The sequence below is a fragment of the Streptomyces sp. NPDC111802 genome (assembly GCF_055634335.1).
Map to the genome: position 1 here is coordinate 57,630 of NZ_JBVKCZ010000008.1, position 55,310 is coordinate 112,939.

Sequence of the window (55,310 nt, forward strand, 5' to 3'; positions counted from 1 at the left end):
CGGCCGTCTCAGTCCAGCGGCCGCACCGCGCTGTACGCCAGCCCCAGCGCCCCGTGGGTCAGCAGCACCCCTCCCGCCGCGATCCAACCGCCGCTCCGGCGTCGTGGACCCCAGGGCGCCGAGACGGCGGCCCTCGCCTTTGTACGGCGATCCGTGCGGCTGCACGTCAGCGGCCGTCTCAGTCCAGCGGCCGCACCGCGCTGTACGCCAGCCCCAGCGCCCCGTGGGTCAGCAGCACCCCTCCCGCCGCGATCCAACCGCCGCTTCGGCGTCGTAGACCCCAGACCGCCAGCGGCAGGCCGGCCGCGATCTGGGCCAGGGCGAGGACACGGGCCTGGGGGCCGCCGGTCCAGGGGAGCAGGGCGCCGAGGCGGCGGCCCTCGACGGCGTCCAGTTCCGCGCGGAGGGTGTCGCGCCAGCCCCACCACTCGATCAGGCGGATGTGCGGCTGGACGCCGACGGCAGCCTGGAGGGCGTCCGCGCTCTCGCCGGGCGCGAGGCCGTCGGGCAGGGACAGGCCCGCGCGCGTGAGGACGGCGATCAGGCCGCGCATGCGGGCGTGCGCGTCGGCCGCGGGGTCGGCGCGGGTCAGGTCGTCGAGGGACTGCACGTCCAGGACCGGGTCGAGGCCGAGGCGGCCGGCGAAGGTGCGCATGGCCTCGTCCTCGCCGGCCGGGGTGCCGTTGCCGAGCCAGACGTAGCCGACGGGGCGGCGGAAGCCGGAAGCGAGGGTGTATCCGGCGCGGTCGGCGTCCCACCACAGGGCGAGGACGGGCCAGGGCGCGCCGACCGCGAGGGCGGTGGCCCAGCCGGTGAGGACGCGGTCGACCGGTTCGTCGCCCTCCAGCCAGGGCCGCCCCTCCGGGACCAGCACGCTCCACTCCCCGCCGGCCGACGCGAGCAGCATGTCCTCGCGCAGCAGCCGGGCGACGGGGGCGACGGACTCGGGCCCGGCACGGCAGAGCAGCAGGGCGCCGGGGGCGGGGCGGGCCTCGCGGGTGGTCCGGGACTGTTCCGTCGACATGGCAACACGCTAGGCCGTTTTGTCCCGCTCGCGTGATTTGTGATCACGCGAACGAGTGCCTTGACTTTCGCCGTCCACGATATATCGTGTTTCTCAGAAGACGCGATATGGCGTGTCGTGTTCCGATCCGGCCCGTGCGGCCGCGTCCGGTCGCCCAGGAGGTCCCGCACATGTCCGAGTGGTCCGTAGCAGAGCCCGGGAAGCTCACCTTCGACGAGCCGGTGACCGAGCTCCAGGTGCGCATCGTCAACGGCACTGTGAACGTCGTGGGGACCGACGAAGGTTCCGCCCGCCTGGAGGTTTCCGAGATCGAGGGCCCACCCCTGGTGGTCACCCAGCAGGGCGGCACACTGACGGTGGCCTACGAGGACCTGCCGTGGAAGGGCTTCCTCAAGTGGCTCGACCGCAAGGGCTGGCGCCGCAGCGCGGTGGTCTCCCTCGCGGTGCCGGCCGACACACGGGTCGAGGTGGGCGTGGTCGGCGCCGGGGCGGTGGTCTCGGGCATCGACGGACCATCGGTCGTCAAGGGCGTCACCGGCGACACGACCCTCGTCGGCCTCTCCGGCCCGGTCCGCGCCGACACCGTCTCCGGGAACCTGGAGGCGCAGGCCGTCACCGGCGACCTCCGCTTCAACTCCGTCTCCGGCGATCTCACGGTCGTCGAGGGCTCGGGTGCCTCCGTGAAGGCCGATTCCGTGAGCGGCGCCATGATCATCGACCTTGACCCGGACGGCCCGACCGACGTGCGGCTGACCAGCGTCTCCGGCGAGATCGCCATCCGCCTGCCGGCCCCGGCCGACGCCGACGTCGAGGCCAACACGGCGAGCGGCACGATCTCCAACGCCTTCGAGGGCCTGCGGGTGCACGGCCAGTGGGGCGCCCACAAGGTCACCGGGCGGCTGGGCGCGGGCACCGGCAAGCTCCGGGCGACGACGGTCTCCGGCTCGATCGCCCTGCTGCGCCGCCCGCCCAAGGAGGACGAGCCCTGGGAGGCGGAGGCCTGGGAGGCGGAGGCCGGGGAGAGCGCCGAGGCCACGGCCGACGCGACGACCGACCCGATGAGCGGCGCACCGCGCGGCTCGGGGGACAATTCCGTCTCCGGCCAGGGCGACGACCCGACCGATGCCGCAACCGACGCCCCCACCGACGCCCCCACCGACGCCCCGGCCGACGGCACGACCGACAAGAAGGTGCTCTGACATGCCCCCCGTCTTCGCCCATGGCCGCCTCCGTCTCTATCTGCTGAAGCTCCTGGACGAGGCCCCGCGCCACGGCTACGAGGTGATCCGCCTGCTGGAGGAGCGCTTCCAGGGGCTGTACGCACCATCGGCCGGCACCGTCTACCCGCGCCTGGCCAAGCTGGAGGCCGAGCAGCTGGTCACCCACACCACCGAGGGCGGCCGCAAGGTGTACGCCATCACGGACGCGGGACGTGCGGAACTGGCCGACCGCAGCGGCGAGTTGGCCGACCTGGAGCTGGAGATCAGAGAGTCCGTCGCCGAACTCGCCGCCGAGATCCAGGCGGACGTGCGCGGCGCGGCGGGCGACCTGCGGCGCGAGATGCGCGCGGCGGCCTCCGAAGCCCGCAAGGGGAACGGCACCGGGGCGGAGACGCCCTTCGGCGACTTGTCCGACTTCACCGACAAGGAGGCGTGGCGCGCCGCGAAGGATGAGATGCGCCGGGCCAAGCAGGAGTGGAAGGAACAGGCCCGCCGCGCCAAGGACGAGAGCCGCCGCGCCCGCGAGGAGGCCCAGCGCGCCCGACGCCAGGCCAAGGAGGCACAGGACCGCGCCCGGGCCCAGGCCCAGGAGGACGTCCAGCGCATCGCCCGCCGGGTCCAGGAACAGGTGCAGGACCACTTCGCGCGCGGCGACTGGCCGACGGGAGTCCGGGAGGGCCTGACGGAACTGGCCAAGCAGTTCGGCGACTTCGGCAAGGACTACGGCAGAGACTTCGGGTTCGGCCGCCAGGACACCCCCAAGTCGACGCAGCAGCCCGAATACTCCGAGACCCCCGAGGACTTCCCCGCCGACTACGAACCCACCTGGGCCCACGAGACCCCCAGCGGCGACCCGGCCCGCGACCTGGACCGCCTGCTCGACCGCTTCCGCGACGACATCCGCGACGCAGCGAGGGACCACGGCGTGTCAGCGGACCAACTCCGCGACGCCCGCCGCCACTTGTCCAGCGCGGCGGCACACATCGGAGCGCTGCTGCGCACCCCGAAGCCCTGACACGCCCCGCCGGGGAGTACGGCCCGCGCACCCGCGCATCAGCCGTACTCCCCCTCAACCCGCCTTGGCCTCACCCTCGCCGTACAACACCCGGATGACCGCCTCGTACGTCACCCCGCGGTCGGCGAGGACCTCGGCGGGCACGCCGGGACGGCTGACGAGGGCCAGCAGAATGTGCTCGTCCCCGATGTGCCGGTCGCGACGGGAAGTGGCCACCCGCAGCGCCCGTACGAGCACGTCCTTGGCGCCCCGGCTGAAGGGCCGGTGCCCGGACCGCGCCCCCTTGCCCCGCCGGTCACCGGACAGCGCCCCGACCCCGTGCGCCTCCTCCACCCGCGCGACGATCTCCCCCACATCGATCCCCAACCCGGCCAGCGCATCGGCCTCGGCCTGCGACAGCCCACCGCGCCGCCGGGCCTCGCCCAGAGCCTCCCGTACGGACTCCAGCCACTGCCCTCCCCCGAGTGCGGCGAGCGCGAACGAGGCGCGGCTGCCCTCCCGATCGAGCAGCGCGAGCAGCATGTGCTCGGGGTCGACGACAGCGGCCTCACCCCTCTCTGCCTGCTCGACCGCCCCCGTCACCACGGCACGCGCATCCTTTGTGAACCGCTCGAACATCAACGCCTCCCGTACTTCTTGTGCACGGCCTGCCTGCTGACCCCGAGTTCCTCGGCGATCTCCTGCCAGGACCACCCCTGATTACGCGCACTGCGCACCTGCACCGCCTCCAACTGCTCCAGCAGCCGGCGCAACGCCGCGACGGCCCGCAGCCCGACCCGTGGATCGCGGTCGCCGGCCCGCTCGGCGAGATCTGTTGCCTCGGTCATGATGTCAACGTAAGTTGACACACCGATCCGCGTCAACCCCAGTTGACAAAAAAAGCGGCAGGCCCGGGGCAAAGCCCCGAACCCGCCGCAAGCGCCTTGGCGAGAACCGTCAGTTGGTGAGCACGACCTTCCCGAACAGCTCGCCCGACTCCATCCGCTCGAAGCCCTCCCGGGCCCGATCCATCGGAAGCACCTCATCGATCACCGGCCGCACACCGGTGGCGGCACAGAAGGAGAGCAGGTCCTCCAGCTCGTCCTTGGTCCCCATGGTGGACCCGACGATCTTCAACTCCAGGAAGAAGATCCGCGTCAGCTCGGCGTGCGAGGGCCGATCGCCACTGGTGGCACCCGAAATGACCAGCGTGCCGCCCGGCTTGAGCGACTTGACGGAGTGCGACCAGGTGGCCGCGCCCACGGTCTCGATCACGGCATCGACCCGCTGCGGCAGCCGAGCCCCCGGCTCCACGGCCTCGACGGCCCCCAGCTCCAGGGCCCGCTTGCGCTTGGCCTCGTCCCGGCTGGTGGCGAAGACGCGCAGCCCCGCGGCCTTCCCGAGCGCGATGGCAGCAGTGGCGACGCCACCTCCGGCACCCTGCACCAGCACGGAGTCACCGGGCCGTACGCCCGCGTTGGTGAACAACATCCGATAGGCGGTCAGCCAGGCCGTCGGAAGGCACGCGGCCTCGGCGAAGGAGAGTTCCTTGGGCTTGGGCAGGATGTTCCAGGTCGGCACGGCGACCTGCTCCGCGAAGGTGCCCTGGTACCGCTCGGTGAGGATGGACCGGGGCTCCTTGGGCCCCACCCCGTGTCCGCTCTGTCCGATCACGGAGTGCAGGACGACCTCATTGCCGTCCTCGTCGACACCGGCGGCGTCGCACCCGAGGATCATCGGCAACTTGTCCTCCGCGAGGCCCACACCCCGCAGCGACCACAGATCGTGATGATTGAGCGAGGCGGCCTTCACATGGACGGAACTCCAGCCGGGACGGGCCTCGGGGGCCGGTCGCTCCCCCAACTCCAATCCGGAGAGCGGCTGGTCGCGGTCGATTCGGGCGGCGTAGACAGCGAACATGACCTTGACGATAGGCTCCGCCGCGAGCCGACGGAACCACGGCGCCCTGTGAGACACGCCCTCTTGCCAAGGCACCTCGGCATGGGGCCCACCCGAACGGCCCCGTCCCGGGCGACAGAAATGGCCCCGCCCGACCGGGCGAGGCCATCCCCTTCACGTTCCACGTCAGCCGCGCGGCGTCAGCGCCGAGCAACGCCCTCCGCCCGAGCCGCAGCAGCGACCGCGGCCGTGACCGCCGGCGCCACCCGCTCGTCGAACGGCGAGGGGATCACGTAGTCCGCGGCCAGGTCGTCGCCCACGACCGACGCCAGCGCCTCGGCCGCCGCGATCTTCATGCCCTCGGTGATCCGGGACGCCCGCACCTGCAGCGCGCCCGCGAAGATCCCGGGGAACGCCAGCACGTTGTTGATCTGGTTCGGGAAGTCCGACCGACCCGTGGCCACGACCGCCGCGTACTTGTGCGCGACATCCGGATGCACCTCGGGATTCGGGTTGGCCATGGCGAACACGAAGGCTCCCTCGGCCATGGAGGCGACCGCCTCCTCCGGCACGGTCCCACCGGACACCCCGATGAACACGTCCGCCCCGGCCAGCGCCGACTCCAGCGACCCGCTGAGCCCCGCCTTGTTCGTGAACCCGGCCAGCTCCCGCTTCACCGACGTCAGATCGTCCCGGTCCGCCGACACGATGCCCTTGCGGTCGGCCACCGCGACGTCCCCGATACCGGCCTCGACCAGCATCTTCGCGATGGCGACACCCGCGGCGCCGGCACCGGAGATGACGGCCCGCAGATCGCCGAGCCCCTTCCCGGTCAGCCGCGCGGCGTTCCGCAGCGCGGCGAGCGTCACGACGGCCGTACCGTGCTGGTCGTCGTGGAAGACCGGGATGTCCAGCCGCTCCTGCAGCTTCCGCTCGATCTCGAAGCACCGAGGCGCCGAGATGTCCTCCAGGTTCACCCCACCGAAGGACGGCGCGAGCCGCACCACGGTGTCGACGATCTCGTCGACACCCGTGCAGTCGAGAGCGATCGGCACCGCGTCGACGCCGCCGAACTGCTTGAACAGAATCGCCTTGCCCTCCATCACCGGAAGGGAGGCCTCGGGCCCGATGTCGCCGAGCCCCAGCACGGCCGTGCCGTCGGTCACGACGGCGACGACGGACGACTTCCACGTGTAGTCGTGCACCAGCTCCGGCTGGTCGGCGATCGCGCTGCACACCTTCGCGACGCCGGGCGTGTACGCCAGGGACAGGTCGTCCTTGTCACGGACCGGCACGGTGGCCTGCACGGCCATCTTGCCGCCGCGGTGCAGCGCGAACGCGGGATCGAAGGAATCGAGGGGCTCGGCCCCGCCGTCCTGATCGGTTTTGCTTCCGCTGCGAGGATTGACAATCTCCGCTGCCACTTTGTCTGACCCCTTAAGAGTTCTTGGTTTGAGGGTGGGACCACTCCTGGTGAGAAGTGGGCGGGACCGCGCATGGCCTTGCTCGTGGATACGTACGACGTCCGACGTACGGCCGCTACGCGACGGGCGCGCCGCACACGCGCCCTGAGCCCCGGATGAGGGGTGTAAAGAACCTTCTTACCGGACGGACCGCGCTGACGACGAGTCCAATACGTGCAAGATCACATGACGGGAATGGAAACACCCACACCGACGGACACGAATCAGACACGTCCCGACGGCGACACCGGTGTGATTCGTGACCAGATAAGCGGACAATCGACACCAGACACTTCCAAGAGCGACTATCAGTCACAAACCCGCGCAAGCCGCTTCCGCATCCTGAGATGCACCGAAGATCTTCCGGCCGGAAGGGCGGATTCCCGCAGAAGGTGCGGTCAGGATGTACCGACCTGCGACGGTTCGGGGGTAACCCGTTATCCGATTTTGACATGACGGGCGCCCTGAATGCCTTAGTCCGAATGGCAGGATGCCGTAATCACACGAGGTCGCGGCACTCGAAGGTGTGTGCTCTCGTCGACCTAGGAAACCAAGGCCCCTGCCGGTCCCCATGGCAGGAGCCGGCCCCATCGGCAACTCCACCCATCCGCCGGAGGAACCCACCATGACCGCAAGCACCACCCGTCGTACCACCGCAGCACGCGCCCGGCTCGCAGCGGTCGGCTCGATCGCGGTCGCAGGCGCACTGATTCTCACCGGTTGCGGTGACCAGACGAACGACAGCGGCTCGGAGAGCTCCGGCTCCAAGAGCGCGGCACCGCTCGCCGACAAGCTGCCCCAGGCGATCCGCGACAAGGGCGTCATCAAGGTCGGCTCGGACATCGCCTACGCGCCGGTCGAGTTCAAGGACGACTCCGGCAAGACGGTCGGCATCGACCCGGGCCTCGCCGCCGCCATGGGCAAGCAGCTCGGTGTGACGTTCCAGTTCGAGAACGGCACGTTCGACAGCCTCATCACCGGTCTGCGCTCCAAGCGCTACGACATCGCCATGTCCGCGATGACCGACACCAAGGACCGCCAGGAGGGCATCGACTCGGACACCGGCAAGAAGGTCGGTGAGGGCGTCGACTTCGTCGACTACTTCACCGCCGGTGTCTCGATCTACACCCAGAAGGGCAAGAACACCGACATCAAGACCTGGTCGGACCTGTGCGGCAAGAAGATCGTCGTGCAGCGCGGCACGGTCTCCGAGGACCTGGCGAAGTCCGAGGCCAAGAAGTGCACCGGTGGGAAGACGATCTCCATCGAGGCCTTCGACAACGACCAGCAGGCCCAGACCCGCCTGCGTGCGGGCGGCGCGGACGCCGGTTCCTCCGACTTCCCCGTGGCCGCGTACGCCGTGAAGACCTCCGGCGGCGGCAACGACTTCCAGCTCGTCGGCGAGCAGGTCGAGGCCGCGCCGTACGGCATCGCGGTCGCGAAGAACAACACCCAGCTGCGGGACGCCCTCAAGGCCGCGCTGGACGCGATCATCGCGAACGGCGAGTACGACAAGGTCATCAAGGAGTGGGGCGTCGAGGACGGAGCGGTGCAGGAAGCCGCCATCAACGGCGGCAAGTGACCGCATCACCTGACAGCGGGCACTGAAAGGCAATACCTGTGACTGACATCCACAAGACGGACGGGCCGGCGGACACCCCGCCGGCCGGCCCGGAGGCGATCAAGGCCATTCCGGTCCGTCACTACGGGCGGTACGTCTCCGCCGTCGTGGCGCTCGCCCTGCTGGGCGCCGTCGTGTACGCGTTCTCCCAGGGCAAGATCAACTGGGGTGCGATCCCGGACTACTTCTTCGACGACCGTGTCCTGGACGGCGTCGGCAGGACGCTCCTGCTGACCGTCCTCTCCATGGCGATCGGCATCATCGGCGGCATCCTGCTCGCCGTGATGCGCCTGTCGAAGAACCCGGTGACCTCGTCGATCTCGTGGTTCTACATCTGGTTCTTCCGCGGCACCCCGGTCCTGGTCCAGCTCATCGTCTGGTTCAACCTGGGCCTGGTCTTCGAGTACATCAACCTCGGCCCGTTCTACAAGAACGAGTGGTCGGACTTCATGACCCCGTTCCTGACGGCGCTGCTGGGCCTCGGCCTCAACGAGGCCGCGTACATGGCGGAGATCTGCCGTGCCGGTCTGCTCGCGGTCGACGAGGGCCAGACCGAGGCCTCCCACGCGCTGGGCATGAGCCACGCGAAGACGCTGCGCCGGATCGTGATCCCGCAGGCGATGCGCGTGATCGTGCCGCCCACGGGCAACGAGGTCATCAACATGCTGAAGACGACCTCGCTGGTCTCGGTCGTCCAGTACCCCGAGCTGTTCCGCGCGGCCCAGGACATCGGCCAGACCTCAGGCGCCCCGGCCGAGATGCTGTTCCTGGCGGCGGCCTGGTACCTGCTGCTGACCTCGGTCTTCAGCATCGGCCAGTACTACCTGGAGCGCTACTACGCCCGCGGGTCGAGCCGCTCGCTGCCGGCGACCCCGTTCCAGAAGATCAGGGCGAACGTGCTGTCCCTGTCCAACCGCTCGAAGCCGACAGGAGGCACCGCATGACCGCCATGGTGAAGGCCGAAGGCGTCCACAAGTCCTTCGGGCTCGTAGAGGTCCTCAAGGGCATCGACCTGGAGGTCAAGCAGGGCGAGGTGTTCTGCCTCATCGGCCCCTCCGGGTCCGGCAAGTCCACCTTCCTGAGGTGCATCAACCACCTGGAGAAGATCAACGCCGGTCGGCTGTACGTCGACGGCGAGCTCGTCGGCTACCGCCAGAAGGGCGACAAGCTGTACGAGCTCAAGGACAGCGAGGTCGCGGTGAAGCGCCGGGACATCGGCATGGTGTTCCAGCGGTTCAACCTGTTCCCGCACATGACGGCGCTGGAGAACGTCATGGAGGCGCCGATCCAGGTCAAGGGCACCAGCAAGGCCCAGGCCAGGGAGCGCGCGGCACAGCTCCTGGAGCGTGTGGGCCTCGCGGACAAGGCCGGCGGCTACCCCTCCCAGCTCTCCGGCGGCCAGCAGCAGCGTGTGGCCATCGCCCGGGCGCTGGCGATGGACCCGAAGCTGATGCTCTTCGACGAGCCGACCTCGGCCCTCGACCCGGAGCTGGTGGGCGACGTCCTCGACGTCATGCGCGACCTCGCCGAGTCCGGCATGACGATGGTCGTCGTCACCCACGAGATGGGCTTCGCCCGCGAGGTCGGCGACAGCCTGGTCTTCATGGACGGCGGTGTGGTCGTGGAGTCCGGCGACCCGCGCGAGGTCCTGAGCAACCCGCAGCACGAGCGGACGCAGGCGTTCCTGTCCAAGGTGCTGTAGACAGCCGTAGGGAAACAGTTCGGCCCCGCCAGTCCTCTTGGCGGGGCCGAACTGTTTGTCGTCGTTGATGACTTGACTAGATGTCCTGCGCGCGGGCCGGCGAGGCCGTGAAACGCCCCTTCTTCCGCGTCACTTGAGCGCCAGCAACAGCGTGTCCGAGGGCGAGCACCACACCGGCCGTGCCTCCCCGAACCCCTGCTCGCGCAGTACGCGCGCGTGCCACTCGGGGGACGGCATGTCGCCGTCGGCGTGCTCGCCGTAGATCTCGAAGCGGCGGGCCGTCGGCGCGGCCAGCACCGGGTCCTTGGCGGCCAGCTGCCACCACTCGGACCAGTCGAGGGCGCCCTCCGTCTTGGCCTGATCCATGCGGGTGTGGCGCTGGGCTCGCTCGGCCGCGTTGATCCGGGGCGTCGACTCGTCGATCATGTGGTCCGCGTTCAGGAAGACACCGCCGTCGCGGACCAGCTCCGCGACCTGACCGTAGAGGGTCGGGAGGGGTTCACGGTGCAGCCAGTGCAGGGCCGTGGCGGTCAGGACGGCGTCGTAGGAGTCGTACGGCAGTTTCGCCGGCCAGTCGGGGTCCTTGAGGTCGGCGGTGACGAAGGAGACCCGCTCGTCGCCCGCGAAGGTGCCCTCGGCGATGGCGAGGAGCGCCGGGTCGAGGTCGACACCGGTGCTGGTGGCGTCGGGGAACCGGGCGAACAGCCGGGCGGAGATACTCCCCGTGCCGCACGCGAGATCGAGCACGCGCGGGGTGGGTCCGACGAGGGCCTCGACCATGTCGAGCATGATCCGGAAGCGTTCCTCGCGGTCGGGCATGTACCACTCCTGCTGCCGGTCCCAGCTCTTCTGCCAGGCGAGCCAGTCGGCGGTCGGGGTGGTCTCGGTGTCCGTGCCCATGTCCGTCATCGAACCCTCCATCGCGCAGGTCACGTAATACCCTGGAAGCACGATCAGCTCTTACCCGACCGCCTCACGACGATAGAACGCCTCCGTAAGGACTACAAGTGGAACTGGCCTATTACTCGGACTACGCCGTACGACTCGTCAACAGCGAGGACCCGGCCCGGGGCAAGGACTCGCTGACCTCGGTCGAGGCCGTCCGCGACCTGTTCGGCGTCAGCCAGGAGGCGGGCCGTCGCGCCACCGACGCCGACGTCACCCGCTTCCGCTCGGTCCGTGCGCGGCTGAGGGCGGTGTTCGAGGCGGCGGACGAGGGCGACGAGGCGCTGGCGGTGAACCTCCTGAACTCGCTCCTGCTGGAGTTCCCGGTGAGCCCGCAGATCTCCGGCCACGACTTCCGGGACGACGACGGCCGTCCCCTGTGGCACATGCACCTCGCGGACCACCCGTCGAACGCGACCGCGGGCTACGCGGCCATCGCGGCGATGGGCCTGGCGTTCCATCTCACCGAGTACGGCGTGGACCGCCTGGGCCTGTGCGAGGCTGCGCCGTGCCGCAACGCCTACCTCGACACCTCCACCAACCGCTCCCGGCGCTACTGCTCGGACCGCTGCGCGACCCGCGCGAACGTGGCCGCCTACCGGGCCCGCAAGCGCCTGGAGGCCGACCGGTCGGCCAGGACGAGCCGTACCGCCGACAGCGCCCAGCGCGCCACCGCGAACGGCGAGCGCTGATCCGGCTTGCGCGGCCGGTAGCGCAGCCGGACCCTGCCCAGGATCAGCTCGTCCGGCACGACCCCGTAGTCGGTGCTGTCACCCCCCGCGTACGCGTTGTCCCCGAGGACCCACCAGCCGCCCTCGCGGCGCTCCGCGGCCCGCTTGACCACGAGCAGGTCCTGCTGGAACGGATGCCGCAGCACCACCACGTCACCGGGCCTGATCCGGCCCCGGTGCTGCACCACGAGCAGATCGCCGTGATACAGCGTGGGCACCATCGACGGTCCGGTCACCTCGGCCCACCCGAAGGGCCGGTCCGCCCGCCCGCGCTCGGTCTCCTGCGACAACTCCGGCATCCCCGGCACCTCCCCAGTAGGGTCCTCCACCAGTCTCAGTCTCACCCCGGACTTTTGTCCTAAGCCCATGGGGGCACTCGCGAAAACCCGTCTTGCAGGGAGTAATGTCCCACCTGAGAAGACGATCACGAGGAAGGAATGCTCCATGCTTTCCCGCCTGTTTGCCCCCAAGGTCAAGGTCAGCGCACACTGCGACCTTCCCTGCGGTGTGTACGACCCGGCCCAGGCCCGCATCGAGGCGGAGTCGGTGAAGGCCGTACAGGAGAAGATGGCCGCCAACGACGACCCGCACTTCCAGGCGCGTGCCACCGTCATCAAGGAACAGCGCGCCGAGCTCGCCAAGCACCACGTCTCGGTGCTCTGGAGCGACTACTTCAAGCCCCCGCACTTCGAGAAGTACCCGGAGCTGCACCAGCTCGTCAACGACGCCCTGAAGGCCCTCTCGGCCGCCAAGGGCTCCACCGACCCGGCGACGGGCCAGAAGGCGCTGGACTACATCGCCCAGATCGACAAGATCTTCTGGGAGACCAAGAAGGCCTGATCTTTGATCAGACCGTTTGACCTGCAATTTCCTTGGTTGCCAGGTCTACCTGACCGCACCCGGTCCGCAGGCCGCCGAACACGGCGTCCATGACGGTCCGGGTGCGGTCTTCTTCGCCCGGCCACACGGTTCTCCACAACGTCGAAAAATGCCGACTGACTCCGGTGATGAGTTTTCGCGCCCGCACCCGTCACACCTACGACGGGACGCGACGAGGCGGAAGGACGACGTGATGAGTGCGGACACGCGGCTGGAGGAGCTGGGCGTGAGCGGGCTGGCCGAGGTCGACGAGCCGGCGTTCTCGGGGCTGGCGGAGCGGCACCGGCGGGAGCTGCACGTGCACTGCTACCGGATGCTCGGGTCGTTCGAGGACGCCGAGGACACCGTGCAGGAAACGTTCCTCCGTGCCTGGCGGCGGCGGGAGACCTTCGAGGGGCGGTCGACGTTCCGGGCCTGGCTGTACCGGATCGCCACCAACGCCTGCCTGGACCTGCTCGCCAAGTGCCGCCCGGAGCCTGCGACCGGCGGCGAGGTGCCGTGGCTTCAGCCCTACCCGGACCGGCTGCTCGACGAGTTGCCCGCGGGCGACGCGGACGAGCCGGAGACCGTCGCCGTCGCGCGGGAGACGATCGAGCTGGCGTACCTGGTCGCGGTCCAGCACCTCGCGCCGCGCCCGCGGGCCGTGCTGATCCTGCGGGACGTGCTCGGCTGGCCGGCGAAGGACGTCGCGGAACTCCTCGGGGACTCCGTCAACTCCGTGAACAGCGCGCTGCAGCGGGCCCGCGCCGGCATGCGGGAGCACCTGCCCGCCGAGCGGCAGGACTGGACCGGCGGCGAACAGGACGCCGGGACGCGCGAGCTGGTGCGCCGCTTCACCGACGCCAGCGTGGCCACGGACGTCGACGGGCTCGCCGCGATGCTGCGGGACGACGTCCGCTGCTCGATGCCGCCCACGCCGGGCCTGTACGTCGGCCGCGACGCGGTGGTGAACGACTGGGTCGAGGACGGCTTCGAGGGCATGAAGGGCCTGCGCGGCGTCCCCATCTCCGTGAACCGGCAGCCCGCCGTCGCCTTCTACCTCTGGCGGGACCGGGAGGGCGCGTACCTGCCGCTGACGATCGACGTCCTGCGCGTCACCGGCGGGGCGATCACCGAGATCGTCACCTTCCACGACGACCAGTTCCCGCGGCTCGGGCTGCCGGAGCGCCTGCCGGCGGACGGCACGGAGTAGTCCCGGTGCGGACGCTCGCGCTCCGCGGTGGCGGCCCCTGGCGACATGATCGGAGGAACCGTCAATCAACGGCGAAACGTGACGAATCGACGGCCCGGCAGGCTCAAGGTTCCGTGAGTCGGCGGTGATTGTGTTCACGCGGTGATCGGTGGCCTCGGATCGCCGCGGTCCCGTAGGTTCTGGCATGTCCACCCCGTCGGCCGATCTGCGACGCGGGTGGCGTACGGGGGAAGCTGAGCAGCACTCGGATCCCGTCTCGGCCCGTGCGGTCGCGGCGGCTTTCGCTGTGCGCTGCGCAGGCGGGCGAGTGGGATCACCTCACCCGGCGGCCGGCCCCCGCCGGACGGAATGTCGATCCCTTGGAGAACGCCCGCTTGAACTCAGCCTGGATACGCCCCAATTCCCGTTGGCTGAGAGGGGCTCCCCTCCGCCTCATCCCGTTTCTGTGGACCCTCGCTCTCGGTCTGTGGGGGCTGTCCCGGCAGCACAGCGTGTGGCGGGACGAGGCCGCGACCTGGCAGGTGGCGCGACGGTCCACCGGGGACATCTGGCACATGCTCGGGCAGGTCGACGCCGTGCACGGGCTCTACTACCTGCTGATGCACGGGGTCTTCACCTGCTTCGGCGCCGGCACCACGACCCTGCGGCTGCCCTCGGTGCTGGCCATGGGGGTGGCGGCGGTCTGTGTGGCGGAAATCGGCCGTCGGCTGGCCGGGGGCCGGGCGGGCCTGGCGGGAGGGCTGGTGTTCGGGCTGCTGCCGGCCGTGCAGTTCCAGCTCCAGGAGGGGCGCCCGTACGCCCTGATCGCGGCCGGGGCGGGCATCTCGACGCTGTTGCTGGTGATGGTCCTGGAGGGGCGCGGCCGAGCCGTGCACTGGGCCGCGTACGGCGGCACGGTCGCGGTGTGCGGGCTGCTGAACTGGCTGTCGCTGCTGATCCTGCCGGCCCACCTGGCGACCCTGCTGTGGACGCGGGCCGGCCGGCGAATATCGACGCGCTGGGCGGTGGCCGCCACCGCGGCCGTGGCCGCCGTACTGCCGTTGATCCTGTTCAGCCGGAGCCAGGCCGAACAGGTCTCCTGGATTCCCCCGCTGACCTGGCACATGCTGATCGGCCCGGCGGTCCTGCTGGCGCTCGGCGGCCTCGGCGCGCTGCTGGACCGGCCGAGCGCGGGCCGGCTGTCGGTCGCGGCCGTCGGACTGCCGCTGCTGGCGGTGCCGCAACTCGGCCTGCTGGGACTCTCCGTGGTCCGGCCGCTCTTCCTGGACCGCTACGTCCTGTTCAGCATGCTGGGGCTGGCCCTGCTGATCGGCACGGCGCTGGGTACGGCGGCACGGGCGGCCGGGCCCCGTTTCCCGAGGGCGTCGGCGTGGCTCGTCCCGGGCGTGGTCGCCCTGGTGGCCGTGGCGCTGCTGCCGCAGTCGCTGGCCAAGCGCTCCCCGGCGAGCCGGGTGGACGATGTGCTGGCCGTCGCGGCGGACGTACGGCGGCTGAAGGAGCCCGGGGACGCGGTGGTCTTCGTACCGGCGGCCCGGCGCGACACCGCACTGGTCTCCCCCGGCGACTTCACCGGGCTGCGGGACGTGGCGCTGGCGAAGAGCCCGGCGGCGTCGGGGACGTTGAAGGGCGAGGAGGCGGATCCGGCGCGGATACGGGCCGCGATGCTGGCGCAGCGGCGGATACTGCTGGTCACCGATGCGTCCGAGGTGGCGCGGGCGGTGACGGCGGAGCGGGACAAGGCGAAGGCCGCCGTGCTGGAGGAGCACTTCAGGGTGGTGGCGGACGTACAGGTCCGGGGGCGGCGGGTGACGGTGTACGAGCGGACCGGGCCGCGCCGCCAGCCGGCGGAGGAGGCCTGATCCGCAGGCCTCCTCAAAGCACGCCCCAGAAGGTGGCGCGAGGTTGGTAAGGGTCCTGCGAAGCAGGCGTGGTGACGCTTCGGGCCGCCGTACGAATGCCGCTTCGAGGCCGGTCGACCCCTACGACTGCCGCGCGCGGGACCGCGTAGACGGATCTACGATCGCCTCATGAGCATCCGCTGGACCTACGCGTTCATCGACCGTCCCGTCGCGGCCTTCGGCCGGGCCAATGCCTTCTGGACGGCGGTGACGGACACCGCGCTGTCCGAACTCCGGGGCGATGAGGGCGAGTTCGTGACCCTGCTGCCGGGCGGCGGGGCGGACGCCAGTGTGAAGGCGCAGGGGGTCGACTCGGGCCCCGGTGGCGCGCATCTCGACTTCGCCGTGGACGACGTACCGGACTTCGTGAAGTCGGCACTCGGGCTCGGGGCGGGCCTGGCCGCCGAGCACGAGGGATGGGCCGTACTGCGGTCGCCCGCCGGGCAGTTGTTCTGTGCCGTGCCCTGGCACGGGGAGTCGGTGCGCCCGCCCGTGGCGCGCGGCAGCCGGCTCGACCAGGTCTGTGTGGACGTACCGCCATCGGCCTACGACGCCGAAGTCGCCTTCTGGAACGCCCTGTTGGACGGCTGGGAGTCGGCGCCCGGCTCGCTGCCCGAGTTCCATGTGCTGCGGCCACCGGCCGGGCTGCCCGTGCGCGTCCTGCTCCAGCGGGTCGACGAGGAGCGTGCGGCCTCCGCCCACCTGGACCTCGCCTGCGCGGACATCCCGGCGACCCGCGCCCGGCACGAGGAGCTGGGCGCGACCTTCGTCGCCCAGGGTGCCCACTGGACGGTGATGCGCGATCCGACGGGCGGGACGTACTGCCTGACGGGGCGGGACCCGGAGACGGGCGGACTGCCCCGCCTCAGCGCGTCCTGATGAAGCAGAGTGCCTGACCGTCCCCGTCGGGCGTGGCACCCGCGCACGCCGACTCCCACCCCTCCGGCAGCGACGGGGTCGGACTTGCCTCCTCCCAGCGGTACGGTCCTGGCGGCTCGGCCGAGTCCCGCAACCACAGCGTCGCCCCGCCCGCCACGACCACGACGATCACCCACGCCATCACGACCCACCGCCATAACCGGCGTCGCCCCGTCACTTCCACGTCTCCACGTCCACGACCGCGTCCACCGGGATCGGCCCGTACACATGCGGGAACTCCTCGCCCCCGGGCTGCGGCGCCTCGTACTTCACGGGCACCTCCAGCCGGGCGGGGTCCACGACCAGCACCACCAGTTCGTCCGGGCCGGCGTAGGAGCCGTACAGGAAGGCGGCCACGGACGGGAGTTGGGCGCGGGTCGAGCAGTGGATGAAGCCCTCGTCCTGAAGGGTGCGGCCACGGGTCGACATCTCGTAGGCGCCGCGCTCGCGGGCCGCCTCCCACAGGGAGCGTTCGGTGAGGTGCAGTATGTACATGTGTTCGGGCATGGCGTGAGGTTACGGCGTCAGCCGTGCCGCCCGCGCGCGCAGATACCGCTGCTCCGGCAGGCTCAGCGTCTTTTCGGCCGCGGCCTCGTAGGCGGCGCGCGCCTCGTCAGGGGCGCCGGCCCGCTCCAGGAGATGCCCGCGGACCGCGTCCAGCCGGTGCCCGGCACCCAATTCATCCTCCAGTGAGGCCAGTTCCGCCAGTCCGGCACGCGGGCCGTGGACCATGGCGACGGCGACGGCGCGGTTGAGACGCTCGACCGGCCCGGGGACGAGGCGCACCAGGACGTCGTAGAGCCCGAGGATCTCCTGCCAGTCGGTCTCTCCCGCGGACGGAGCCTCGTCATGGACGGCGGCGATGGCGGCGCGGAGCTGGTAGGGGCCGGCGCGGCCCCGGCTCAGGGCCCGGGTGACCAGGACGACGCCCTCGTCGATCGCGGCCTTGTCCCAGCGGTCGCGGTCCTGCTCGTCGAGCGGGACGAGTTCCCCGTGCGGGCCGGTGCGGGCGTCGCGGCGGGCGTCGGTGAGCAGCATCAGCGCGAGCAGGCCGGCCACCTCGCCGTGGTCGGGGAGGAGACGGTGGACCTCGCGGGTCAGCCGGATCGCCTCACCGGCGAACTCCCGCCGTTGCAGGCTGGTACCCGAGGTCGCCGTATAGCCCTCGTTGAAGATCAGGTACAGGGTCTGCAGGACCGCGGGCAGGCGGTCCTCCCAGTTGTCGGGCCGCCCGAAGCGGACACCGCGGACCTTCTGCTTGGCCCGGCTGATCCGCTGGGCCATCGTCGCCTCGGGGACCAGGTACGCGCGGGCGATCTCCGCAGTGGTCAGACCGCCGACGGCACGCAGGGTGAGGGCGATCTGGGCGGGCGGGGTCAGGTCCGGGTGGCAGCTGAGGAACAGCAGGGTGAGGGTGTCGTCCTCGCGGGGAGCGCGGTCGGCGCCCGGGGGCGGGGCCGTGAAGGCGTCCCTTGGCGACAGTGCCGCGACCTTCTCCTCCCGGGCCCGGCGTGCCTCCTCCGCGCGCAGGGCGTCGGTCAGCCGGCGCGAGCCGACCCTGATCAGCCAGCCGCGGGGGTTGTCCGGGACACCGGTGCGCGGCCACTGCTCGGCCGCGGCGAGCAGGGCCTCCTGCACGGCGTCCTCGGCGGTGTCGAAGTGGCCGTAGCGCCGCACCAGCGCGCCGAGGACCTGCGGCGCGTGGCGGCGCAGCAGGTCCTCGGTCTCGGGTGTGACGCTCATGTACGGCTCAGCCGATGTCTCCGGCCCCGTCGTCGATGGGCCGGATCACCACCGGGTACACGGGGGCTCCGGCCGGCTGGGGGCAACTGAGGACGCGCTCGGCGATCTCCGTGACCCGCTCCAGGCTCGCGCAGTCCAGCACCCAGTAACCGGCCAGCAGTTCCTTGGTCTCGCTGTACGGCCCGTCGGTGATCACCGCCTTGCCGTCGTCACCCAGGGTGACATGCCGGGTCTTCGCGGGCTCGGCCAGCCCCTGTCCGTCGATCATCTCGCCACTCTCGGCGAGGTCGTCGTTGAGGGCCTGCATGAAGGCGTACATCGCCTGGACGTCCTGCTGGCTCCAGGCCACGGAGTGCTCGGACCCCTTGCCCTGCATCGCCTCGTAGTCCGCCTGCGTGCCCTGCACCATGACCAGGTACTTCATCGGTCCGCTCCTTCTGTTTCCGTCGGCTCGGGCCACCCTCGACGGGCGGCTTTCACAGGGGACGTCGGAGCCGGGCCGGGTTTCTCGACACGGTGCTCAGGACTTCTTCACGGTGTGTGTCTCGGGCTGCTTCGGCCGCTCGTGCTTCTCCTCGTGCTCGGCGCCTTCTTCGGAGTACGCCTCGCAGTCGGGGTTCTTGCACGGGCCGCCCACCCAGGTGGGGACCCAGGCGCCCAGCGTCTTGTGGCGCTTGACGACCGTGTCGACGGGCTGTCCGCAGTCGGGACAGACGTGCTCTTCGCTGCCCATGTCCTCAGAGTAGGGCGGGATACGGCTCAGCGCTTCCTGCTGTACGTACGAACCACGGCGCCGTTGCCGAACGTCCGCGCCTCTTCGTGGATGAACTCCGTGACGGCGAAGCCCGAGCCGAACATCGGCATGCCCGAGCCGTACACGAGGGGGTACGTCTTGATGACGAGCTCGTCGATCTCGTCGAGCAGCGCGCCGGCGAGCTCCGAGCCGCCGCACAGATAGATGTCCAACCCGCCCTCCTCCGCCTTCAGTTCGCGGACCTTGCCGACGAGGTCGTCCGCGACGATCTCGACCTGCGGGTCGGGCGACTCGGTCAGGCTGCGCGAGGCGACGTACTGGCGCATATGGGCGTACGGACTGGTGACGCCCTCCTTCAGGGCCAGGTCGTAGCTGGCCCGGCCCTGGATGATCGTGTCGAACCGCCGGTTGGCCAGGTCGTCGAAGCCGAGCGCGCGGCGGCCGTGGGTCGGCATGGTCTCCGGGTACTCCGCCTTGAGGAACCCCAGGAACTCCTCGTCGACAAAGGAGATCATCGCCGTGGCGTCGCCGCTCGGGTCCCCGATGAACCCGTCGATCGAGCACGCGATGAAGTAGGTGAGCTTTCGCAAGCCGGTCTCTTTTCGTAAGGTGTGCGCAACCACTCCGGTTGTAGTGCTTCAGTTGTAGTACTTCGTTTGTAGTGGTTGCAAGGGCATTTACGGGAGCACTCCCGGGACCGGTTGAAGTGAGAGAGGGGATTCCGAATGGCGGGCAATCCGGAGCGCCGGGCCGCCCTCGTCGACGCGGGCGTCGAGGTGCTCGCCCGGGAGGGAGCGCGCGGGCTGACGTTCCGCGCGGTGGACGCCGAGGCAGGGGTGCCGGTCGGCACCGCCTCCAACTACTTCACCGGGCGCGACGACCTGCTCCGCCAGATCGACGCCCGGCTGCATGTGCGGCTGGCGCCGGACCCGGAGGTGATCGCCGGGCTGCTGACCCGGCCGAAGGACCGCTCCCTGGTCATGGCCTTCATGCACGATCTGATGGGCCGCGCCACCCGCGATCGCACGGGCTATCTGGCCCTGCTGGAGATGCGCCTGGAGGCCACCCGGCGCCCCGAACTGCGCGCCTCCTTCACCAAGTCGGTGCGCGGTGACCTGGAGGAGGGCATGGACTTCCACCGCGGCGCCGGACTGCCGGGCGGCGACGAGGCCGTCACCGTGCTCTATCTCGCGATGCTCGGGCTGATCCTGGAGCATCTGACACTCCCGGACGTACTGGACGGCGTCCTGCCCGGGGTGAGCGTGCCGGACGGGCTGGTGGAGCGGATCGTGGCGACGATCGTGCCGGAGCAGTAGGAGAGGTGGCGGTTCAGCCGCGCGGTTCGCGCCACATCGGCCACATCCGCGGGCCGTCCGGGAGGTCGAGCGGGTCGCCCTCCAGCTCGAAGCCGAGGCGCTCGTACAGATGCCGGCTGCGGGCGCTGCTCGCCTCCAGATAGGCGGCCACACCCTCCTCGTCGCAGCGGTCGAGGACCGAGTTGATGAGCGCGGTGCCGAGGCCCTCGCCCTGGCGCCCGGGTGTCGCGGCGATCATCCACAGGTATTCGTGGGCCCGGCCCTCCGGGTGGATGGCCGCCGTCAGACGTCCTATCTGCTCCACGCGCTCGTTGCCCGGGTCGACGGCCTCGCGCAGCCGGACCGGCCCTTCCTCGTCCTGGCCGTGCGCCTCCGCCGGCACGGACATCCACAGCGCGCACGCCGTGCCGTCCTCGGTGACGTCGATACGGCCGTGGGCGAGCACGATGTCGGTGAACGCCGCCATCAACCGGGGGTGGGTGGTACGGCGATGCTCCTCGTCCGGGAACACCCAGCCGCTGACCGGATCGTCCTGGAAGGCCGCGTCCAGCAGCCGGACCACCAGCTCCCGGTCCTCCTCGCCCGCCGTCCGGATCGCGACGCCCATGATCTGCACCCGCCCCTTCGTGTCAACCGGCCTTGATCGTAAGGGGAATGGGGACGGCGTGACGTTCGTGGGGCCAAGTTGTCGAGATCCGGCCGGTGTGACGCGCGGGCGCACGGGTACACAGGGGCGGGCCCCGCACACCGTGGGGATGTGCGGGACCCGCCGTTCCGGAGCCGCCCGCCGGCCGTACGGGGTCAGGAGCCGTACGGCCCGGACGCTCCGGAGCCTCGACGACCGCCGCGTCCCTCAAGGGGACGGCGATCGGGTCGTGCCGTGGTGGTGCGTGGTACGGCCGCGTCGAGCAGTGCGGCTGCCGACGTGCGCTCAGTTGCTGCGTCGGGTCACGAACTCCGCCAGCGCCAGCAGTCCGCCCGCCTCCTCCGGGTCGGGCACGGCTCGGGCGAGCTCCTGCATGGCCCGGGCCATCCGGTCGGCGGCCTGGGCCTGCGCCCAGTCACGGCCACCGGCCCGCTCGACGGCGAGCGCGGTGCGCTGCAGGTCCTCCTTGTCGTACGGCATCTCGTACAGCGCGGCCAGCTCCGCCGCCGCCGGACCGCCGGAGGTCAGCGCGGCGACGACCGGCAGGGACTTCTTACGAGCGGCGAGATCCGCGCCGGCCGGCTTCCCGGTGTGGCGCGGATCGCCCCATATGCCGATGACGTCGTCGATGAGCTGGAAGGCGAGCCCGGCCTCACGGCCGAACGCGTCCAGCGCCGCCACGTCCTCCGCCGCCGCCCCCGCGTACAGCGCGCCCAGGGCACAGGCGCACCCCAGCAGCGCACCCGTCTTGGCCTCGGCCATGGCGAGCACCTCGTCCAGGCCGACCTCGCCCGGTCCCCGCTTCTCCAGCGCCGTGTCCGAGTGCTGACCGGCGCACAGTTCGACGACACAGTCCGCCAGCCGGGCGGCGGCCGGCGCGGACGCCGGGTGCGGGTCCTCGGCGAGGAGCCGCAGGGCCAGCGCCTGGAGGGCGTCGCCGCCGAGGATCGCGTCGGCCTCACCGAACACGGTCCAGGCGGTGGGCCGGTGCCGGCGGGTGGTGTCCTGGTCCATCACGTCGTCGTGCAGCAGCGTGAAGTTGTGCACCAGTTCCACCGCGACCGCCGCCGGTACGGCCGCCGCCCGCGCCCTCGGCCCGCCGAGCGCGGCGGCCGCCGTGAGGACGAGGGCGGGACGGATCGCCTTGCCCGCGTTGCCGACCGCCGGAGTGCCGTCCGGGTGCTCCCAGCCGAAGTGGTAGAGCGCGACCCGGCGCATGGAGGGCGGCAACGACTCGATCGCGGCGCGCAGTTCCGGGTCGACCGAGGCCCGGACGCGCTCCAGGAGCACCGCTGCCTCGACACCGTCGAGCGGGCCCGGCCTGCCGCCTTCCCTTTCGACCGCGCCGGACCTCGGCCCTTGGAGCGTCTCGGTGGACGGCCGCGCCCCGGCGGGGCGTTGCTGCGTCTCCGTCATGAACTCACCCATGGCATCGCCTCGGAGAGTCGGCGGACAGTGGCCCTTCCGCTACGGCTGGGCGCCTACCCGGAGGGTCTACCCACGGCGGCGGCACGGGACACGGCGCACCGACGGCGGGAGTTCGCGGCAGTGTCACCGCCAGCGGCCGATCTCGACGTTCTCCAGCACCCCGAGGGCGTCCGGCACCAGGACCGCGGCCGAGTAGTACGCCGTCACCAGGTACTTGATGATGGCCTGTTCGTTGATGCCCATGAAGCGGCAGGACAGGCTCGGCTCGATCTCGTCCGGGATGCCCGCCTGCTGGAGCCCGATGACGCCCTGCTCGGCCTCGCCCGTACGCATGGCGATGATCGAGGTCGTACGGGCCTCGGTGACCGGAATCTTGTTGCAGGGGTAGATCGGCACACCGCGCCAGGTGGGGATGCGGTTGCCGGCCATCTCGATGGTCTCGGGGACCAGGCCGCGCTTGTTCAGCTCACGTCCGAACGCGGAGATCGCGCGCGGGTGGGCGAGCAGCAGCTTGGTGCCCCGCCGGCGGCTGAGCAGCTCGTCCAGGTCGTCGGGGCTGGGCACACCGTCGTGCGGCTGCAGGCGCTGGTCGTACTCGCAGTTGTGGAGCAGCCCGAACTCGCGGTTGTTGACGAGCTCGTGTTCCTGACGCTCCTTCAGGGCCTCCACGGTCAGCCGGAGCTGCTGCTCGGTCTGGTTCATCGGCTGGTTGTAGAGGTCGGCCACGCGCGAGTGGATGCGCAGCACCGTCTGGGCGATGCTCAGTTCGTACTCACGGGGCCGGGCCTCGTAGTCGACGAAGGTGTGCGGGATGTCCGGCTCACCGCTGTGGCCGGCCGCGAGGTCGACCTCCTTCTCGCCGTACTTGTTGGTGCGCTGCTGCGGGATCGACCGCAGCTGTTCCAGATGTTCGTTCAGCGACTCGGCGCGCTCCGCGACCTGCTCGACGTCCTGGCGGGGCAGCACGAGCACCGTGCAGGCGGTGACCGCGCGGGCGGTGTACTCCCAGATGGCGTCGGAGTCGAGCAGCGCCTGCTCACCGAGGTAGGCGCCGTCGGCGAGGACGCCGAGGGACTCGTCCTCCCCGTAGGGGCCGGTGCCGAGCTTCTCCACCCTGCCGTGCGCCAGCAGGTACACCTCGTCGGTGGGGCTGCCGAACGAGGCGATCACCTGGCCCGCGGCGAACTCGCGCTGCTGGCAACGCTGGGCGAGCTCCGAGAGCACGTCCTCGTCCTCGTACGACCGCAGCGCCGGCAGCTCGCACAACTCGGCTGGGACCACCTCGACACGATCGCCGGTCTTCACGAACGTGATGCGGCCGTCCCCGACGGCGTAGGTCAGACGCCGGTTCACCCGGTACGTGCCGCCCTGCACGTTCACCCAAGGCAGCATGCGCAGCAGCCAGCGGGAGCTGATCTCCTGCATCTGCGGCGCGGACTTGGTTGTGGTGGCCAGGTTCCGCGCCGCCGCCGTGCCGAGACTCTGCTGCGGCTTGCCCTGCTCCGTGCGGACCTCTTCGCCTACCGACATAAGGAATTGCCCTCCCGGTCATGCAACGACGCCCATCTGGCGCCACGCATCGCGATCTGCGGGGTCGAGCCTTCCATTACTGAGCGTGCCGATGCTATTACCCGAACGAGCGGGAATGGATCACGAGCGACTGGGCAAATAGAGGGACCTTGTCCAGTGATACGGCTTCCGACGAACTGCTCCCGAGGTGTCCGAAAAGACTCGCACACCGTGCGATTCGAGGAGTCCCGTCTGCCCGTTTTCGGTAGAGCACCGGTACGAGGCGGTCGCGTACGGCGGCCGGCGAACGGCGTGAAGGAGGCGGCGGCCATGGCCACACCCATGTCCGCGAGCAGGTTCCTGGAGAGACTCAGAGCGGAGGGCGTCACGGTCGTCGAGGTGGGCGACTGGGAGCACCACAACCGCAACCACGTGGGGCCGTGGGGTCCGGTCCACGGCGTGATGATCCACCACACGGTGACCAAGGGCAGCGCGCAGACCGTGGAACTCTGCCGCAACGGCTACGAGGGCCTGCCGGGCCCGTTGTGCCACGGCGTCATCACCAAGGACGGCAGGGTCCACCTCGTCGGCTACGGCCGCGCCAACCACGCCGGCCTCGGCGACGACGACGTGCTGCGCGCGGTCATCGCCGAGACGGCACTGCCTGCTGACAACGAGGCCAACACCGACGGCAACCGTCACTTCTACGGCTTCGAGTGCGAGAACCTGGGCGACGGTCAGGACCCGTGGCCCGAGGCCCAGCTGTCGGCGATCGAACGGGTCTCGGCCGCCGTCTGCCGCCAGCACGGCTGGACCGAGCGGTCGGTGATCGGCCATCTGGAGTGGCAGCCCGGGAAGGTGGATCCACGAGGGTTCACGATGGCAGGGATGCGGGGACGGATTCGGGAGCGGCTGGCGTAGCGCGGGGTTGATGCCCACGGCGGCCAGCGCGAGTGCGTGGGACTGCGCCGCCTTTTCGACCGGCCCAGCATTTCAGCCCGACGGGCGTTCGAGGACAAGCGACAATGGCGTGGTGACCAGCCACGACGCCGTGCCGGATCTCGCCCGCCTCCGCCCGCGACTCCCCTCCCCCTTGCAGGAGCTCACGGACGACCGGTTCGCGCGGCGCGGGCTGCGGCTGCTGCTCAAGCGGGACGATCTGATCCACCCGGAGCTGATCGGCAACAAATGGCGCAAGCTCGCGCCGAATCTGTCGGCCGCGGGACACCGTACGGTCGTCACCTTCGGCGGCGCCTACTCCAACCACCTGCGCGCCACCGCCGCCGCCGGCCGCCTCCTCGGTCTGCGCACGGTGGGGGTGGTGCGCGGGCAGGAGTTGGCCGAGCGGCCCCTCAACGCGTCGCTGGCGCGGTGTGCGGCCGACGGTATGCGGCTGCATTTCGTCGACAGGTCGACGTATCGCCGCAAGGCCGAGCCGGAGACTCTCACCGGCATCCTGCGTGGCATCGACGCCGAGGACGCCTATGTCGTACCGGAAGGCGGGAGCAATGCGCCTGCCGTACGAGGGTGCCGGGCGCTCGGCGAGGAGCTGCGCGGGCGGGCCGATGTGGTGGCGGTCGCCTGCGGTACGGGTGGGACGCTGGCGGGGCTCGCCGCCGGGCTCGATCCCGGTCAGTGGGCCTTGGGTGTGCCCGTCCTCAAGGGTGGCTTCCTGGGTGATGACGTGCGGGGTCTGCAGAGCGAGGCGTTCGGGGGGCCTCGGGGCGACTGGTGGCTGGACGAACGGTTTCACTTCGGGGGCTACGCCCGGACCACTCCCGAACTCGACGCCTTCGCCGCGGACTTCGAGGAGCGACACGGGGTGGCCGTGGAACGTCTCTATGTCGCCAAATTGCTGTACGGGGTGACCGCGCTGGCGCGGGAGGGGGCGTTTCCGCGGGGCACGGTGGTCGCGGCCGTCGTCACCGGGGCCCCGTTCGAGGGGTGACCACGGCTCACTGGGCCTCCCGGTAGGCCGCCGCCTCCTCCAGATCCAGCCTGCGCAGCAGCGTTCGTAGCATCTCGTCGTCGATGTAGCGGCCGTCCCGGAGCCGCACGAACACCGCGCGTTCGGTGCCGATCACCTCGCGGGACAGCCGGCGGTAGGTGTCGTCGACGGACTCACCGGTGATGGGGTTGGCCTGGCCGAGGCGTTCCCAGACGGAGTTGCGGCGGCGCTCCAGGACGGCTCGCAGGCGGTCGGCGAGGGGCTCGGGCAGCGCGTTGCGTTCGTCGGAGAGGAGTTCCTCCAGACGGCGTTCGGCGGCGCGGGAGGCCTGTGCCTGGGCGTTCGCCTCGGCGAGGGTCTCGGCCTGGGGGTCGCGGCCGGGGAGCTTCAGCATGCGGATCAGCGGGGGCAGCGTCACGCCCTGGACGACCAGCGTGCCGATCACCGTCGTGAAGGTGAGGAAGAGGATGAGGTTGCGCTCGGGGAACTCCTCGCCGCCGTGCACGGTCAGCGGGATCGAGAAGGCGATCGCCAGCGAGACGACCCCTCTCATCCCGGCCCAGCCGATGATGAACGCGCCCTTCCATGTCGGGTTCGCCTCGCGCTCCCTGATCCGCGCCGACAACAGGCGCGGCAGGAACGTCGCCGGATACACCCACACGAACCGCGAGCCGACGACCATCAGGAAGACGGCGATCGCGTACCAGGCGGCCCGGCTGCCCTCGTACTCGCCGAGCCCCTTGAGGACCACCGGCAACTGCAGTCCGATCAGCGCGAACACCGCCGACTCCAGCACGAACGCCACCATCTTCCACACCGCCTCCTCCTGGAGCCGGGTGGCGAAGTCGACCTCCCAGGCGCGGTGCCCCAGGTACAGCGCGACGACCACCACCGCCAGCACTCCGGAGGCGTGCACCTGCTCGGCGACCGCGTACGCGACGAACGGGATCAGGAGCGAGAGCGTGTTCTGCAGCAGCACCTCCTTCACATGCGTGCGCAGCCAGTGGATCGGCACCATCAGCACCAGACCCACGCCGATTCCGCCGAACGCCGCGAGCAGGAACTCACCGATACCGCCGGCCCAGGTGGCGCCCTCCCCGACGGCGGCCGCGAGCGCCACGCGGTAGGCGGTGATCGCGGTGGCGTCGTTCACCAGGGACTCGCCCTGCAGGATCGTGGTGATCCGGGAAGGCAGCCCCACCCGGCGCGCGACCGCCGTCGCGGCGACCGCGTCCGGCGGCGCCACCACCGCGCCCAGCACCAGCGCCGCGGTCAGCGGCAGACCCGGTACGACGAGATAGGCGAGCGAGCCGACGGCGAAGGTCGCGAAGAGGACGTAGCCCACCGAGAGCAGCATCACGGGCCGCAGCTGGGCCCGAAGATCGAGATACGAGCTGTCCGTCGCCGCGGTGTGCAGCAGCGGCGGCAGTACCAGCGGCAGGACGACGTGCGGATCGAGGGTGTACTCGGGCACGCCGGGCAGATACGACACCGCGAGCCCGGCCGCGACCAGCATCAGCGGCGCCGGCACGGGCGTCCGCCGCGCGGCCGCGGCGACGACGGCACTCCCCGCCACCAGCAACAACAGCGGCATCACGTCCATGCGTCTCGCCCACCCTCGCCCGCGCCGTCACCGGCGGCACCTCGCCGACGCCCACCAGTCACCACGAGCCCGACCCCGACGGCAACCCCCGTCTCACGCCCACCGGCGACCCCGTTCATCGCTCTTCGCCCGCCCTCGCTCATCATCGCCGCCACCCGCCGTCGATTTTCCGCGCGGGTGTGCGCGTGGCCGTCGTAACCTGGCAATCATGAAACAGTGCACGCACGCCGACGCGCTGCCGCACCCGGAACCCGAGCCGCTCAACGAGACGTGTCCCACGTGTCTCGCGGAGGGCTGGCACCCGGTGCAGCTGCGGTTGTGCCTCACCTGCGGTCACGTCGGCTGCTGCGACTCCTCGCCGGGACGCCACGCCACGGAGCACCACAAGGAGTCCGGGCACCCCATCATGCGGACCTTCGAGCCCGGCGAGTCCTGGCGCTGGTGCTTCGTCGACCACGTACTGGTGTGACGCGGACGTAGGCTGGACGTCCGGGGATCCGGACGGTTCGACCGTCTGACGTCTGGGTACGTCAAACCGGCGCGCGCTCTTCCCAATTGGGCCCGCGGACCCCCTAGCCACGGAGCGTATCCGTGTGTTTACTATGAGTGACAGCAAGGGGTTGGGGTCCTGGGGACAGGAAAGTTAAGAGCGCGATAGCGTCACCGCTGAACCACACATCGCGTTACCCCGGGGGGCGACCCTCGGCCCCGAGAAGCTTGTACCACCTTGGAGGTGAGGGTGTCCCAGATCGCAGGCGAGCCCGCGACCCAGGACTTCGTGGAAGTCCGGCTGCCGGCCGCGGGTGCCTACCTGTCGGTGCTGCGTACGGCGACTGCCGGCCTCGCGGCCCGTTTGGACTTCACCCTCGACGAGATCGAGGACCTCCGCATCGCGGTGGACGAGGCCTGCGCGATCCTGCTCCAGCAGGCCGTGCCCGGCTCGGTGCTCAGCTGTGTCTTCCGGCTGGTCGACGACTCGCTCGAGGTCACCGTCTCGGCCCCGACCACGGACGGCCACGCCCCCTCCAGGGACACCTTCGCCTGGACCGTGCTGTCGGCCCTGGCGGGCAAGGTCTCCTCCGCCGTGGACGAGGACAAAACCGTTTCGATCAGCCTCTACAAACAGCGCGGCGCGGGACCCGGGCCGGCGTGAGGAACGGGGACGGGCCGGTGCGGGACGAAGAGCGCGGCACACGGGAGCTGCCGGACACTCCACCCTGCTCGGGTGGAGCCGAGAGTCCGGGCGCGGACCTGAGCGGTTCCCGACGCATGGTGGACGGCATCGACGGCATCCCCGAGCAGGCCCGGCCGCACCCGGAGGACGACTCCGTGGAGGCCGGTTTCCTGGGCGACGGACGGGAGGGCGAAGGTGCCGTGCAGGGTGCGCCTCTGGGCGGGCGGATCGGGGTGTCACCCGTCCATGGAGGTTCCCCCGCTCGTTCGAAGCCGAGAGTGGGGGCGGAGGCGAAAGCTCGGGAGAGGGCTACGGGCGGGACGATGAGCGAGCACGAGCGGGACGCCGACGGCAAGGCGACGGTTGCGCGCAGCGCGCAGGCCACGCAGCACGATCCTCATGACCGCAGCGGGGCGCGCGCCATGTTCCTCGAACTGCGCAAGCTGCAGGACGGCAGCCAGGAGTACGCGGAGCTGCGCAACCAGCTGGTCCGGATGCACCTGCCGCTCGTCGAGCACCTCGCGCGCCGCTTCCGCAACCGCGGCGAGCCGCTCGACGACCTCACCCAGGTCGCCACCATCGGCCTGATCAAGTCGGTCGACCGGTTCGACCCGGACCGCGGCGTCGAGTTCTCGACCTACGCGACCCCGACGGTCGTCGGCGAGATCAAGCGGCACTTCCGTGACAAGGGCTGGGCGGTGCGCGTGCCGCGGCGCCTTCAGGAGCTGCGCCTCGCGCTCACGACGGCCACGGCCGAGCTGTCCCAGCAGAACGGTCGCTCCCCCACCGTCCATGAGCTCGCCGAGAAGCTGGCGATCTCGGAGGAGGAGGTCCTGGAGGGCCTGGAGTCCGCCAACGCGTACTCCACGCTGTCCCTGGACGTCCCCGACACCGACGACGAGTCGCCGGCGGTCGCCGACACCCTCGGCGCGGAGGACGAGGCGCTGGAGGGCGTCGAGTACCGCGAGTCCCTCAAGCCGCTGCTTGAGGATCTCCCGCCGCGCGAGAAGCGGATCCTGTTGCTGCGCTTCTTCGGCAACATGACCCAGTCGCAGATCGCGCAGGAGGTCGGCATCTCCCAGATGCACGTGTCCCGGCTGCTGGCGCGCACGCTGGCGCAGTTGCGGGAGAAGCTCCTGGTGGAGGAGTGACGGGCCCAGGCCCCTGCGGAGCGATGAGCCGAAAGCCGATGACCTACTTCTGATCCTGCGCGTTGCCGGGCCCCCGGATCCCGAGGGCCCGGGTCGTCTCCGAATTGATCAGGAACACGAGCGTGGCGATCGCGACCACGGCGGTCGCGATACCCGCCGGGATGGCGATGCTGTCGGCCTGCAACAGGCTGTAGGCCACCGGCAGCGCCAGGATCTGGGTGATCATGGACGGCCCCCGGCTCCAGCTGCGCTGAGCGAACAGCCCCCGCGCGGCGAGCAATGGCAGCAGGGCCAGAGCGAGCAGCGTCACGCCGAGTGTGACGGCCTGCTGCCGGTCGTCCGGTTCCCCGGCGAGCCCGAGCACCAGCACCCACACACCGCCGACGGCAAGCGCCACCCCTTCCAGCGCGGTCAACACCGCCGCATACGTCAGGCGCCGCGGACGCGGACCGGTGGTTTCGGGGGTGTCGGGACTCTGCTCCTTGGTCACCCTTGAAGGGTAGCCGCCGGCATCACCCAGCCCGTCCGGCGTTTGAGGACAGTGGCTCGCTGCAACACCGGGCGCCCAACAACCGACGGCGCAAGACCCCCCGGCCAAGCCGACGCAGTCCCCCCGTGTCGAGACTCACGCCCCCTCTCTTACTTGATCCCTACCTCGACCTGTGCCCCGGTACCCCCCAGTAGGTACGCTGCAACTCATGCGTGCACTACTCGTGGTCAATCCGGCAGCAACCACCACAAGCGCACGTACGCGCGATGTCCTGATCCATGCGCTCGCCAGCGAGATGAAGCTGGAGGCGGTCACCACCGAGTACCGCGGCCACGCGCGCGACCTGGGCCGGCAGGCGGCGGAGAGCGCCGACATCGACCTGGTCGTGGCCCTCGGCGGCGACGGCACCGTCAACGAGGTCGTCAACGGACTCCTGCACGCCGGCCCCGACCCGGGGCACCTCCCCGGCCTGGCCGTGGTCCCCGGCGGTTCCACCAACGTCTTCGCCCGCGCCCTCGGTCTGCCGAACGACCCCGTCGAGGCGACCGGCGCCCTCCTGGACGCCCTGCGCGACGGCGGCGAACGTACGGTCGGCCTCGGCCTGGCGTCAGGAACCCCGGGTTCGGAGGACGAGGCGGTCCCGCCCCGCTGGTTCCTCTTCAACGCGGGACTCGGCTTCGACGCGGGTGTGGTGGGCCGGGTGGAGCAGCAGCGCGAACGCGGCCGCAAATCCACACACGCTCTCTACCTTCGCCAGGCCCTGCGCCAATTCCTGGGCGAGCCCAACCGCCGGCACGGCACGATCACGCTGGAGCGACCGGGCGAGGACCCGATGACCGATTTGGTGCTGTCCATAGTCTGCAACACCGCCCCGTGGACGTATCTGGGCAATCGTCCGGTGTACGCGGCGCCTAAGGCCTCGTTCGATACGGGCCTCGACGTACTCGGTCTCAGCCGTATGTCCACGGTCGCGGTTGCCCGGTATGCAACGCAGTTGCTCACTTCGTCCCCCGAGCGCGGGGCCCGTGGAAAGCATGCGGTCACTCTGCACGACCTGGACCAGTTCACCTTGCATTCGAAGGTCCTGTTGCCCCTTCAGATGGACGGCGACCACCTCGGGCTACGTACGAGCGTGACGTTCACAGGCGTACGCCGTGCACTGCGTGTGATTGTGTGAGCGGAACGGGCCAAAGTCCTTTCACTCGAACGTTTAGGCCAGGATCCACCCCATGGAAGTACGGCTGTGACCTAGTCGACACCGAGGAATCAAAAAAAACTTTCCGGAAGGGGTTGTATCCGCCGCTGAGGTTTGCGAGTCTCTACGTGGCGATCGGGACAGCCCGCAACACCGGCATCCACAGATCACCGGAACCCCTCTTCAAATCACAGGACCTCGTCAGGGAACCTGACGGTCGGCCCTTCACTTGTTGAGGGATTCGTGAAAGCGTTCACATTCACAAGCAATCAGCACGTAATACCAAGGAGAGGTAGCAGCCATGGACTGGCGTCACAACGCCGTTTGCCGCGAGGAAGACCCCGAGCTCTTCTTCCCCATCGGCAACACCGGTCCTGCGCTGCTGCAGATCGAGGAAGCCAAGGCCGTCTGCCGTCGCTGCCCCGTTATGGATCAGTGTCTGCAGTGGGCGCTCGAGTCCGGTCAGGACTCCGGCGTCTGGGGTGGTCTCAGCGAGGACGAGCGCCGCGCCATGAAGCGCCGCGCCGCCCGCAACCGGGCCCGTCAGGCCTCCGCCTGACAACCCGCCCCGCTAAAACAGCCTGAGCTTGGCGGCGCGTACAGCGAGTACGCATCTCCCGCCCCCGAGCCGCAGCGCGCAGTACCCCCGATGCGCAGCGAATGCTGGCAACGAGCATGTTGAGCCCCAGCCCCCTGAACGGGCTGGGGCTCTTTGCTGTGCTGGGGCTCTTTGCTGTCCTGAGGCTCGTGGCTGTCGCGGGGCTCTCGGCCGCACTGAGGCTCTCGCCTATTTGGGCGTCCGCACCGGGATGTCGAGGATCACCCGGGTCCCCCGCTCCGGCGCCGGGACCATGTCGAACGTACCGCCCAACTCCCCCTCCACCAGCGTCCGTACGATCTGCAGGCCGAGGTTGCCCGCGGTGTGCGGGTCGAAGCCCTCGGGGAGGCCCACCCCGTCGTCCTGGACGGTGACCAGGAGGCGGGCCTGTTTCGTCGTACCGCCGCGGACCGCCGCCACCTCGACCGTGCCGGTCTCGCCCTCACGGAAGCCGTGCTCCAGGGCGTTCTGGAGAACCTCGGTCAGGACCATCGACAGCGGGGTGGCGACCTCGGCGTCCAGGATGCCGAAGCGGCCGGTGCGCCGGCCGTTGACCTTGCCGGGCGCGATCTCGGCGACCATGGCCAGCACCCGGTCGGCGATCTCGTCGAACTCCACGCGCTCGTCGAGGTTCTGGGAGAGCGTCTCGTGCACGATCGCGATCGAGCCGACTCGCCGTACCGCCTCCTCCAGTGCCTCACGGCCGCGTTCGGACTCGATGCGCCGGGCCTGGAGACGGAGCAGGGCCGCCACCGTCTGGAGGTTGTTCTTCACCCGGTGGTGGATCTCCCGGATGGTCGCGTCCTTGGTGATCAACTCCTGCTCGCGACGGCGCAGTTCGGTGACGTCCCGGAGCAGGACGAGTGAACCGATGCGGGTGCCCTTGGGCTTGAGCGGGATCGCGCGGAACTGGATGACCCCGTCGTTGGCCTCGATCTCGAAGTTGCGGGGCGCCCAGCCGCTGGCGACCTTGGCGAGCGCCTCGTCCACCGGGCCGTGGGTCGGGGCGAGTTCGGCGGTGGTCTTGCCCAGGTGGTGGCCGACGAGGTCGGAGGCGAGGCCGAGACGGTGGTAGGCCGACAGCGCGTTCGGGGAGGCGTACTGGACGAGGCCGTCGGCGTCGAGGCGGATCAGACCGTCGCCGACGCGTGGCGAGGCGTCCATGTCGACCTGCTGGTTGGCGAACGGGAACGAGCCTGCCGCGATCATCTGCGCGAGATCCGAGGCGCTTTGGAGGTACGTCAGCTCCAGTCGGCTCGGGGTGCGGACGGTCAGCAGGTTGGTGTTCCTCGCGATCACACCCAGGACGCGTCCGTCCCGTCGTACGGGAATCGACTCGACGCGGACCGGTACCTCCTCGCGCCACTCCGGGTCGCCCTCGCGCACGATGCGGCCCTCGTCGAGCGCGGCGTCCAGCATCGGACGGCGGCCGCGCGGGACGAGATGACCGACCATGTCGTCCTGGTACGAGGTCGGGCCGGTGTTGGGCCGCATCTGCGCCACGGAGACATAGCGGGTGCCGTCGCTGGTGGGGACCCACAGGACGAGGTCGGCGAAGGAGAGGTCGGAGAGCAGCTGCCACTCCGAGACCAGCAGGTGCAGCCACTCGAGGTCGGAGTCGTCGAGGGCCGTGTGCTGGCGTACGAGTTCGTTCATGGAGGGCACGTGGCCGAGCGTACCTGGCGGTACGGACATGGCTGGAAAGCGGCCACTTCGGAGGCGGTCCTGGCCCGAAAACACCCGCGGGCCGCGGCGCCTGAGAGGGACCCTCAACCCTCTCGGCACCGCAGCCCGGAGCAATATCGGCCGTGGGGTGTGCGGTCCCGGTCGGCCGAAGGATGAGGAGCCGGGGCAGTCAGGGCAGAGAGCTCCGGTTCCTCGGTCCGCCTTCCTGTGCGGGGAAGGCGGAAGTCGGTGCGTTCTTCGCCTACGCACTACTCGCCATTGTGGACTAGACCACTCTGGTGTGTCCATGCGTTGGAGCGTGTTTACTGTTGACGCTTCTCTCGCGGGCTCCCCACCAGTTGGGGAACTGACGGGACGCCCTGGCATACATCACGCAGCCTAACCCGTGTGGGTTCATGTGCGGGGCCAGATGGCCATGGCAATTTCCACGAGCGCCTCCAGTTCCTCCCGGCTCGCCCCGTCGCGCGCCTGTTGCGACATGCCGTGGATCATCGCGCCGGCGTGACGGGCGAGGGCGGCGGCGTCGGTGCCCTCGGGAAGGGTGCCGGTGGCGATGTCCTCTTCGATACGGCCCTCGAAGGCGGCGATGGTGGCGTTGCGGCGGTCGCGCAGGGAGGCGGCGACCTCTGGGGTCGTGCAGTTGGTGGCCGCGTGGGCGATGAGGCAGCCGTGCGGACGGTCGGGGTCCGTGTACGCGTCGGCGGCCGCCCGCAGGGTCAGCTCGACGGCCGCCCGCGAGGTGGGCGCCTCGACGAGGGCGCGATCGGCGAACGCGGCGTAGCGGGCGGTGTAGGCGCCGACGACCTCCTCGAAGAGCGAACGCTTGTCACCGAAGGCCGCGTACAGACTCGGCGCGCCGATGTCCATGGCCCGGGTGAGGTCGGAGACGGAGGTCGCCTCGTAACCGCGCTCCCAGAACGCCAGGATCGCCTTCTCCAGCGCGGTCTCACGGTCGAAGGAACGGGGGCGGCCGCGGGGCCTGGACGCCGGCCGGGCCCCGGCGCCCGTCTGCGCCGTCTCGTCGCTGCTCACCATGGAGTTCATTTTATAGGGAGCGCTAGAGAAATGTCGGAGGGGCGCTGTACGGTATTTCTGTAGCGATCATTAGGCAATGATGAGGGGGCGTCGGCATGGGTGTGCTCGCGGGCAGGACGGCATTGGTCACGGGGGCGAGCAGGGGGATCGGACGGGCGATCGCCGAGCGGCTGGCCCGCGACGGGGCACGGGTCGCCGTGCACTACGGCAGCAATGAGGCGGCGGCGAAGGAGACGGTCGACGCGATCGAGGCGGGTGGCGGCAGGGCCTTCGCGATCCGCGCGGAGCTGGGCGTGCCGGGGGACGCGGAGACCTTGTGGGAGGCCTTCGACCGGCATGCGCAGGGGGTGGACATCCTGGTCAACAACGCGGGCATGGCGATCTTCGCGTCGATCGGCGAGACGGACGAGGAGGCGTACGACCGGACGCAGGCGGTCAATGCGAAGGCGCCGTTCTTCATCGTCAAGCACGGTCTGCGACGCCTGCGCGACGAGGGCCGGATCATCAACGTCACCGCCGCCACGGACGCCGCCATCGCCCCCATCGCCGCCACCCACATGGCCAAGGGCGCGGTCACGACCCTGACCCGCTCGCTCGCGGCCGAGTTGGCGCCGCGCGGCATCACGGCCAACTCGGTGGGGCCCGGTTTCATCGACACGGACCTGACGAGCGGGGCGCTGGCCGATCCCGGCATACGCGCGCACGCCGAGGCCGTCTCGGTCTTCAAGCGCGTCGGTACGACGTCCGACGTCGCGGATGTGGCGGCCTTCCTGGCGTCGCCGGACTCCCGCTGGATAACGGGGCAGCACATCGACGCGACCGGGGGCTCACTGCTGAGCCTGCACTAGCGGCCCACCGGGCCCTCGCCCACTCCCTCCTCTCAGCGCTCTCAGCGGGTCTCCGTGACTTTCGCCAAGGCACGCGGGGCGTCCGGGTCCTGCCCCCTGGCGATGGTGACCTCGTAGGCGAGGAGCTGGAGCGGGAGGATCTCCAGGATCGGCTGGACCTCCTCGGCCACCTCCTCGGTGGGCAGGACAAAGCCGGCCGAGGCCCGTTCGACATGGTGTCGGGGACCGATGACGACCAGGTCGGCGCCGCGGCCGCGGAGTCGGTCGAGGACCGGCCGGAGGGCCTCGCCGCCCTTGCCGTCGGTGACGACCGCGATGACCGGGGAGACGTTGTCGACCATGGCGAGCGGGCCGTGCAGAAGATCGGCGCCTGAGTACGCGAGCGCCGGGATGTAGCTGGTCTCCATCAGCTTGAGGGCGGCTTCCTTCGCCGTGGGATAGCCGTAGCCGCGGGAGGTGATCACCATGCGCTCGGCGAAGCGGTAGCGGGCGGCGAGGGAGCGGACCTCGTCGTGCCGGGCGAGCAGCCGCTCGGCCAGATCCGGGAGCACCTTGGCGGCGGTGCCGGCGCCGCCGCGCAGACCTTCGACGAAGAGGTACAGCGCGAGAAGGGAGGCCGTATAGGTCTTGGTCGCCGGCAGGGCCCGCTCCGGTCCGGCCATGATGTCGAGGTGGTACTCGGACACACCGGCCAGCGGGGAGTCGGGGTTGTTGGTCACCGCGAGCGTGATCGCGCCGGCCTCGCGGGCGGCCCGTGTGGAGGCGACCAGGTCCGGTGAGCCGCCGGACTGGCTGACGGTGATGACGAGGACGTCGGTCAGGTCGGGGCGGGCGCCGTAGGCCGTGGTCGTCGACATCGAGGTCAGGCCGCAGGGCAGGCCGAGGCGGATCTCCAGGAGGTACTTGGCGTAGAGCGCGGCGTTGTCGGAGGTGCCGCGGGCGGTGAGCAGGACGAAGCGCGGGGCGCGGGCGGCGATCCGCTGGGCGACCTCACGGATGGCGGGGGCGCCCTGGGACAGGATCCGGCGCAGCACGGCGGGCTGTTCGGCCATCTCGCGGGCCATGATCCGGCCGGGGAGCTCGTTGCGCGGAGCCTGGGGGTCGGGAGGGTACGGGGTCGTGGTGGTCATGGGCCCTTCCTGCTCTCGCGCTTGTCGTGCCGGGCATGGCGCCTGTCGCTTCGGGCGGACAGCGACGGACAGTTCGGACAGGCAGTTCGGACGGACGGTTCGGACGGACAGTCTCCATTCCACTCCCCCATGGGAAATGACGCCTGCCCGACGGGCTCCGGAAATGTCCACGGGGCATTCGTTCACCTGGGCCGCAGAGCCCCGCTCTGTTAGATTGGTCTAAACCACATGCCCCTTCAGGGTGCCCTTCGAGTCCCTCTTCAGATCGGCAGGCCCAGCGTGGAAGTTGTCATCGTTCCGGACGCCAAGGCGGGTGGCGAGCTGATAGCCGAGGCCATGGCCCAGCTGCTCGGGCGCAAGCCCGACGCCCTGCTCGGCGTGGCCACCGGGTCGACGCCACTGCCCATCTACACGGCGCTGGCGGGCAAGGTGCGCTCCGGCGCCGTGGACGCGTCACGGGCGCGGATCGCGCAGCTGGACGAATATGTGGGGCTGCCCGCCGAGCACCCGGAGTCCTACCGCTCGGTGCTGCGGCGCGAGGTGCTGGAGCCGCTGGGGCTCGGGATGGACGCGTTCATGGGGCCGGACGGTACGGCCGAGGACGTGCAGGGCGCGTGCGAGGCGTATGACGCGGCGCTGGCCGCCGCCGGGGGCGTCGACCTGCAGTTGCTCGGGATCGGGACCGACGGGCACATCGGGTTCAACGAGCCCTGTTCGTCGCTGGCTTCGCGGACGCGGATCAAGACCCTGACCGAGCAGACCCGCGTCGACAACGCGCGGTTCTTCGACGGGGACATCGAGCAGGTGCCGCATCACGTCATCACGCAGGGGATCGGCACGATTCTGGAGGCGCGGCATCTGGTGTTGCTGGCCACCGGTGAGGGCAAGGCGGACGCGGTTGCGGCGACCGTCGAAGGCCCGGTCGCGGCCGTCTGCCCGGCCTCGGCACTGCAACTGCATCCGCACGCCACCGTCGTGGTCGACGAGGCCGCCGCGTCGAAGCTGAAGCTGGCCGACTACTTCCGGCACACCTACGTCAACAAGCCGGAGTGGCAGGGGATCTGAGGGGAACCTCGTACTCCCCTCACAGGCCTCTACTCACAGGCCGTCTCACCGGGTGCGCCGCCGCCCCAGCACCGCAACGGCCGTCCCGATTCCCCCGATCACGAGCCCGATCCCGCCGAAGATCAGCGGTAGCAGCCACAGCGAGGCGAAGCCGTTGATCCGGGCGTCCTCGGGGGAATCGGCGCGGTAGAGGACCTCGACCCGCTCGCCCTGCTCGTACGACGGCGGATTGGAACCCGTCGAGCTGCGGAACGTCCTGGGCATGCCGTCCGCCGCGGTGAACTCGACCACCGGGTACGCCACGGGCCGGTTGTTCTCCCTGGACTTGCGGGACGCGCCGTTGTTGTCGCTGCGCCACTCCAGCTCCACCACCGTGCCCCTGGCCCGCTCCGCATCCGCGAGGAACGAGACCGATATCCCCGCCAGGATCAGCCCGATGACCAAGAACACCGCTCCGAACGCGATCGCCCCGAAGGCGATCCACCGGCGGGCACGCCGCCCACGCGCCTGAACCTGAAACTGCACGACGTCCCCCTCATCCGTCCGGACCGAGCCGGAGTGAGAGGGACGCTATCCCAGGTATTCGATCACCGTGCTCCCGCCCCGGGCGGCCCCGATCCCTCACACCCCCGCGATGACCTCCGCCGCCGCCCGGCCGCACACGCGGGCCGCGCCGTAGGTGGCGATGTGCAGGGCGCCCCGGGGGGAGGCCTGGGGGACGCCCATCTCGACGACGATCGTGTCGGGGCGGGATTCCAGGAGGGCGTCCAGGGCCGTCGCCATCCAGGGGTGGCGGTGTTCGTCGCGGACCACGGCCACGACTCGACGGTCGCCGGCCGCTTCGAGGGCCGCTCCGGCCGCGTCGCCCCCCGAGTAGCTGCCCGTCTCCGTCCCGGGCAGGAGGCGGGCCAGTTCCGCCGCCACGCCCCACGGGGTCTCGTCGCCGACCGCGATGTTGGCGACCGGGGTGAAGGCGGCGACGTACGGCGGTTCCGTGAGCGGGGCGAAGGGGGAGGCCGGGGTCGCCCTCAGGGCGCGGCGGGCGGCGACGAGGCCCACGTCCGGCTGTGACTCGCCCTCGGCCCCGGGCACGGTCGCCGTCCAGTCGGCCAGCTCGCGTACCCGCCGCGCCGCCTCCGCCAGCCTTGCCTCGGGGAGTTGGCCCGAGCGGACCGCCGCGACCAACGCGTCCCGCAGGCGCCGTACCGTGTCGTCGTCCGCGAGCCCACCGCCCACGCAGATCGCGTCGGCGCCGGCCGCGATGGCGAGGACGCTGCCACGTTCGATGCCGTAGGTCGCGGCGATGGCCTGCATCTCCATGCCGTCGGTGACGATCAGGCCGGTGTAGCCCAGTTCGCCGCGCAGGAGATCGGAAAGGACCGGGCGGGAGAGGGTCGCCGGGTGGTCCGGGTCCAGGGCGGGGACGAGGATGTGCGCGCTCATCACCCCTCGCGTGCCGGCGGCGATCGCCGCGCGGAACGGGGAGAGTTCGCGGTCCGTCAGAACCGAGACGTCCGCGTCGATGCGGGGCAGGGCGTGGTGGGAGTCGACCGCCGTGTCGCCGTGGCCGGGGAAGTGCTTGGTGCAGGCCGCGACGCCTGCCGACTGCAACCCCGTGACATAAGCAGCCGTATGCCTGGCCACCAGGGCGGTGTCGGCGCCGAAGGAGCGTACGCCGATGACCGGGTTCGCGGGGTTGGAGTTCACGTCCGCCGACGGGGCCCAGTTGAGGTTCACTCCGCAGGCGGCCAGGCGGCGGCCGAGTTCGGCGGCCACCTCCCTCGTCAGCTCCACGTCGTCCACGGCGCCCAGCGCGTGGTTGCCGGGGAAGCTGGAGCCGTTCCGCACCTCCAGCCTCGTCACATCACCCCCCTCCTCGTCGATCGCGACCAGCACGTCGTCCCGCTCGGCACGCAACTGGGCCGTCAGTGCGGCCAGTTGCTCGGGCGAGGCGATGTTGCGGCCGAACAGGCCGACGGAGGCGAGGCCCTCGCCGAGCCGGCGCAGCAGCCAGTCGGGGGCGGTGGTGCCGGTGAAGCCTGGCTGGAGGACCGTCAGCGCGTCGCGCGTGAGGGTGTCGGTACCGCTGGCGAATGTCGTCATCGGGTGGCGTTATCCCTTCACGGCGCCGGCCGTCAGGCCGCTGACAGCCTTGCGCTGCAGGAAGACGAAGAGGATCAGGATCGGGATGGCGAAGAGGGAGGACGCCGCCATCGTCGCGCCCCAGTCGTTGCCGAAGGCGGTCTGGAAGCTGGACAGCCACAGTGGCAGGGTCTGCGCCTCCGCCTCCTTGTTCAGCACCAGGACCAGGGGGAATTCATTCCATGCGGTGATGAAGCCGAACAGCGAGGTGGACATCAGACCGGGGGCCAGCAGCGGCAGGATGACCTTGCGGAAGGCCTGCGCGCGGGTGCAGCCGTCGACCATCGCGGCCTCCTCCAGGTCCCGGGGCACGGCGGCGACGAAGCCGCGCAGCGTCAGGATGGTGAAGGGCAGGACCATCATCATGTAGAAGACCGTCAGCGGCACGAGGCTGTTCAGCAGCGAGGCGTCCCGCACGATCATGTACATCGCGATGATCATGACCTCCCAGGGTGCCATCTGGGCCAGCATGAACCCGATGACGAACCCGCGCCGCCCCTTGAAGCGCATCCGCGCGAGGGCGAAGGAGCCCGCGAGCGCGATGACCAGGGCGAGGCCGACCGCGCAGACGGTGACGATCAGCGAGTTGGTGACGTACGTCCAGAAGTGGTCGACGCCGGTCGCCGTCTTGAAATGCTCGAAGGTGATGTCGGTCGGGAACCACACCGGGTCCTCGGAGATGATGTCGCCGGTCGGCTTGAAGGCCGTGGCGAACATCCAGTACACGGGGAAGACGAAGCCGATGAACAGGACGACGGCCGTGACGTTGGGCCACAGTCGGCCGAAGAGCGAGCGCTTCACCGCTAGACCTCCTCTTCCTCTTGCTTGAGCACGATCCTGAGGTAGTAGGCGGTCAGGCCGAGCAGGATCAGGATGGTCAGGACGGCGATCGCCGCGCCCATGCCGTAGTGCTGGTTGCCGACGCCCTCGATGTAGGCGTAGACGGGCAGGATCTCGGTGAGCCGGTCGGGGCCGCCGCCGTTGATGGTGAAGACCTGTACGAACGCCTTGAAGACCCAGATGATCTCCAGGAAGGTCGTGGCGTAGAGGAAGGGCCGCAGGAAGGGCATGGTCACCGTGGTGAAGCTCTTCCAGGCGCCCGCGCCGTCCAGCGCCGCGGCCTCGTACAGCTCGCCCGGGATGGTGGTCGTGGCCGCGTACAGGTTGATCGCGACGAACGGGATCGACTGCCAGACGATCAGGACCGTCACCACGAAGAACGTCGACATCTGGCTGCTGGTCCAGCTGTAGTCGGCCATGGAGTGCCAACCCAGCTTGTCCAGGACCCAGTTGACGACGCCGAAGCGCTGGGCGAACAGCCACTGGTAGACGGTGGTCGCGGCGACCACGGGCATCGCCCAGGCCAGCACGAGCCCGACCATCAGCAGGACCCGCATCCGCCGGCCGAGGCGGGCGAGCAGCAGACCGGCCAGGGCACCCAGGATCATGATCAGGACGACGTTGGCCGCCGTGAACAGGATCGAGCGCAGCGTGACGCGCCAGAAGTCCTCACCGGTGAGGACCTCCTTGTAGTTGTCGATGCCGTTCCACTCGGTGACGTGCTGGATCAGCTGCGCCATGTTGAGGTTCTGGAACGACAGCAGCACGTCCTTCAGCAGCGGCCAGCCGAGCAGCAGCACGGTGGCCGCGCAGGCCGGCAGCAGCAGGAGGTACGGGGTGAGCGCGCCCATCCGGGACGCGGCTCGGGGGCCCTGCCCGGCGGAGCCGCTCTCGGCTTTCTTCACCACGTCCACCGGACCGGAGGGCGGCCGTTCGGTCTGCACGGTCATGCTCGCGATCTCTCTTCTCGACCTGCGTACGGAGCCCCGCGTAGGGTCGCCGGGGCGGGGGGCGGCATGCGCATCCCCCGCCCCGGCGCGAACACCGGCGCCTCTACTGCTGCTGGGCCAGACGCTTGTTGAACTCGTCCTCGACCTGCTTGGCCGCCTCGGCCGGCGACTTACCGTTCAGCACGGCGGTCATGTACGTCTTGACCGGGTTGGGCGCGTTCTCCACGGCCGCCCACTCGGGGATCAGCGGCGTGGTGCCACCGCCCGCGGCGGCCGGCGCGGCGGCCTCGGCGACGACGTTGCCCTTGAGGTTGGACTGCAGGGCTTCCTTGTTCGGGATCACGCCGTTGAGCTTGGCCAGCTCGCCCTCGTACTTGTCGGACAGGGCGATCTTCAGGAACTCCTTGGCCAGCTCCTGCTTCTTGCTGCCCGCGGCGACCGCGAGGTTGGAGCCGCCGAGGAAGACACCCTCGGGCTTGTCGGCCGTGGCACCCGGGATGGTGAAGTAGCCGATCTCCTTCTCGATCTTCTTGTTGGCCGCGACGGCCGTACCGGCCTCCCAGCCCATGCCGATGAAGGCGCCGACGTTGCCCTTGGCGAAGACCTCGGCCTGCTGCGGAGTGGCCTCGTCCTTGTCCTTGGGGGCCTTGGACAGGGCCTGGAACTTCTTGTACGTCTCCATGGCGGCGGCGACCTTCGGGTCGGCGAGGTTGGAGACGTACTTGTCGCCGTCCTTCTTCACCAGCTCGGCGCCCTCACCGATGGTCAGACCGACGAAGTGGTACCAGTTCTGGCCCGGCAGGTAGATCGGCTCGGCATCGGTCTTCTCGCCGATCTGCTTGAGGTCGGCGTAGAACTCGTCGCGGGTCCTGGGGGTGTCCTTGATGCCGGCGTCGGCCCAGATCTTCTTGTTGTAGAGGACGACGCGGTTGGCGAAGTACCACGGGGCGGCGTACTGCTTGCCGTCGAAGACGGAGGACTCGTTGAGCGACTCGGTCCAGTCCGCGCCGATCTCGGTCTTGAGGTCGGCGAGGTCGGCGAGGCCGCCGGTCTTGGCGTAGGCCGGGGTCTGGGTGTTGCCGATCTCGAAGACGTCCGGCGGGTTCTCCTCCGACAGGGCGGTGGTCAGCTTCTGCTGGATGCCGTTCCACTGCTGGATCTCGAACTTGACCTTGGCCTTGGTCTTCTTCTCGAAGGCGGCCTGGACGTCCTTCTGCCACTGGTCCGGGGAGGATCCGTCCATCACCCACACCGTGAGCGTCTCGCCCGCGTAGCCGTCCGCTCCCGCCTTGTCCCCGCCGTCGCCGTTGTCGCCCCCGCACGCCGCCAGGGAGATCATCATGCCCGCGACACCGATCGCGGATATCAGCTTGCGCTTCACGCCACCCTCCTCAGGGATGCCACAAACCCCCCTGCCTCCCCGCACGAGCGTTGGGCCGGGACCTGGACCAATGGTGTAGACCAGTAGGGGGAGCTTGGACCAGACCAAAAGCCCTGTCAAGGGTCTCGGGAAGGCCCTGACCAGCCGTTATGCGACCTACATATGAAGGAACCTTTAAGTAAGAAGCCAGCGAAAACACCGACACCGGAGTACTCTCGTCCGCTAGACCACTTGGCCCTATGGACTAGACCAAAAGTGGTGGCGACGGTATACAGAAGGGATCACGATGTGACCCCGCATCCGGAGCCGGGAAGGCGAAGCATGAGCACCGACGTCAGCAGTGCGGAGAACGAGAACGGCGCCGCCGTCCGTACCGCCCGCGTGCCCAAGTACTACCGCCTGAAGAAGCACCTCCTGGACATGACGGAGACCCAGGCACCGGGCACCCCGGTACCGCCCGAGCGCACGCTGGCGGCCGAGTTCGACACCTCCCGCACGACCGTGCGTCAGGCGCTCCAGGAGTTGGTCGTCGAGGGGCGGCTGGAGCGGATCCAGGGCAAGGGCACGTTCGTCGCCAAGCCGAAGGTCTCGCAGGCGCTCCAACTCACCTCGTACACCGAGGACATGCGCGCGCAGGGCCTGGAGCCGACCTCGCAGCTCCTCGACATCGGCTACATCACCGCCGACGACCGACTCGCCGATCTGCTCGACATCACGGCCGGCGGCCGGGTGCTGCGCATCGAGCGGCTGCGCATGGCCAACGGCGAGCCGATGGCGATCGAGACGACCCACCTGAGCGCGAAGCGCTTCCCGGCGCTGCGGCGCAGCCTGGTGAAGTACACCTCCCTCTACACCGCGCTCGCCGAGGTCTACGACGTCCATCTCGCCGAGGCCGAGGAGACCATCGAGACCTCGCTGGCCACCCCGCGCGAGGCCGGCCTGCTCGGCACCGACGTGGGCCTTCCCATGCTGATGCTGTCCCGGCACTCACTGGACCGGGACGGGCAGCCGGTGGAGTGGGTGCGGTCGGTCTACCGCGGGGACCGCTACAAGTTCGTGGCCAGGCTGAAGAGGCCGCAGGAGTAGGGCGCTTCGGAGTACTGCTCGCGGTGTAGCGCAACTGCCGCGCTTGTTCTACGTTCCTCCCGTCGCCGCATGGACGGGAGGACCACCCGGTGCGTACCGCGAACCCCCGAACCGTCGTCATCTGGAGCCTCGTCGCGCTCGTCGGAGCCGCGGGGTGGACCGTACTCGCGCTGTCCCGGGGCGAGGAGGTCTCGGCCGCCTGGATGGTCGCGGCCGCGCTCGGCTCGTACGCCATCGCCTACCGCTTCTACGCCAAGTTCATCGCGTACAAGGTCCTGAAGGTCGACCGGACCAGGGCCACCCCGGCCGAACGCCTCAACAACGGGATCGACTTCCACCCCACCGACCGCCGTGTCCTGCTGGGCCACCACTTCGCGGCGATAGCCGGCGCCGGCCCTCTGGTGGGGCCCGTGCTGGCCGCGCAGATGGGGTATCTGCCGGGCACGATCTGGATCATCGCCGGCGTCATCTTCGCGGGCGCGGTCCAGGACATGGTGGTGCTGTTCTTCTCCACCCGCCGGGACGGGCGCTCGCTGGGCCAGATGGCGCGCGAGGAGATCGGCCCGTTCGGCGGCGCGGCCGCGCTGCTGGCCACCTTCGTCATCATGATCATCCTGCTCGGTGTGCTGGCCCTGGTGATCGTCAACGCCCTCGCGCAGTCCCCCTGGGGCACCTTCTCCATCGCGATGACGATCCCGATCGCCCTGCTGATGGGCTTCTACCTGCGGGTCCTGCGCCCCGGCCGGGTCAGCGAGGTCTCCGTCATCGGAGTGGCCCTGCTGCTGCTCGCCCTGGTCGCGGGGCGCTGGGTCGCCGAGTCCTCGTGGGCCGGCACCTTCACCCTCGCGCCCTCGACGCTGGTCATCTGGATGGTGGCGTACGGCTTCATCGCCTCGATCCTGCCGGTGTGGATGCTGCTGGCGCCGCGCGACTACCTGTCGACCTTCATGAAGATCGGCACGATCTTCCTGCTCGCCCTCGGTGTGGTGGTCGCGCTGCCGACGCTGAAGATGGACCCGGTGACGGACTTCGCCTCCCGCGGCGACGGCCCGGTCTTCGCGGGATCGCTGTTCCCCTTCGTCTTCATCACCATCGCCTGCGGCGCCCTGTCCGGCTTCCACGCGCTCATCTCGTCCGGTACGACGCCGAAGATGATCCAGAAGGAGACGCAGGTCCGGATGATCGGCTACGGCTCCATGCTGATGGAGTCGTCGGTCGCCGTGATGGCGCTGGTCGCGGCGAGCATCATCGACCCGGGCCTGTACTTCGCGATGAACGCGCCCTCCGGGGTCATCGGCGACACCGTGCAGAACGCCTCGCAGGTCGTGGGCAGTTGGGGGTACCAGATCTCCCCCGAGGCGCTCGCCCGCGCGGCGGAGAACGTCGAGGAGGCGTCCCTGCTCTCCCGTACCGGCGGCGCGCCCACCCTCGCCATCGGTGTCTCGGAGATCTTCTCGCAGGTCACCGGCGGCGGCCTGCGCGCCTTCTGGTATCACTTCGCGATCATGTTCGAGGCGCTGTTCATCCTGACCGCGCTGGACGCCGGCACGCGCGTGGGCCGGTTCATGCTCCAGGACATCCTGGGCAACATCCACCGCCCCTTCAGGAACGTCAGCTGGAAGCCCGGCCTGGCCATCACCAGCGCGATCGTGTGCGGTCTGTGGGGTTACTTCCTGTGGGTGGGCGTCCACGAGCCCCTCGGCGGCATCAACCAGCTGTTCCCGATCTTCGGCATCTCGAACCAACTGCTCGCGGCGGTCGCCCTCGCCGTCTGCACCACCCTGCTGGTGAAGTCGGGGCGCCTCAAGTGGGCCTGGATCACCGGTGTTCCGCTGGCCTGGGACGCCACGGTGACGCTGACCGCCAGCTGGCAGAAGGTGTTCTCCAGCGACCCGAAGGTCGGCTTCTTCAAGCAGCGTCAGGTCTTCCAGGACGCCATCGACCGCGGCGAGGTGCTGCCGCCCGCCAAGACCATGGACGACATGCACACCGTGGTCACCAACTCCACGGTGGACGGCGTCCTCGCGGCGGTCCTCGCGATCCTGATCGTCGTCGTGATCGCCGACGCGGCCCGCGTCTGCATCCGGCACATCCGCCGCCCGGCCCTGTCCACGCTCAGCGAGACGCCGTACGTCGAGTCCAGGATCGTCGCTCCGGCCGGGCTGTTCCCGACCAAGGACGAGAAGGAGGAGGAACGCCGTGCGGTCGCTTCGGCGGATACTCGGTAGCGTGCGCTGGTATGTGCGGGAGTTGACCGACGAGTCGGCGTACGACCGCTATGTCGCCCACATCCGGCATGAGCACCCCGACGCGAGGGTGCCCTCCCGGCGGGACTTCGAGCGGATGCGGACGGACCGTCAGGAGGCCGACCCGCGCCAGGGGTTCCGCTGCTGCTGAGCGCGCCGCCGCCGTACAGCCGCCGTGCACACCAATCCTCCACATCCGATATGCGGACAGGGACTTCCGCTGTAGTTGCACCGTCACCTACATTGCGTGCGCGTTTCTCAGGTGATCAGCGAGGGGACGGAGCCGTCAGATGTCAGATGCCCCAGAAGTGAACAGAGGGCCGGTGGTGACGCCTGTACGGGTCGTCATCGCGCTCTGCCTCGGCGCGCCCTTCGTGGCGATGCTGTGGGTCGGTTCGTACGCCAAGACCGATCCGACGTTGGCCGGCATCCCGTTCTTCTACTGGTACCAGATGCTGTGGGTCCTCATCTCCACGCTGCTGACGATGACCGCGTACAAGCTGTGGCAGCGTGACCAGCGCGCCCGTGCTTCCCAGAAGGGCGGTGCGTCGGAATGAAGAACGACGTGAACGGCGTGGCGCTCGCCGTCTTCATCATCTTCTTCCTGGCCGTCACGGTCATGGGCTTCCTGGCCGCGCGCTGGCGCAAGGCCGAGAACGAGCACAGCCTCGACGAATGGGGCCTGGGCGGCCGGTCGTTCGGTACCTGGGTCACCTGGTTCCTGCTCGGCGGCGACCTGTACACGGCGTACACCTTCGTCGCCGTACCCGCGGCGATCTACGCGGCGGGCGCGGCCGGCTTCTTCGCGGTGCCGTACACGATCCTGGTGTACCCGCTGGTCTTCACGTTCCTGCCCCGCCTCTGGTCGGTGTCCCACAAGCACGGCTATGTGACGACCTCGGACTTCGTGCGCGGGCGCTTCGGCTCCAAGGGGCTGTCGCTCGCCGTGGCCGTCACCGGCATCCTGGCGACGATGCCGTACATCGCGCTCCAGCTCGTCGGCATCCAGGCCGTCCTTGACGTGATGGGCGTCGGCGGCGGCGAGAACACGAACTGGTTCATCAAGGACCTGCCGCTGCTCATCGCCTTCGGTGTGCTGGCCGCGTACACCTACTCCTCGGGTCTGCGGGCCCCCGCGCTGATCGCGTTCGTGAAGGACACGCTGATCTACATCGTCATCGCGGTGGCGATCATCTACATCCCGATCAAGCTCGGCGGCTTCGACGAGATCTTCGCCAAGGCGGGCGACGCCTTCGCGCAGACCAACCCGGCGACGGGCGCGCCGCGCGGTGCGCTGGCCCCGGGTGACGCGGGGCAGTGGACGTACGCCACGCTGGCGCTGGGCTCCGCGCTCGCGCTCTTCATGTACCCGCACTCGATCACCGCGACGCTGTCCTCCCGCAGCCGTGAGGTGATCCGCCGCAACACCACGATCCTGCCGCTGTACTCCCTGATGCTGGGCCTGCTGGCCCTGCTGGGCTTCATGGCGATCGCGGCCGGGATCAAGGTGCAGAACGGCCAGCTGGCGATTCCACAGCTGTTCGAGAACATGTTCCCGTCCTGGTTCGCGGGCGTGGCCTTCGCGGCGATCGGCATCGGCGCGCTGGTGCCGGCGGCGATCATGTCGATCGCGGCCGCGAACCTCTTCACCCGCAACATCTACAAGGACTTCATCAAGCCGGACGCCACGCCCGCGCAGGAGACCAAGGTCTCCAAGATCGTGTCCCTGCTGGTGAAGGTGGGCGCCCTGGTCTTCGTCCTCACCATGGACAAGACGGTCGCCATCAACTTCCAGCTGCTGGGCGGCATCTGGATCCTGCAGACCTTCCCGTCCCTGGTCGGCGGTCTGTTCACCCGCTGGTTCCACCGCTGGGCCCTGCTGGCCGGCTGGGCGGTCGGCATGGTCTACGGCACCCTCGCCGCGTACGGCGTCGCCTCCCCGACCCAGGAGCACTTCGGCGGCTCGGCGAAGGAGATCCCGGGCATCGGCGAGATCGGCTACATCGGTCTGACGGCGTTCGTGCTCAACGTGGTGGTGACGGTCGTCCTCACCTTCGTCCTGAAGGCGGCGAAGGCCCCGGACGGCATCGACGAGACGAAGCCGGAGGACTACACGGCGGACGCGGGTGATCCCGGAGTCAAGACGGAACTTCCGGTGGCGGCACACTAGTTCACCTGCTTCATCTGCCTGACGGCCGGGCGTACCGCTAACTGCGCGTACGCCCGGCCATCTGCTGCCAGAAGCTGTCGAGTTCCTTCACGCGCATGCTGACCCAGTGCGGTGTCTTCCTGCGCAGGCCCCTGGGAAGGTGGCGGCGCACGCGTCCCGGCAACAGTGCCTGCTGCTGGCGGCAGAACGGCTCCCGGATCTCCCCCCGAGGAACACAGCCCCGGGGCGGGTACGGGCAGAGCTGGAACTTGCAGTCGGGCAGACAGGTCGAGCCCGGTGCGGGCGGGTCCGAGATGCCGGCCCGCAGGTACGGCCGCAGCGGGCCGCGGTCGCTGCGGATGCACGGCGGGAGTGTCATCCCCGGCTGCTCCACGCGGGCCATCCGCTCCTCGACCTCGTCCGGATGCCCGTCCCGATCTATGAGGTTGAGCATCACCAGCACGTCGGCGACCAGACGCTGGGCACGCGCGTCGAGGGTGCTCCAGCCGACCGAGGGCGGAATCCACAGGTGGTGCTTGCGGTATCCCTCGGGGTTGCCGGCGCGGGCGCCGATGTTGTCGGCGACGCCCTTCTCGTCGATCCAGAGGAACCGCTCCGGCTGTCCGGTCTCCAGCGCGAGGGCCACCAGGTCTCCCGCTTCGGCGACGAACGGATGCAGGAGGCGCCGGGGCGTGTCGCCGTTCCCCCCGGAATGCCCGGGCGCTCTGTTCACCGTGCCGGCCATCGACAGCCACCGCTCCACGGTCTGTATGGCGGTCGTCCCGCCCATCGCCCGGGACGGCTCACGCGCTCCGTCGGGACCGTCCTTGCCGGACAGCGCGTGCGCGTCCCGCTCATGGACGGCCACGCTGTCGGGGAGCTCCCACAGGCACAGCGCCTGGAGCAGGATGAGCTGCGCATACCAGCACCGGGACTGCTGCAGCACGGTCTCGGCCTGCCGGATCAGGTCGGCGCGACCGCTCGGGTAGGCGTGCGTATGCCGTTTGCGGCGGTTGGCCGCGTACTTGAAGCCCTGGGCCAGCGCGGCCTCGAGGGCGAGCGGCAGGTCGGGGGCGCCGTCGGTGGCATCCGGGTCGAGGTGGCGCAGCCACTTGGTGAGGCGCTCCCGGGCCTCGTCACGGTGTGCCTCGTCGACCGATCCCAGCAGCATGGGGAGCATCCAGGCCCGCATCACGAACTCCCGGAAGAGAGCGACCCGTTTCGTCCGGTAGTCCTGGTTGAGTCTGCGCCGGTCCTGCTGCAGTCGGCCGATGCGCTCGGTTTTGGCCCGTGAGGGCGCGCCGTCGGCCCTCGCCCGGTCCATGCGCTCGGCCCAGCGCTCGTACTCCTGCCGCTTCCATGCCTTCAACTCGCCGAGCCTGCCGTTGTACTCCTCCACGGGGTCGGTGTTCAGCCCGATGCGCCCGCGGATGACGGCGAACGCCGCGTTGCCGCCGGTGCCGAACTCCTGGGCCGCCGCCAGGCGTATGGAGTAGGAGGGTTCCTTCACGCCGATCTCGACGAGGCGCTCGTAGAGCGGAGTGGTGTCGATCCTGGTGGAGACGCTCCGCAGTGCGGCTCCGAGTTGCCTCAGCAGCCTCAGTTTGGCGTCGTCGAGGGTGCGCCGGTCCCCCTTGAAACCGGGCCACCTCTTGCACACTTCGTCAAGGATGTCGTCCAGCAGCCTCGGCGCCACCTCCGCGCTCTCGATCTCCACGGCCGCCGCGTAGAGATCGACGGCCTTGGGGTCGTCGGTACGGCGGCGCGCGGCCGTGCAGAGCCGGTGGGCCAGGGTGTGCCCGCGCACGGGTGACCGGCGGAGCAGCTCGTCGATCTCCGTCTTCACCTCGGCCCGGACACCGTCCTTCGGGGCCCTGAGCATCGCCGCCTGCCGACGCGACAACAGCACCAGGGCCATGAGCAGTTCGCGGCTGGGGCCGGGCGGCTGCAGCGCCTGTTCGACGAGTTCTCCGGTACCCCGCTCGCCCAGGTGGTTCAGGACGCGGTAGCCGAAGTAGGCCTGGATGATGCTGTGCGGGAAACGGACCCTCCGTTCGAAGCCCTCCACCAGTCCGAGCTTGTCCGCGTTGCGCGCGATCCGGGCGAGGGCGGCACGGCACTGGTCCATGTTCGCCCGGCGCAGCCGCCTCGTCTCCTCATGGCCGAGCCGCCCGCAGAGCACGTCCCAGATCTGTTGCCGGTGCCACTCGGAGAAGACGTTGCCTCGCCTGCCGTACCGGTCGAAGCCGCGTCCGCTGCTCCACAGGTGCTCGGCCCGGGCCCGCGCCCGCCGCACCGGACCGGGATGGACGTCCGTGTCGAGCAGTTCCCCGAAGCCGACCTCCAGCTTGTCCTGCAGCAGTCCTACACAGGCCAGCGCGGAGACCACTTCGAGGGTGTCGCGGCGCTCCTGCCGGGTCAGCGCGACGTCCGGGCGCAGCCGGCCCTCGCACAGGGCCTCGTCCCAGGTCTCCAGGAGCCAGAGCCGCAGCGTGCCGCGGTCACGGCTGCGGGTGCTCATGTGCTGCGGGTCGTCTTCCGGCCGATCGTGCTCCAGGGCTCCGTGGCGGTGCAGTTCGCGGGCTATCTGCAGATAGACGGGTGACTCGGTCACCTCCGCCGTCTCCACGATCCAGTCCACGCGGCGCTCGTCCGTCTCCGGGACACGCGCTTGGACGAAGCGCAGGGCCTCCTCCTCGCTGAGTGGTTCCAGCTCCACGATCGCGGCCGGGGTGCTCTCCAGCGGGCTGTGCGGCCGGGAGGCGATGACGAGGGGCAGCTTCTCCTCGTGCGCGCGCTCGATGGCCCGCCGGATGATGTTGTCCCGGTTCTGCTGGAGGCCGTCGCCGAGCAGAGCCTCCTCCAGTCCGTCGGCGATGACGACCGGCTTGTCGTCGGCGAGCAGTTGCTGCCAGACCCGCTCGGTCTTGCCGCGCGCGAGGATGCCTCGGGGTGCCTCGTCGGCGAAGCGCTGACTGGCCATGCGTTCGAAGTTCAGGTCACCGGTCGCGTCCCGCAACCGGATCGGCACGGGCACGGCGTTCTGCTCGGCCAGCAGTTCGGTGAGCCGTACCAGGACGGCGGTTTTGCCCACGCCGACGCCGCCGACCAGCAGATAGGGCCTGCGTGTGTCGCGCTCCCGCAGCCGTTCGGCGATGACCTGGGCGATCTCCTCCCGGCCCACGATCTCGGCGGCGTCCGGGCCGGCGGTGAGCACCAGTCGGTAGGGGTCGTCCTGTGCCTTCGCGAGATAGCGCCGCTTGGTCCACCGGTACCACCAGAACAGAAAGAGCGTGGCGGCGATCGACGCCGCGAGCACCGGGCCGACGAAGCGCATGACGGCGTCGAACCCCTTGCTGTCCTGCCGCCACTGCTCGAAGCCGGTCGTGGAACTCGTGATCACGATGTACAGGCCCTGCACGGCCCAGGCGAGCAGCGCGAGCGCGGCGACCACCCAGATGGCCCGGGTGACGTTGGTGTAGGAGAGCCATCGGCGCCATTTCTTGGGGCGGGTGGCGCCGCGGCGGGCCTCCAGACGGATCGTCAGCCTGTGCCAGTGGCCCACGAATCCACGCTTGGCCCAGCTGCCTGCCCGTCTCGGAGCCAGTGTCGCCATCGGCGCGTCGCGAGGCCGCTCCTTGCCGGGCGGGTGACGGACGACCCTCGTCATCGTGGGTCTCCTTCCGAACAAGGCTCTCGAAACGGAGGACCGCGGGCGCCGACACCTACCTCCATGGAAGCACTCCGGGAACTCCCCGCAACCCGGCGGCTCTCGGCGAAAACCCGAGGCCGCCGCCGTACCGGTCCGGCAGACTCGGCCGTATGGACATCGTGATCCGGCAGGCGGATCCCGGCGAGTACGAGGCGCTCGGCGAGATCACCGCCCAGGCCTATCTCCAGGACGGCCTGCTCGACTTCGGCGAGAGTGATGAATACCTCGGTGAGCTCAAGGACGTGGCCAAGCGTGCGGCCGCCGCGGAGGTGCTGGTGGCTGTCGAGGACGGCCGGCTGCTGGGCGGCGTGACCTTCGTGCCGGACGGCGGGCCGATGGCCGACATCGCCCGTCCCGGAGAGGCGGAGATCCGGATGCTCGCCATCGATCGCTCGGCTCGCGGCCGCGGCGCAGGCGAGGCCCTCGTGCGTGCCTGCGTCGACCGCGCACGGACCGCGGAGGGCTGCGTACGGATCGTCCTGTCGACCCAGCGCACCATGCACGGCGCCCACCGCATCTACGAACGTCTGGGCTTCGTCCGCACACCCGCGCGGGACTGGAACCCGATTCCGCACCTCGACGACATCACTCTTCTCACCTACGAGTTGACGCTCTGAAACCACCGCGACACAACATCTGGGGGTGGCGTGGCAGGCGAGCACAAGATGTATGCTCGTCCTCGCTGTCGCCGCAGGGGAATCCGGTGCGAATCCGGAACTGTCCCGCAACGGTGTACATGCGTGCTTTTGCACGCCTGGTTCAGTCCGAGGACCTGCCGACAGCGCACCCGACCACCCGGTCCGGGTGCCATGACGTCCGGGCCTCGTGGAATGGGCTGGTGGACGCGACGCCCCGTGCGCTCGTGAGCTGCCCCCTGCCCTCCGCAAGGCCCCGTGCCGAGCGAGGGAGAGCCCCACGTGACCATCGCGCCAGCCGAACCGGCCTCAGCGATCCAGGACATCGACGGTCCGGGAACCGCACTGCTGCGGACCCTCACCGAGCTGACCGCCGACCTCCCCGACGCCGACCCCGGCCGGGTCGCCGCCGCCGCGCTGCGCGGCCGGTCCGCCCGCGCGGACGACTCGGAGCTGCGCGAGCTGGCCACCGAGGCGGCGGCCGGTCTCATTTCCGAGGACCCCGCCTACAGCAGGCTCGCCGCCCGGCTGCTGACCGTCTCCATCGCCGCCGAGGCCGCCTCGCAGGGCGTCACGTCCTTCACCGAGTCGGTCGCGGTCGGGCACCGCGAGGGCCTCATCGCCGACCGGACCGCCGACTTCGCGCGGATCCACGCGGCCCGTCTCGACGCGCTCATCGACACCGGCGCCGACGACCGCTTCGGCTACTTCGGCCTGCGCACCCTGCACAGCCGCTATCTGCTCCGGCACCCCATCACCCGCAAGGTCATCGAGACGCCCCAGCACTTCATGCTGCGCGTCGCCGCCGGTCTCGCCGAGGACGACACCACCCGCGCACTGGACGAAGTCGCCGCGCTCTACGGGCTCATGAGCCGCCTTGACTACCTCCCCTCCTCCCCCACACTCTTCAACTCCGGCACCCGCCACCCCCAGATGTCGTCCTGCTACCTCCTCGACTCCCCGCTCGACGAGCTGGACTCCATCTACGACCGCTACCACCAGGTCGCCCGCCTCTCGAAGCACGCCGGCGGCATCGGCATCGCGTACTCCCGCATCCGCAGCCGCGGTTCGCTGATCCGCGGCACCAACGGCCACTCCAACGGCATCGTCCCGTTCCTGAAGACGCTCGACGCCTCCGTCGCCGCCGTGAACCAGGGCGGCCGGCGCAAGGGTGCCGCCGCGGTCTACCTGGAGACCTGGCACTCCGACATCGAGGAGTTCCTGGAGCTGCGCGACAACACCGGTGAGGACGCCCGCCGTACGCACAACCTGAACCTCGCGCACTGGATCCCGGACGAGTTCATGCGCCGGGTCAACGCCGACGAGCCGTGGAGCCTCTTCTCCCCCGCCGACGTGCCCGAGCTGGTCGACCTGTGGGGCGAGGAGTTCGACGCCGCCTACCGCAAGGCGGAGGCCGCGGGGCTCGCCAAGAAGACCATCCCCGCCCGCGACCTCTACGGCCGCATGATGCGCACCCTCGCGCAGACCGGCAACGGCTGGATGACCTTCAAGGACGCCGCCAACCGCACCGCCAACCAGACCGCCCTGCCGGGCCATGTCGTCCACTCCTCCAACCTCTGCACGGAGATCCTGGAGGTCACCGACGACGGGGAGACGGCCGTCTGCAACCTGGGGTCCGTCAACCTCGGCGCGTTCGTCGACACGACGACCGGCGACATCGACTGGGAGCGGCTGGACGCCACCGTCCACACGGCCGTCACGTTCCTCGACCGCGTCGTCGACATCAACTTCTACCCGACCGAGCAGGCGGGCCGTTCGAACGCCAAGTGGCGGCCGGTGGGCCTGGGCGCGATGGGCCTCCAGGACGTCTTCTTCAAGCTGCGCCTCCCCTTCGACTCGCCGGAGGCCAAGGCGCTCTCCACCCGTATCGCCGAGCGCATCATGCTCGCCGCGTACGAAGCCTCCGCCGACCTCGCCGAGCGGAGCGGCCCGCTACCGGCCTGGGAGAAGACCCGTACCGCCAAGGGTGTCCTGCACCCCGACCACTACGGCGTCGAGCTGACCTGGCCGGAGCGCTGGGCGGCCCTGCGCAGCCGTATCGCCACGACCGGCATGCGCAACTCCCTCCTGCTCGCCATCGCCCCCACCGCCACCATCGCGTCCATCGCCGGCGTCTACGAGTGCATCGAGCCGCAGGTCTCCAACCTGTTCAAGCGCGAGACGCTCTCCGGCGAGTTCCTCCAGGTCAACTCCTACCTGGTCAACGACCTCAAGGAGCTCGGCGTCTGGGACGCCCGCACCCGTGAGGCGCTGCGCGACTCGAACGGCTCGGTGCAGGAGTTCGCCTGGATCCCGGCGGACGTACGGGCCCTGTACCGCACGGCGTGGGAGATCCCGCAGCGC

General features: G+C 70.0%; 54 protein-coding genes and 1 riboswitch (1 of these 55 only partly in view). Of the genes, 27 read left to right on the forward strand and 27 right to left on the reverse strand.

What is annotated here, in order from left to right; translation table 11 throughout:
• Positions 1-178: 178 nt before the first annotated feature.
• Complete coding sequence (locus ACZ7NC_RS10685; protein WP_471486816.1) at positions 179-1,024, reverse strand: hypothetical protein; 846 nt, start codon at positions 1,022-1,024, stop codon at positions 179-181.
• Positions 1,025-1,194: 170 nt separating this feature from the next.
• Here ACZ7NC_RS10685 and ACZ7NC_RS10690 point away from each other — a divergent pair, with 170 nt between their 5' ends.
• Both ACZ7NC_RS10690 and ACZ7NC_RS10695 read left to right on the forward strand, forming a co-directional pair.
• A complete protein-coding gene (locus ACZ7NC_RS10690; RefSeq protein ID WP_471486818.1) occupies positions 1,195-2,223 on the forward strand; it encodes a DUF4097 family beta strand repeat-containing protein in 1,029 nt (342 codons plus the stop codon).
• A gap of 1 nt (position 2,224) precedes the next feature.
• Positions 2,225-3,259, forward strand: coding sequence for a PadR family transcriptional regulator (locus tag ACZ7NC_RS10695; RefSeq protein WP_471486820.1), 1,035 nt, complete (start codon positions 2,225-2,227; stop codon positions 3,257-3,259).
• Positions 3,260-3,313: 54 nt separating this feature from the next.
• Here the strand turns inward: ACZ7NC_RS10695 and ACZ7NC_RS10700 are convergent, their stop codons facing one another.
• The 4 genes from ACZ7NC_RS10700 to ACZ7NC_RS10715 all read right to left on the reverse strand — a co-directional run bounded on the left by ACZ7NC_RS10700 (position 3,314) and on the right by ACZ7NC_RS10715 (position 6,561).
• Positions 3,314-3,877 carry a Clp protease N-terminal domain-containing protein gene (locus tag ACZ7NC_RS10700; protein WP_471486822.1) on the reverse strand — a complete coding sequence of 188 codons (564 nt, stop codon included), beginning with the start codon at positions 3,875-3,877 and terminating at the stop codon, positions 3,314-3,316.
• Positions 3,877-4,086: an HTH domain-containing protein gene (locus tag ACZ7NC_RS10705; RefSeq protein ID WP_471486824.1), complete on the reverse strand. Its 210-nt coding sequence runs from the start codon at positions 4,084-4,086 to the stop codon at positions 3,877-3,879. Before ACZ7NC_RS10705 ends, ACZ7NC_RS10700 begins: the two co-directional genes overlap by 1 nt.
• A 109-nt stretch (positions 4,087-4,195) precedes the next feature.
• Positions 4,196-5,158 carry a zinc-binding dehydrogenase gene (locus ACZ7NC_RS10710; protein WP_471486826.1) on the reverse strand — a complete coding sequence of 321 codons (963 nt, stop codon included), beginning with the start codon at positions 5,156-5,158 and terminating at the stop codon, positions 4,196-4,198.
• Between the two features lie 179 nt (positions 5,159-5,337).
• Complete coding sequence (locus ACZ7NC_RS10715; RefSeq protein WP_471486828.1) at positions 5,338-6,561, reverse strand: NAD(P)-dependent malic enzyme; 1,224 nt, start codon at positions 6,559-6,561, stop codon at positions 5,338-5,340.
• A 664-nt stretch (positions 6,562-7,225) separates the two neighbouring features.
• Between ACZ7NC_RS10715 and ACZ7NC_RS10720 the strand changes: the two genes are divergently transcribed.
• Genes ACZ7NC_RS10720 through ACZ7NC_RS10730 form a run of 3 tightly spaced genes read left to right on the forward strand, consistent with a single transcriptional unit; the run spans position 7,226 to position 9,923 of the window.
• Entirely contained in the window at positions 7,226-8,182 is a 957-nt protein-coding gene (locus ACZ7NC_RS10720) for an ABC transporter substrate-binding protein (RefSeq protein ID WP_471486830.1), read from the forward strand.
• A gap of 38 nt (positions 8,183-8,220) precedes the next feature.
• Positions 8,221-9,165 carry an amino acid ABC transporter permease gene (locus tag ACZ7NC_RS10725; RefSeq protein WP_471486832.1) on the forward strand — a complete coding sequence of 315 codons (945 nt, stop codon included), beginning with the start codon at positions 8,221-8,223 and terminating at the stop codon, positions 9,163-9,165.
• Positions 9,162-9,923 carry an amino acid ABC transporter ATP-binding protein gene (locus ACZ7NC_RS10730; RefSeq protein ID WP_471486834.1) on the forward strand — a complete coding sequence of 254 codons (762 nt, stop codon included), beginning with the start codon at positions 9,162-9,164 and terminating at the stop codon, positions 9,921-9,923. The genes ACZ7NC_RS10725 and ACZ7NC_RS10730 overlap by 4 nt, the downstream gene beginning before the upstream one ends.
• A 129-nt stretch (positions 9,924-10,052) precedes the next feature.
• Here the strand turns inward: ACZ7NC_RS10730 and ACZ7NC_RS10735 are convergent, their stop codons facing one another.
• Positions 10,053-10,832, reverse strand: a complete 780-nt coding sequence (locus tag ACZ7NC_RS10735) for a class I SAM-dependent methyltransferase (protein WP_471486836.1) — start codon at positions 10,830-10,832, stop codon at positions 10,053-10,055.
• Between the two features lie 98 nt (positions 10,833-10,930).
• Here ACZ7NC_RS10735 and ACZ7NC_RS10740 point away from each other — a divergent pair, with 98 nt between their 5' ends.
• Positions 10,931-11,560 (forward strand): CGNR zinc finger domain-containing protein, encoded by a 630-nt coding sequence (locus ACZ7NC_RS10740; protein ID WP_471486838.1) that lies wholly within the window; start codon positions 10,931-10,933, stop codon positions 11,558-11,560.
• Here the strand turns inward: ACZ7NC_RS10740 and sodX are convergent.
• Positions 11,464-11,898: a nickel-type superoxide dismutase maturation protease gene (gene sodX / locus ACZ7NC_RS10745; RefSeq protein WP_471487165.1), complete on the reverse strand. Its 435-nt coding sequence runs from the start codon at positions 11,896-11,898 to the stop codon at positions 11,464-11,466. The genes ACZ7NC_RS10740 and sodX overlap by 97 nt on opposite strands.
• A gap of 145 nt (positions 11,899-12,043) precedes the next feature.
• Between sodX and sodN the strand changes: the two genes are divergently transcribed.
• The 4 genes from sodN (at position 12,044) to ACZ7NC_RS10765 (ending at position 16,447) form a co-directional block, all read left to right on the forward strand.
• Positions 12,044-12,439: a superoxide dismutase, Ni gene (gene sodN / locus ACZ7NC_RS10750; protein ID WP_007491258.1), complete on the forward strand. Its 396-nt coding sequence runs from the start codon at positions 12,044-12,046 to the stop codon at positions 12,437-12,439.
• Between the two features lie 232 nt (positions 12,440-12,671).
• Complete coding sequence (locus ACZ7NC_RS10755) at positions 12,672-13,670, forward strand: RNA polymerase subunit sigma-70 (protein ID WP_471486840.1); 999 nt, start codon at positions 12,672-12,674, stop codon at positions 13,668-13,670.
• Between the two features lie 374 nt (positions 13,671-14,044).
• Positions 14,045-15,529, forward strand: coding sequence for a glycosyltransferase family 39 protein (locus ACZ7NC_RS10760; RefSeq protein WP_471486842.1), 1,485 nt, complete (start codon positions 14,045-14,047; stop codon positions 15,527-15,529).
• A 168-nt stretch (positions 15,530-15,697) separates the two neighbouring features.
• A complete protein-coding gene (locus ACZ7NC_RS10765) occupies positions 15,698-16,447 on the forward strand; it encodes a VOC family protein (RefSeq protein ID WP_471486844.1) in 750 nt (249 codons plus the stop codon).
• On the opposite strand, the gene ACZ7NC_RS10770 is transcribed toward ACZ7NC_RS10765, so the two are convergent.
• From ACZ7NC_RS10770 to ACZ7NC_RS10795, 6 genes are all read right to left on the reverse strand, one after another.
• On the reverse strand, positions 16,434-16,628 hold the full coding sequence (locus tag ACZ7NC_RS10770) for a hypothetical protein (protein WP_471486846.1): 195 nt from the start codon (positions 16,626-16,628) through the stop codon (positions 16,434-16,436). The genes ACZ7NC_RS10765 and ACZ7NC_RS10770 overlap by 14 nt on opposite strands.
• Positions 16,629-16,660: 32 nt before the next feature.
• Positions 16,661-16,993, reverse strand: coding sequence for a DUF952 domain-containing protein (locus tag ACZ7NC_RS10775; RefSeq protein WP_471486848.1), 333 nt, complete (start codon positions 16,991-16,993; stop codon positions 16,661-16,663).
• Positions 16,994-17,002: 9 nt separating this feature from the next.
• Complete coding sequence (locus ACZ7NC_RS10780; RefSeq protein WP_471486850.1) at positions 17,003-18,229, reverse strand: RNA polymerase sigma factor; 1,227 nt, start codon at positions 18,227-18,229, stop codon at positions 17,003-17,005.
• Between the two features lie 7 nt (positions 18,230-18,236).
• A complete protein-coding gene (locus ACZ7NC_RS10785; protein ID WP_471486852.1) occupies positions 18,237-18,653 on the reverse strand; it encodes a YciI family protein in 417 nt (138 codons plus the stop codon).
• A 96-nt stretch (positions 18,654-18,749) separates the two neighbouring features.
• Positions 18,750-18,962, reverse strand: a complete 213-nt coding sequence (locus tag ACZ7NC_RS10790; RefSeq protein ID WP_471486854.1) for a hypothetical protein — start codon at positions 18,960-18,962, stop codon at positions 18,750-18,752.
• Positions 18,963-18,988: 26 nt separating this feature from the next.
• Entirely contained in the window at positions 18,989-19,573 is a 585-nt protein-coding gene (locus ACZ7NC_RS10795) for a dihydrofolate reductase family protein (RefSeq protein ID WP_471486856.1), read from the reverse strand.
• A 135-nt stretch (positions 19,574-19,708) separates the two neighbouring features.
• Here ACZ7NC_RS10795 and ACZ7NC_RS10800 point away from each other — a divergent pair, with 135 nt between their 5' ends.
• Complete coding sequence (locus ACZ7NC_RS10800; RefSeq protein WP_471486858.1) at positions 19,709-20,299, forward strand: TetR/AcrR family transcriptional regulator; 591 nt, start codon at positions 19,709-19,711, stop codon at positions 20,297-20,299.
• Positions 20,300-20,312: 13 nt separating this feature from the next.
• Here ACZ7NC_RS10800 and ACZ7NC_RS10805 read toward each other — a convergent pair whose 3' ends face one another.
• The 3 genes from ACZ7NC_RS10805 to ACZ7NC_RS10815 all read right to left on the reverse strand — a co-directional run bounded on the left by ACZ7NC_RS10805 (position 20,313) and on the right by ACZ7NC_RS10815 (position 23,903).
• Positions 20,313-20,906 (reverse strand): GNAT family N-acetyltransferase, encoded by a 594-nt coding sequence (locus ACZ7NC_RS10805; RefSeq protein WP_471486860.1) that lies wholly within the window; start codon positions 20,904-20,906, stop codon positions 20,313-20,315.
• A 324-nt stretch (positions 20,907-21,230) separates the two neighbouring features.
• A complete protein-coding gene (locus tag ACZ7NC_RS10810; RefSeq protein ID WP_471486862.1) occupies positions 21,231-22,361 on the reverse strand; it encodes a family 2 encapsulin nanocompartment cargo protein polyprenyl transferase in 1,131 nt (376 codons plus the stop codon).
• Between the two features lie 135 nt (positions 22,362-22,496).
• Positions 22,497-23,903: a family 2B encapsulin nanocompartment shell protein gene (locus tag ACZ7NC_RS10815; RefSeq protein ID WP_471486864.1), complete on the reverse strand. Its 1,407-nt coding sequence runs from the start codon at positions 23,901-23,903 to the stop codon at positions 22,497-22,499.
• Between the two features lie 309 nt (positions 23,904-24,212).
• Here ACZ7NC_RS10815 and ACZ7NC_RS10820 point away from each other — a divergent pair, with 309 nt between their 5' ends.
• Both ACZ7NC_RS10820 and ACZ7NC_RS10825 read left to right on the forward strand, forming a co-directional pair.
• Complete coding sequence (locus tag ACZ7NC_RS10820; protein ID WP_471486865.1) at positions 24,213-24,803, forward strand: N-acetylmuramoyl-L-alanine amidase; 591 nt, start codon at positions 24,213-24,215, stop codon at positions 24,801-24,803.
• Positions 24,804-24,915: 112 nt separating this feature from the next.
• Entirely contained in the window at positions 24,916-25,830 is a 915-nt protein-coding gene (locus tag ACZ7NC_RS10825) for a 1-aminocyclopropane-1-carboxylate deaminase/D-cysteine desulfhydrase (RefSeq protein WP_471486867.1), read from the forward strand.
• Between the two features lie 7 nt (positions 25,831-25,837).
• Here the strand turns inward: ACZ7NC_RS10825 and ACZ7NC_RS10830 are convergent, their stop codons facing one another.
• The gene (locus ACZ7NC_RS10830) at positions 25,838-27,433 is read right to left on the reverse strand and encodes a Na+/H+ antiporter (protein ID WP_471486869.1); all 1,596 of its coding nucleotides are present in this window, start codon (positions 27,431-27,433) and stop codon (positions 25,838-25,840) included.
• A 208-nt stretch (positions 27,434-27,641) separates the two neighbouring features.
• On the opposite strand from ACZ7NC_RS10830, the gene ACZ7NC_RS10835 reads away from it, so the two are divergent.
• The 3 genes from ACZ7NC_RS10835 (at position 27,642) to ACZ7NC_RS10845 (ending at position 29,758) form a co-directional block, all read left to right on the forward strand.
• Positions 27,642-27,902, forward strand: coding sequence for a UBP-type zinc finger domain-containing protein (locus ACZ7NC_RS10835; RefSeq protein WP_471486871.1), 261 nt, complete (start codon positions 27,642-27,644; stop codon positions 27,900-27,902).
• A gap of 270 nt (positions 27,903-28,172) precedes the next feature.
• Positions 28,173-28,586, forward strand: a complete 414-nt coding sequence (locus ACZ7NC_RS10840) for an ATP-binding protein (RefSeq protein ID WP_004925829.1) — start codon at positions 28,173-28,175, stop codon at positions 28,584-28,586.
• A gap of 17 nt (positions 28,587-28,603) precedes the next feature.
• Complete coding sequence (locus ACZ7NC_RS10845; protein ID WP_471487167.1) at positions 28,604-29,758, forward strand: RNA polymerase sigma factor SigF; 1,155 nt, start codon at positions 28,604-28,606, stop codon at positions 29,756-29,758.
• Between the two features lie 43 nt (positions 29,759-29,801).
• On the opposite strand, the gene ACZ7NC_RS10850 is transcribed toward ACZ7NC_RS10845, so the two are convergent.
• On the reverse strand, positions 29,802-30,248 hold the full coding sequence (locus ACZ7NC_RS10850) for a hypothetical protein (protein ID WP_471486873.1): 447 nt from the start codon (positions 30,246-30,248) through the stop codon (positions 29,802-29,804).
• 208 nt (positions 30,249-30,456) lie between these two features.
• On the opposite strand from ACZ7NC_RS10850, the gene ACZ7NC_RS10855 reads away from it, so the two are divergent.
• Together ACZ7NC_RS10855 and ACZ7NC_RS10860 are read left to right on the forward strand one after the other, a co-directional pair.
• Positions 30,457-31,425, forward strand: a complete 969-nt coding sequence (locus ACZ7NC_RS10855) for a diacylglycerol/lipid kinase family protein (RefSeq protein ID WP_471486875.1) — start codon at positions 30,457-30,459, stop codon at positions 31,423-31,425.
• A gap of 319 nt (positions 31,426-31,744) precedes the next feature.
• A complete protein-coding gene (locus ACZ7NC_RS10860; RefSeq protein ID WP_006142322.1) occupies positions 31,745-32,002 on the forward strand; it encodes a WhiB family transcriptional regulator in 258 nt (85 codons plus the stop codon).
• Between the two features lie 228 nt (positions 32,003-32,230).
• Here the strand turns inward: ACZ7NC_RS10860 and ACZ7NC_RS10865 are convergent, their stop codons facing one another.
• Positions 32,231-33,697 carry a sensor histidine kinase gene (locus ACZ7NC_RS10865; RefSeq protein ID WP_471487169.1) on the reverse strand — a complete coding sequence of 489 codons (1,467 nt, stop codon included), beginning with the start codon at positions 33,695-33,697 and terminating at the stop codon, positions 32,231-32,233.
• Positions 33,698-34,120: 423 nt separating this feature from the next.
• Positions 34,121-34,762: a TetR/AcrR family transcriptional regulator gene (locus ACZ7NC_RS10870; RefSeq protein WP_471486878.1), complete on the reverse strand. Its 642-nt coding sequence runs from the start codon at positions 34,760-34,762 to the stop codon at positions 34,121-34,123.
• Positions 34,763-34,857: 95 nt separating this feature from the next.
• Here ACZ7NC_RS10870 and ACZ7NC_RS10875 point away from each other — a divergent pair, with 95 nt between their 5' ends.
• Positions 34,858-35,610, forward strand: coding sequence for an SDR family oxidoreductase (locus ACZ7NC_RS10875; protein ID WP_471486880.1), 753 nt, complete (start codon positions 34,858-34,860; stop codon positions 35,608-35,610).
• A gap of 41 nt (positions 35,611-35,651) precedes the next feature.
• Here the strand turns inward: ACZ7NC_RS10875 and ACZ7NC_RS10880 are convergent, their stop codons facing one another.
• On the reverse strand, positions 35,652-36,740 hold the full coding sequence (locus ACZ7NC_RS10880; RefSeq protein ID WP_471486882.1) for an SIS domain-containing protein: 1,089 nt from the start codon (positions 36,738-36,740) through the stop codon (positions 35,652-35,654).
• A 279-nt stretch (positions 36,741-37,019) separates the two neighbouring features.
• Here ACZ7NC_RS10880 and nagB point away from each other — a divergent pair, with 279 nt between their 5' ends.
• Positions 37,020-37,805: a glucosamine-6-phosphate deaminase gene (gene nagB / locus ACZ7NC_RS10885; RefSeq protein WP_471486884.1), complete on the forward strand. Its 786-nt coding sequence runs from the start codon at positions 37,020-37,022 to the stop codon at positions 37,803-37,805.
• A 45-nt stretch (positions 37,806-37,850) separates the two neighbouring features.
• Here nagB and ACZ7NC_RS10890 read toward each other — a convergent pair whose 3' ends face one another.
• The 5 genes from ACZ7NC_RS10890 to ACZ7NC_RS10910 all read right to left on the reverse strand — a co-directional run bounded on the left by ACZ7NC_RS10890 (position 37,851) and on the right by ACZ7NC_RS10910 (position 43,118).
• Positions 37,851-38,330, reverse strand: coding sequence for a DUF3592 domain-containing protein (locus tag ACZ7NC_RS10890; RefSeq protein ID WP_471486886.1), 480 nt, complete (start codon positions 38,328-38,330; stop codon positions 37,851-37,853).
• Positions 38,331-38,426: 96 nt separating this feature from the next.
• Positions 38,427-39,908 carry a glycoside hydrolase family 3 protein gene (locus ACZ7NC_RS10895; RefSeq protein WP_471486888.1) on the reverse strand — a complete coding sequence of 494 codons (1,482 nt, stop codon included), beginning with the start codon at positions 39,906-39,908 and terminating at the stop codon, positions 38,427-38,429.
• A 9-nt stretch (positions 39,909-39,917) separates the two neighbouring features.
• A complete protein-coding gene (locus ACZ7NC_RS10900) occupies positions 39,918-40,748 on the reverse strand; it encodes a carbohydrate ABC transporter permease (RefSeq protein WP_471486890.1) in 831 nt (276 codons plus the stop codon).
• A 2-nt stretch (positions 40,749-40,750) separates the two neighbouring features.
• Positions 40,751-41,737 (reverse strand): carbohydrate ABC transporter permease, encoded by a 987-nt coding sequence (locus ACZ7NC_RS10905; protein ID WP_471486891.1) that lies wholly within the window; start codon positions 41,735-41,737, stop codon positions 40,751-40,753.
• 103 nt (positions 41,738-41,840) lie between these two features.
• Entirely contained in the window at positions 41,841-43,118 is a 1,278-nt protein-coding gene (locus ACZ7NC_RS10910) for an extracellular solute-binding protein (protein WP_471486893.1), read from the reverse strand.
• A 321-nt stretch (positions 43,119-43,439) separates the two neighbouring features.
• Here ACZ7NC_RS10910 and ACZ7NC_RS10915 point away from each other — a divergent pair, with 321 nt between their 5' ends.
• From ACZ7NC_RS10915 to mctP, 5 genes are all read left to right on the forward strand, one after another.
• On the forward strand, positions 43,440-44,204 hold the full coding sequence (locus ACZ7NC_RS10915; protein ID WP_471486894.1) for a GntR family transcriptional regulator: 765 nt from the start codon (positions 43,440-43,442) through the stop codon (positions 44,202-44,204).
• 89 nt (positions 44,205-44,293) lie between these two features.
• Positions 44,294-46,432, forward strand: coding sequence for a carbon starvation CstA family protein (locus ACZ7NC_RS10920; protein WP_471486896.1), 2,139 nt, complete (start codon positions 44,294-44,296; stop codon positions 46,430-46,432).
• Positions 46,404-46,601, forward strand: coding sequence for a YbdD/YjiX family protein (locus ACZ7NC_RS10925; RefSeq protein WP_471486897.1), 198 nt, complete (start codon positions 46,404-46,406; stop codon positions 46,599-46,601). Before ACZ7NC_RS10920 ends, ACZ7NC_RS10925 begins: the two co-directional genes overlap by 29 nt.
• A gap of 139 nt (positions 46,602-46,740) precedes the next feature.
• Positions 46,741-47,007, forward strand: coding sequence for a DUF3311 domain-containing protein (locus ACZ7NC_RS10930; RefSeq protein ID WP_471486898.1), 267 nt, complete (start codon positions 46,741-46,743; stop codon positions 47,005-47,007).
• Positions 47,004-48,620, forward strand: a complete 1,617-nt coding sequence (gene mctP, locus ACZ7NC_RS10935; RefSeq protein WP_471486899.1) for a monocarboxylate uptake permease MctP — start codon at positions 47,004-47,006, stop codon at positions 48,618-48,620. Before ACZ7NC_RS10930 ends, mctP begins: the two co-directional genes overlap by 4 nt.
• A 37-nt stretch (positions 48,621-48,657) precedes the next feature.
• On the opposite strand, the gene ACZ7NC_RS10940 is transcribed toward mctP, so the two are convergent.
• Entirely contained in the window at positions 48,658-52,269 is a 3,612-nt protein-coding gene (locus tag ACZ7NC_RS10940) for an NACHT domain-containing protein (RefSeq protein WP_471486901.1), read from the reverse strand.
• A gap of 152 nt (positions 52,270-52,421) precedes the next feature.
• Here ACZ7NC_RS10940 and ACZ7NC_RS10945 point away from each other — a divergent pair, with 152 nt between their 5' ends.
• Both ACZ7NC_RS10945 and ACZ7NC_RS10950 read left to right on the forward strand, forming a co-directional pair.
• Complete coding sequence (locus ACZ7NC_RS10945) at positions 52,422-52,928, forward strand: GNAT family N-acetyltransferase (RefSeq protein WP_471486902.1); 507 nt, start codon at positions 52,422-52,424, stop codon at positions 52,926-52,928.
• Positions 52,929-52,980: 52 nt separating this feature from the next.
• A riboswitch (cobalamin riboswitch) is annotated at positions 52,981-53,105 on the forward strand.
• A 123-nt stretch (positions 53,106-53,228) separates the two neighbouring features.
• A protein-coding gene (locus ACZ7NC_RS10950; protein WP_471486904.1) for a ribonucleoside-diphosphate reductase subunit alpha crosses the window boundary here: on the forward strand, positions 53,229-55,310 show its 5' portion. It continues 294 nt past the right edge of the window; 2,082 of the gene's 2,376 nt are visible here — the first part of the coding sequence; it begins with the start codon at positions 53,229-53,231; its stop codon lies off the right edge, out of view.

Coding starts and splice junctions, on each gene's coding strand:
- ACZ7NC_RS10685 (WP_471486816.1), bottom strand. CDS start 1,024: ATGTCGACGGAACAGTCCCGGACCACCCGCGAGGCCCGCCCCGCCCCC.
- ACZ7NC_RS10690 (WP_471486818.1), top strand. CDS start 1,195: ATGTCCGAGTGGTCCGTAGCAGAGCCCGGGAAGCTCACCTTCGACGAG.
- ACZ7NC_RS10695 (WP_471486820.1), top strand. CDS start 2,225: ATGCCCCCCGTCTTCGCCCATGGCCGCCTCCGTCTCTATCTGCTGAAG.
- ACZ7NC_RS10700 (WP_471486822.1), bottom strand. CDS start 3,877: ATGTTCGAGCGGTTCACAAAGGATGCGCGTGCCGTGGTGACGGGGGCG.
- ACZ7NC_RS10705 (WP_471486824.1), bottom strand. CDS start 4,086: ATGACCGAGGCAACAGATCTCGCCGAGCGGGCCGGCGACCGCGATCCA.
- ACZ7NC_RS10710 (WP_471486826.1), bottom strand. CDS start 5,158: ATGTTCGCTGTCTACGCCGCCCGAATCGACCGCGACCAGCCGCTCTCC.
- ACZ7NC_RS10720 (WP_471486830.1), top strand. CDS start 7,226: ATGACCGCAAGCACCACCCGTCGTACCACCGCAGCACGCGCCCGGCTC.
- ACZ7NC_RS10730 (WP_471486834.1), top strand. CDS start 9,162: ATGACCGCCATGGTGAAGGCCGAAGGCGTCCACAAGTCCTTCGGGCTC.
- ACZ7NC_RS10735 (WP_471486836.1), bottom strand. CDS start 10,832: ATGACGGACATGGGCACGGACACCGAGACCACCCCGACCGCCGACTGG.
- sodX (WP_471487165.1), bottom strand. CDS start 11,898: ATGCCGGAGTTGTCGCAGGAGACCGAGCGCGGGCGGGCGGACCGGCCC.
- sodN (WP_007491258.1), top strand. CDS start 12,044: ATGCTTTCCCGCCTGTTTGCCCCCAAGGTCAAGGTCAGCGCACACTGC.
- ACZ7NC_RS10755 (WP_471486840.1), top strand. CDS start 12,672: ATGAGTGCGGACACGCGGCTGGAGGAGCTGGGCGTGAGCGGGCTGGCC.
- ACZ7NC_RS10765 (WP_471486844.1), top strand. CDS start 15,698: ATGAGCATCCGCTGGACCTACGCGTTCATCGACCGTCCCGTCGCGGCC.
- ACZ7NC_RS10770 (WP_471486846.1), bottom strand. CDS start 16,628: ATGGCGTGGGTGATCGTCGTGGTCGTGGCGGGCGGGGCGACGCTGTGG.
- ACZ7NC_RS10775 (WP_471486848.1), bottom strand. CDS start 16,993: ATGCCCGAACACATGTACATACTGCACCTCACCGAACGCTCCCTGTGG.
- ACZ7NC_RS10780 (WP_471486850.1), bottom strand. CDS start 18,229: ATGAGCGTCACACCCGAGACCGAGGACCTGCTGCGCCGCCACGCGCCG.
- ACZ7NC_RS10785 (WP_471486852.1), bottom strand. CDS start 18,653: ATGAAGTACCTGGTCATGGTGCAGGGCACGCAGGCGGACTACGAGGCG.
- ACZ7NC_RS10790 (WP_471486854.1), bottom strand. CDS start 18,962: ATGGGCAGCGAAGAGCACGTCTGTCCCGACTGCGGACAGCCCGTCGAC.
- ACZ7NC_RS10800 (WP_471486858.1), top strand. CDS start 19,709: ATGGCGGGCAATCCGGAGCGCCGGGCCGCCCTCGTCGACGCGGGCGTC.
- ACZ7NC_RS10805 (WP_471486860.1), bottom strand. CDS start 20,906: ATGGGCGTCGCGATCCGGACGGCGGGCGAGGAGGACCGGGAGCTGGTG.
- ACZ7NC_RS10810 (WP_471486862.1), bottom strand. CDS start 22,361: ATGACGGAGACGCAGCAACGCCCCGCCGGGGCGCGGCCGTCCACCGAG.
- ACZ7NC_RS10815 (WP_471486864.1), bottom strand. CDS start 23,903: ATGTCGGTAGGCGAAGAGGTCCGCACGGAGCAGGGCAAGCCGCAGCAG.
- ACZ7NC_RS10820 (WP_471486865.1), top strand. CDS start 24,213: ATGGCCACACCCATGTCCGCGAGCAGGTTCCTGGAGAGACTCAGAGCG.
- ACZ7NC_RS10830 (WP_471486869.1), bottom strand. CDS start 27,433: ATGGACGTGATGCCGCTGTTGTTGCTGGTGGCGGGGAGTGCCGTCGTC.
- ACZ7NC_RS10835 (WP_471486871.1), top strand. CDS start 27,642: ATGAAACAGTGCACGCACGCCGACGCGCTGCCGCACCCGGAACCCGAG.
- ACZ7NC_RS10855 (WP_471486875.1), top strand. CDS start 30,457: ATGCGTGCACTACTCGTGGTCAATCCGGCAGCAACCACCACAAGCGCA.
- ACZ7NC_RS10860 (WP_006142322.1), top strand. CDS start 31,745: ATGGACTGGCGTCACAACGCCGTTTGCCGCGAGGAAGACCCCGAGCTC.
- ACZ7NC_RS10865 (WP_471487169.1), bottom strand. CDS start 33,697: ATGAACGAACTCGTACGCCAGCACACGGCCCTCGACGACTCCGACCTC.
- ACZ7NC_RS10870 (WP_471486878.1), bottom strand. CDS start 34,762: ATGGTGAGCAGCGACGAGACGGCGCAGACGGGCGCCGGGGCCCGGCCG.
- ACZ7NC_RS10875 (WP_471486880.1), top strand. CDS start 34,858: ATGGGTGTGCTCGCGGGCAGGACGGCATTGGTCACGGGGGCGAGCAGG.
- ACZ7NC_RS10880 (WP_471486882.1), bottom strand. CDS start 36,740: ATGACCACCACGACCCCGTACCCTCCCGACCCCCAGGCTCCGCGCAAC.
- ACZ7NC_RS10895 (WP_471486888.1), bottom strand. CDS start 39,908: ATGACGACATTCGCCAGCGGTACCGACACCCTCACGCGCGACGCGCTG.
- ACZ7NC_RS10905 (WP_471486891.1), bottom strand. CDS start 41,737: ATGACCGTGCAGACCGAACGGCCGCCCTCCGGTCCGGTGGACGTGGTG.
- ACZ7NC_RS10915 (WP_471486894.1), top strand. CDS start 43,440: ATGAGCACCGACGTCAGCAGTGCGGAGAACGAGAACGGCGCCGCCGTC.
- ACZ7NC_RS10930 (WP_471486898.1), top strand. CDS start 46,741: ATGTCAGATGCCCCAGAAGTGAACAGAGGGCCGGTGGTGACGCCTGTA.
- mctP (WP_471486899.1), top strand. CDS start 47,004: ATGAAGAACGACGTGAACGGCGTGGCGCTCGCCGTCTTCATCATCTTC.
- ACZ7NC_RS10940 (WP_471486901.1), bottom strand. CDS start 52,269: ATGACGAGGGTCGTCCGTCACCCGCCCGGCAAGGAGCGGCCTCGCGAC.
- ACZ7NC_RS10945 (WP_471486902.1), top strand. CDS start 52,422: ATGGACATCGTGATCCGGCAGGCGGATCCCGGCGAGTACGAGGCGCTC.